Source organism: Streptomyces colwelliae (assembly GCF_048158785.1).
GTDB lineage: Bacteria > Actinomycetota > Actinomycetes > Streptomycetales > Streptomycetaceae > Streptomyces.
The window spans coordinates 1-50924 of record NZ_JBLTJC010000031.1 but is presented as its reverse complement, the minus strand read 5'-3'; the positions used below and the strand labels follow the sequence as shown (position 1 = coordinate 50924).

The following is a 50924-nucleotide window of genomic DNA, read 5'->3' as shown; positions in this document are numbered from 1 at the left end:
CCCCACGACCGCGCACATCCCCCACAGCCACTCCGCCCCGAACCGGTCGATGACGAAACCGGACATCAGCGGGGCGATGAGCGCGGCGACCGCCCAGGACAGGGTGTACATGCCCTGGTAGCGGCCGCGTCCCTGGACGGGGGACAGGCGTACGACGAGGCCCGTCTGGGTCGGGGCGTTGATCATCTCGCCCAGGGTCCACACGCACACCGTGAGGGTGAAGACACCGACCGAGCCGGCGAACGCGGTGAGCCCGAAGCCGTAGCCCGCGAGGATCGAGGAGACGACCAACAGGCGCTTGGCGTCGCGGTGTTCGATGAGGCGGGTGACCGGGATCTGGAGGGCGACGATGAGGAAGCCGTTGACGGCCATCGCGGTGCCGTAGTCGGCGGGGGTGAAGCCGGCCTCGCCCATCGCGACCGGCAGCCCGACCGAGCCCTGCTGGAAGACGAGCGCGACGAGGAACGACAGTCCTACGACGCTCATGAAACGGCCGTCGCGCAGTACGGTCCCGAGGCCGACCGAGTCGGTGGCACCCTTGCCGTCGTCGTCCGTGGCGACGGTGGGCCGGGACTCGGGCAGCCGTAGGAACACGACGACCGCGCAGACCGCAGTCATCCCGGCCTCCAGCAGGAACCCGGCGCGGTAGCTGACCTCGGCGATGAACCCGGCGGCCATGGAGGAGACGGCGAAGCCGAGGTTGATGGCCCAGTAGTTCAAGGAGAACGCGCGGACCCGGTCCTCGGGGCGCACGATGTCGGCCATCATCGCCTGCACCGCCGGGCGGGACGCGTTGCTCGCCGCCCCGACGAGGCACGCTACGGCGGCGATGGCGACGGGGTCGTGCATGAAACCGAGCAGGGCCACGGACGCGGCGGTCGCCGACTGCGCGATGAGGAGGGTGGGACGGCGCCCGATCCGGTCGGTCATGACACCCGAGCCGATGGAGGAGGCGACCCCGCCGAGGCCGTAGAGGGAGGCGACGAGACCGGCGTAGGTGGCGGAGTAGCCGCGGTCGAGGGTGAGGTACAGGGCCATGAAGGTCGAGACGAACGCCCCGAGCCGGTTGACGAGGGTGCTGGTCCACAGCCACCAGAACTCGCGGGGGAGGCCGGAGACGGTTTCCCGGGCGGCGCGTCTCAGGGCGGCGAGTGACATGGATCGATCCCCCACGGTCGGACAGCTGGCCCGTAAGTGGCCAAGGCGGTGATCACAACTTACGAAGGGGAGGGTCCGGGGGACCACTCAATTAACAGAAGCCGTCAACTGTGGGGCTGGGAGGCAGGCGCCAGGCGATGGCCCGAATGCGTGGATTACGCTCTGAGGCATGGCCGACGCACCGTACAAGCTGATCCTCCTCCGCCACGGCGAGAGCGAGTGGAACGCGAAGAACCTGTTCACCGGCTGGGTGGACGTCAACCTGAACGAGAAGGGCGAGAAGGAGGCGGTCCGCGGCGGTGAGCTGCTCAAGGACGCCGGCCTGCTCCCCGACGTGGTCCACACGTCCCTCCAGAAGCGCGCGATCCGCACCGCGCAGCTGTCGCTGGAGGCGGCGGACCGCCACTGGATCCCGGTCCACCGCAGCTGGCGCCTGAACGAGCGCCACTACGGCGCCCTCCAGGGCAAGGACAAGGCCCAGACCCTCGCGGAGTTCGGCGAGGAGCAGTTCATGCTCTGGCGCCGTTCCTACGACACCCCGCCCCCGCCCCTCGAGGACGGCACGGAGTTCTCCCAGTCCGCCGACCCGCGCTACGCGACGATCCCCCCGGAGCTGCGCCCCCGCACGGAGTGCCTGAAGGACGTCGTCGTCCGCATGCTCCCGTACTGGTACGACGGCATCGTCCCCGACCTCCTCGCGGGCCGCACGGTCCTGGTCGCGGCCCACGGCAACTCGCTCCGCGCCCTGGTCAAGCACCTCGACGGCATCTCCGACGCCGACATCGCGGGCCTGAACATCCCGACGGGCATCCCCCTGGCCTACGAACTGGACGCGTCCTTCAACCCGGTCAAGCCGGGCGGGACGTATCTCGACCCGGCCGCGGCCGCGGCGGCGATCGAGGCGGTCAAGAACCAGGGCAAGAAGAAGTAACGCGACACGATCAGGCCCCCTGCCAGCGGGTTTTACGCCGGCAGGGGGCCTACGTATTTGGCAGGGGGCCTGGGTATGACGTGGGGCCGTCAATCCGCTGGAGTCAGGCAGAATTCGTTGCCTTCGGGATCGGCCAGGACGATGTTGTCCGCGTGCCGGGCCTGAACGGTCGCACCGAGAGCGGTCAGGCGCTGGATCTCCGCCTCGGGGTCCGCGACGAGCAGGTCCAAGTGCACACGGTTCTTCCCGGCCTTGGCTTCTGGCACGAGTTGGAACCACAGACGAGGTCCCCCGCCCGGCGACTCGACGAGGACGGTTGGATCGTCCTCGGTGCTGGTGATCCCCAGGGAGCGCAGGCGGGCAAGTTCCGCGTCGTCGTACGGCGCGACGGCATAGCCGTCCAGAGCCGCGGACCAGAAGCGGGCCGTGGCCGCGGGGCGAGCGCAGTCGAAGACGATGTCGTGGAGTCGCGCCATCCACCCATGTTCTACGCGGTGCTGGGCACAGGGAAGTTGGCCGGTAGCCGGTGTTGTCAACAACCCCTGGAGAAGCCGGAGTTAAGTGTTGGGGTGGGTCGGTGATCATGCCCTCAGCGCTGCCCTGGCCGTCACCGTTCTCGCCCTTCCGGCCGCCGGGGCAGGTCAGGACGACTCGGCCACGACGTTCGTGAACATGGGCGTCAACCACGACCTCGACTACACTGTCGTCACCCCAGCCCCGGTGAAGAAGGGCAAGGACATCACGGTCAAGGCCCGGATGGCGGTGGCCAGTTGGGAGCAGAAGAAGAACGTGCCCGCGTCAGAGGCGCTCGGCGGCTGCCGTTCCCCCGCCTCCGCTCGCCTCGCTGGTCCACAGCCACAGCCACAGCCACAGCCACAGCTTGCGCTTCCCAACTCGCCCGCCCACACGCCACCATGGCCTCGCAGGAACTCGGAGGCAGGGGTCGCCGTGGGGAACAAAGAGACGGAACAGGCCGCGATCACACATGTGTTGGCCCTGGAACGGGCCGCCGGGCGCGAGCCCAGGGACGTGCGTGCGTCGGGTCTGCCGTACGACGTCGACAGCGCGCCCCGCATGATCGAGGTGAAGGCGTTCAGCCGGTCGGCGCGCAGCGTGCCGCTGCCGTTGGAACACCGGCAAGTCGTGGCCGCCCTGGCGAATCCCGAGCGCTTCTACCTCTACGTGGTGGACAACCTCGCCGGCCTCGACGGGGCCGAGACCGGCGTGCGCGTCCTGCACGGCGAGGTTCTCCTGGCGATGATCGAGCGCTCCCAGCCGCAGATGACCTACTGGCCCACTTTCCGGGTGGCGGAGTACGACGAGGCGGAGCGGCTGCACTGAGCATCGGCTGCGGCAGGGTGCCAAATGCCAAACAGATCCTTGGCAGGAAGCCCGTCCCCCTGTCACGATCAAGCCGTGGACGACCTCTCGAAAGTCACGCGGTGGATGGACGTCCTGGCCGACCTGTTGGGTCCGCCGGTCAACGCCCTGTTGCTGCTGGTGGGGATCCAGACCTACCGCGAAGGGGGCTCCATCGGCTGGCCCGCCGGGGCATCGGTACTGCTTCTGATCAGCCTCTACACGGTCGGGCGTCGGTTCGCCCGGCGTCGGAAACGGGCGGCGGCCTCAGCTACTTCGGCGTCGTTCTCGGCGTGACTCCGGCCGGCCGTGCCTGGATATTTCTCGTCATTACGTAGATACGGGACGTGACCGAGCGGGAGGATGAACGCACGGCGCGACCCGCTCACCCTGTGGGCCTGCCGGCGCCGTCGTCCACACGCACTCTCGGGGGGAAGAGCACCCATGCCGAACCAGTACCCCGGCCCGCCGCCGGAACAGCCGCCCGGGCAGAACCCGTACGGCACTCCGCCCGGCACTCCGTCCGCCGGCCCCTACGGCGAGGGCGGCTACGGCTATCCCACGGCCCCCGCAGTTCCCACCTACGGCTACCCGCCGGCCGTACAGCAGCCGCAGCCGCAGCTGTACCCGCAACAGCAGCCCCAGCCTCAACCCGCCTTCGGCGCACCGCTGTTGACCCTCGGCGACATCGCGGTCAACGGTGACACCATCGTGAGCCCGGCCGGGCCGATGCCGCTCAGAGGCGCGGTGTGGACGGCCACCGACATGTCGCGTACGGAGGAGCGGATCCCGCCGCACGCGATCGTGCTGGCGATTCTGTTCTTCCTGCTCTGCTTCATCGGGCTGCTGTTCCTCCTGATGAAGGAACGCGTCACCACCGGCTTCGTACAGGTCAGCGTCAACAGTGGCGGTCGGCACCACTCCACGATGATCCCGGTGCAGTCGCGCAACCAGGTCGTCTACCTGCTCAACCAGGTCACTTACGCCCAGTCCATCAGCGTGTGAACCCTGTGAACTCTGTGAACCGCGTCAACATCAGGACGGCCCAGGCGAGTTGCACCTGGACCGTCTCAAGATGTGATGGGCTGGGTCAGCGCCGGCTGGCCCGCGCCAGCGCCGGTACGAACCGCAGCGCGTCCACCGTGCCCACGCCCGTCGCCATGTCGTAGCCGTCGACCGCGGTGTAACCGGTCACGCCCGCATACGAGTTGTTCGTGCCGTCGTTCACGTCGACGATGCCGTTGCCCTTGGCGCCGTGCTTCGCGAGCGCGTACAGCGCCGAGTTGATGTTGCCCACCCGGTGGCCCGCCGCCTGGTCCGCGAGGGCGACGATGCCGGAGAAGAGCGGGCTGGCCTCGCTCGTGCCGCCGTAGACGTCCCAGCCGACGGCCGTCGGGTCGAAGCTGGAGTACGTCCACGCGCCGCCGTTGACCGCGGCGGCCATCGACACGTCGGGCGTGGCGCGCTGGGTGCCGACGATGCTCTTCACGCCGTTCTGGAACGACGGGCGGGCGAACACGTGGGACTGGCCGCCGCCGCCCGCGCCGTAGTCGTTGTAGACGCTGTCCGGCGTGACGCGGTCGCCCTTGTCGTCCAGGTGGAGCTGCGTGCCGCCGATCGACGTGACCAACGGGTCGGAAGAAGGCCAGGAGTTGACGGGCTTGTCGTAGAAGGCCGAGCCGTCCGCGTTGTAGTCGGTGGCGCCGCCGTCGCCGGAGGAGGCGAGGACGGTCACGTGCTTGCGGTTGGCGGCCTCGAAGGCGTAGCGCAGCTTCTTGATGCTGGAGAAGTCGCCCTGGTCGAAGCCGGGGAAGGTGTTCTCGGTCGCGCCGAAGCTCTGCGTGATGACGTCGCCGACGCCGTGGTCGATCAGGTACTTCTCGGCGTCCATCATCTCCGGCAGACCGGTCACGCCCTCGGTCTCGGCGACCGCCGTCTCCACCAGCACGATCTTCGCGTCGGGCGCGACCGCGTGCGCCATCTCGACGTCCAGGGTGGTCTCACCGGCCCAGCCGGTCATGTCCGCGTTCGTGGGGTCGAAGACCGGGACCTTGCCCCACTTGACGACGTTCACCTTGGCGCTGTGCATGCCGAACTGCTTGCTGTACGTGTCGAGATCGTGCTGGATCGTCGGCGAGCCGAACGAGTCGACGATGACGATCGTCCGCCCCTTGCCCGTAATACCCTTCTTGTAAAGCGAGTTGAGGTTGTACGCGGTGCGGTACTGCAACGGGCTGTAGCAGGCGATCTGCCACTTGGCCTCGCACTGCGCGCTGGTGAGCGGGGTCGGCACGTCGCGCGCGAGGGTGTGTCCGGTGATGGCCGGGATCGCCTTCGTCTGCGGTACGGCCGCGGGCGCGGCGCTCGTGACGCCGGCCAGCGGCGCGGTCGCCAGCGCGGCGACGGCGAGAGTGGCGGTGGCGGCCGTGGAAGCGGCGATGTTCAGTCTCGCGCGGGCTATGCGCATGAATCCCCCCTGAGTGCTGCGGAGTTCGCCCGGCTCTCAGCCGGACGAAGAGGTCTCCGCGCATCTCATCGAGTGAGACATGCACAGGACAAGACTGTTGAACTGTCGATGCCGAACCCTTTGCCCAAACAGCACCAAAGGCTCGAACGACCCTGCCGATCCGACCTGTTGACGCCGGATACGACCTGTCGACTCAGGCCGAGGAGCCAGCTCCGGCCCCGGCCAGCCGCCGGAACGCCTCCGTCGTGCCGGGATGCGCGATCTCGTCCAACAGGTGCCGCCACTCGGGGTCGCCCGTGGCGGGGTGCGCCAGGTCCCACGCGGCCAGCAGCGGCGCGAGGGCGTTCTCGCCGGGGACCGTGGTGGAGCCTGCGTTCGTGAACTGCGGCGATTCCATGGGCCGTTCCTTCCAGGCGGGCGATCGGCTGTCGCCGACCGACTTCCACGATGCCTCCGTCCACCTACAGGAACCATGGAGCACCCCACCCGACCGGAGGTAGGGCTGACCACACCCCCGGTCCGGTGGAACGCCGGTCGTCAGATCGAGTACGGCACCGCGTGCACCTCGTCCGCACGGTGCCCCGCGCGCTCGTGGACCCGCTGGACCGCCTCGGGCGACGGCGCCTCCGACAGGCAGTAGACGATCCCGGACTCCGGGTCCGCCCAGGCCCGCTCGAAGTGGACGCCCTCGTCCTTCTCCACGGCGAGGTCCGCCTTGTGGGCCTCCATCAACTGGTCGGCCGTGATGCCCTTCATTCCGTGGTGTACGTCCATGTACTGAGCCATGTCCGCGCACCTCCTTCTCTATCGACCCTTCCGACTTCCCCTTCCATGCTGCGCCCGTACGGCGTCCCCGGCTACCGTGCGGAACGATCAAGGGGAGGGGCGAGGGAATGAGACGCGGGGTACGGATCGGGATCGGCGCGGGTGTCGTCGCCGCGCTGCTCGCGGCGGGGGCCGGGCTCTGGGTGGCGTTCGCTGGCGAGGGGCACCCGTTCGGGGACGCGCGGGCCTGCGAGGGAAGCGATGTCCCGTTGCGGGTGGCCCTGGACGTCGTACAGCTTCGGCTGCCGGCCGGAGCGACGGACGTGCACTACGTGACGCATTCGTCCGGGCCTGCGGGGGAGGTGTCGCTGGCGGTCGCCTTCCGGGTCTCCGGGAGAACTCTGGACCGCTATCTGCGGGAGAACAAGATCGTGCCCGCCGGAGTCGACTGGCTCGGCAACGGCCCCTACTCGACGGGTGACTCCGGCGCCGACCCGGCGAGTCTGGGGTTGTGCGGAGGGGAGAAGCCGATCACGGCACCCTCCGTGGACATCGACAAGCGACTGAGCGCGCTGGACGGGAGCCCGCGGTCGGTCGACCTCGCCGTAGGGCTGCCCGAGGGATACGGCAGGATCCCCACCACGACGGACGTCCTGCTCACGGTGGCGGGAACGACCCCCTGAACAACCAGCCCCCGAGCACGGCGAAGGGGCCCGGCGCGGTGAAGCACCCGGGCCCCTTCGACGGAATCAAGGGCTCTGTACGTCGGTCAGCCGCACTGGCACGGATTGCCGGACTGGCACCCGCACCCGCAGCCCGAGCCGCAGCCGCAGGCACCGAAGAGCGGAAGGCTCTTGATCTCGGCGGGCTGCTGCGTCTCGCGCTCCTGCGTCGGGTCCGGCGTCGTGGCGGGGGATTCGGCCATGGGTCCTCCTAGAGGCTGGTGCCTGTGCCCATTGGATGCCCGCTTCGCCGGGCGCATCAACGGCGCATTGAGGCTTCCCCCGTAAGCCCCCGGCCGAGCGGAGACGGAGAGCTACGCGCCCTCCGCCCCCGTCACCGGCTGGATGTCCGCCTGCAACTCGTCCGCGTGCTCGCCCGTCACCAGGAACACCACACGCTTCGCGACCGACACCGCGTGGTCGGCGAAGCGCTCGTAGTAGCGGCCGAGCAGGGTCACGTCGACCGCGGTCTCGATGCCGTGCTTCCACTTGTCGTCCAGCAGGTGCTGGAAGAGCGTGCGGTGCAGGAGGTCCATCGCGTCGTCGTCCTGCTCCAGCTGGAGCGCGAGGTCGACGTCCTTCGTGATGATGACCTCGGCCGCCTTGGCCATCAGGCGCTGGGCGAGCTGGCCCATCTCGAGGATGGTCGCGTGCAGGTCGTGCGGTACCGCGCGGTCCGGGAAACGGAGCCGGGCGAGCTTCGCCACGTGCTGGGCGAGGTCGCCGGAGCGCTCCAGGTCGGCCGACATGCGCAGCGACGTGACGACGATGCGCAGGTCCGTCGCCACCGGCTGCTGCCGGGCCAGCAGGGCTATGGCCCGGGCTTCGAGGTCGTGCTGGAGGTCGTCGACCTTCTTGTCGGCCTCGATGACGCTCTCGGCCAGCTTCAGGTCGGAGTCCAGGATGGCCGTCGTGGCGCGTCCGATCGCCGACCCGGTCAGCCGGGCCATCTCCACCAGACCGTCACCGATCGAGTCAAGTTCCTCGTGGTACGCGTCCCGCATCAGGGTTCCCTCTCCTACGTTTGCTTCGGGGGTCAAGGAGCTCAGGGCGCCCGGGCCCGTCAGCGTGTCCAAATACCGGCCCTTCCACCCCACGCTCCCACGTTCCCTCTCCTACGCGACGGTTTCCGCCAACCCAAATGAACCAATACTGGCTCCAAGGTGAACTCTGGGCGACGAGTGTTCGAGGTCGCACTCCGATGGCTGTGGCCAGGAGGTATCCCATGCCTAACCTGGGGGCATGGACGTGAACGCGGCGGTCGCCGCAGCGGCAGCGATCGCCGGGGTGCTCACCGGCGTCATCGCCATGCTGGCGTTCCGCTGGAGCGAACGCGACCAGAAGCGACCGACCAGGACCTCCCTGCACACGGACCCGGTGCTTCCGCCGGGCGTGGACACCGTCCTGTCGGTGCTCCGCTCCTCGGCCGTCGTCCTCGACGAGGCGGACGCCGTGGTCAAGGCCAGCTCGGCGGCGTACGCCCTGGGACTGGTCCGCGGCGGGAAACTCTCCGTCGACCCCATGCTCAAGATGGCCCGGGACACCCGCCGCGACGGCGAGATACGCCAGGTCGAGCTGGATCTGCCCCGGCGCGGCACCGGCCGCGGGGAGGCCCTCGCGGTCTCCGCCCGGGTGGCGCCGCTCGGCTCCCGGCTCGTCCTGCTCCTCGTGGAGGACCTCACCGAGGCCCGCCGTATCGAGGCCGTACGACGTGACTTCGTGGCGAATGTCAGCCACGAACTGAAGACCCCCGTCGGCGCGCTCTCCCTCCTCTCGGAGGCGGTCATGGACGCCTCCGACGATCCTGAGGCGGTGGAGCGTTTCGCCGGCAGGATGCAGATCGAGGCCACACGCCTGACCAATCTCGTGCAGGAGCTCATCGACCTGTCACGGGTCCAGAACGACGACCCCCTCGAAGACGCAGAACCGGTCCGCGTCGACGAACTCGTCGCCGAGGCCATCGACCGCTGCCGGCACCAGGCCGGCACCAAGCAGATCACCATGGCCGCCGGCGGCACCGCCGACCTGCATGTCTACGGGAACCGGGGCCAGCTGGCCGCCGCCCTCGGAAACCTGGTCGAGAATGCCGTCAACTACTCGCCCGCCCGTACCCGCGTCGGCATAGCCGCCCGCCGGGTCTCCGCGGGCGGCGGCGACCACATCGAGGTCGCCGTCACCGACCAGGGCATCGGCATCTCCGAGAAGGACAAGGAGCGCGTGTTCGAGCGCTTCTACCGTGTCGACCCGGCCCGCTCACGGGCCACCGGCGGTACGGGTCTCGGACTGGCGATCGTCAAGCACGTGGCCGCCTCGCACGGCGGGGAGGTCACGGTGTGGAGCTCCGAGGGACAGGGCTCCACGTTCACCCTGAGGCTGCCGGAGGCGGGTGCGGCCCGCGACCGTGCCCACCAGCACCCCGACCTCGACGACGAGGTCGAGGCGTCCCCTGAACCATCCCCGTACGAACCGCTTCCCGCCCCGGAGGTCCTTCCGTGACCCGAGTGCTTGTCGTCGAGGACGAGGAGTCCTTCTCCGACGCCCTGTCGTACATGCTCCGCAAGGAGGGCTTCGAGGTCGCCATCGCGACCACCGGGCCCGACGGGCTCGACGAGTTCGAGCGCAACGGCGCCGACCTCGTCCTGCTCGACCTGATGCTGCCGGGGCTCCCCGGCACGGAGGTCTGCCGCCAGCTGCGCGGCCGCTCCAACGTCCCCGTCATCATGGTGACGGCCAAGGACAGTGAGATCGACAAGGTCGTAGGCCTGGAAATAGGAGCCGATGACTACGTCACCAAGCCCTTCTCGTCCCGTGAGCTCGTCGCCCGTATCCGGGCCGTCCTGCGCCGCCGCGGCGAGCCCGAGGAGGTCACCCCGGCCGCCCTCGAGGCAGGTCCGGTCCGCATGGACGTGGATCGCCACGTGGTCACGGTCTCCGGCTCCAAGGTCGACCTGCCCCTCAAGGAGTTCGACCTGCTGGAGATGCTCCTGCGCAACGCGGGCCGCGTACTGACCCGCATGCAGCTCATCGACCGCGTCTGGGGCGCCGACTACGTGGGCGACACCAAGACCCTGGACGTCCACGTCAAGCGCCTCCGCGCCAAGATCGAGCCGGACCCGGGCGCGCCGCGCTACCTGGTGACGGTGCGCGGCCTGGGCTACAAGTTCGAGCCGTAAACCGCGATCACTTTCTTACCGGCTCCACAAGGATCACCGGCTCTACGACGACGGGCGGGACCTCTCCGTGAGGTCCCGCCCGTCGTCGTAGGCGTACGACTGCTGTCGCTACGGCCGCTCAGCCGGTCGTGGTGGCCGACTCCGTGGCCGTGGCGCTCGCGGAGGCCGCGTCGGTCGGTGTGGCCGACGTGCTCTTGCCCGGCTTCGGAGAGGCGGAGCCGGTCGCGGTGGAGCCCGCGGCCGGCGTCGAGGGGATCGAGGTCGGGCCCCACTTGGTGAAGTAGCTGTCGGCCGGGACGACGAACGCGCTCAGGCTCACGCCACCGGTCGTGCTGAAGGTGAAGGTGACCTTCTGGGCGTTGCCGTCCGTGATGCCGGCGGCGTCGGCCAGCGCCGCGGAGGCGTTGCCCTTGCCGCCCAGGACGAGCGAACCGCCGGCCGGGACGACCAGCTTGCCCTTGCCCTTCGCGGGGGTGAGCTTGACGCTGCCCGAGCCGTCGACGCTGACGGAGTCCAGGGTCTGGGCCTTGATGCCGGTGTTGAACAGGGTCGCGGAGATCACCGCCGGGCCCGCGCCCTCGGTGCCGGACTCGGTGAGGGGCTGGGTGATGACGAGTGCGTTCTGCACCTTGATGGTGCCGACGGAGACGGCCGCGTTGTCCGGCTTGACCTCCAGCGTCTGGGCGTCGTTGCCGGCACCGCACGCGGCGAGGGAGGCGATCGAGAACGCGATGGTGGCGGCGGCGAGGGCGCCGCGTCGAAGGCTGCTGCTCACGGCGGCGGCTACTCCTTGAACGTGGGCGGAGCAGGGCGACTCCTGAATAAAGCCGCCCTAAGTGTCTGTCAGCGGCCTTAGGTTACCGAGCCGTTCCCGCACCACCGCACCCGACCCTCCCTCAACCGGGTACCCGTGTGCCTCAAGTGACTCGCGGGTCACTTGCGACCGGCACTCGTCCGGCATTCACATAAGCAGCTCAGACGTCTGTCGGCGGATTTTCGGTGAAGAATGCACGGCACCTCGGATAATTGATCACCGGCATCTCGGCGGGCTTCGGTGATCAATTCCGGATTCACCTCGTACCGGGCTCCGGCCACCGAACGGAGTAGCGGAAGTCGAGCACTTGGAACCAGACATTTAGGGACGTTCGTCCGCTTGGAGGCGCCTCCGGATGTGTGTAACGTACGCGTTTCACCTCGCCCGGAGAGCTGCTCCGACCTGCGAATACCCTCTTCCGCTCGGCCTCCGCAGCACGTTCCTGTTGCTGTTGTCAAGCCCCGAGATGTGCCCTGACCTGCGAAAACGCCATTCAGAACCCGCAGTTTCCGTGTTACCCTGGATAGCCACGGAAGGGGTACCTGTCACATGACGTTCAAGGTTGGCGACACCGTGGTCTATCCCCATCACGGGGCCGCGCTGATCGAGGCTATCGAAACTCGCCAGATCAAAGGCGTGGACAAGACCTATTTGGTGCTGAAGGTCGCTCAGGGTGACCTGACGGTGCGTGTGCCAGCGGACAATGCGGAGTTCGTCGGCGTACGTGATGTGGTCGGTCAGGACGGGCTGGACCGGGTCTTCGAGGTGCTGCGCGCTCCGTATGCCGAGGAGCCCACGAACTGGTCGCGTCGTTACAAGGCAAATCTGGAGAAGCTCGCCTCCGGCGATGTCATCAAGGTCGCGGAAGTCGTCCGTGACCTGTGGCGTCGTGAGCGCGAGCGCGGACTCTCCGCAGGTGAGAAGCGCATGCTCGCCAAGGCTCGCCAGATCCTGGTGAGTGAGCTCGCGCTCGCGGAGAACACGAACGAGGACAAGGCCGAGGCCCTGCTCGACGAGGTTCTCGCGTCCTGACGCAGGCGACTGGTACGCCCTGCTCAGCACACTGAAATGCCGTGGTGCCCGATGACAGCTCCCTTGTCGCCGGGCGCTTCGGCATGTTCAGGGGAATTTTCCGAGACCCCGACTGCGACTCCGGACTCCGTCGAAGACTCCGAGACCCGAACCTCCGAGACCTGAGACTCCGACTCCGTCGTACGTCGGAGAGACATCCCCCGATAATGGCGTGCCGGGCCCGGGCAGCTGGCTCGACCGGTGTCACGGAAGGGTCCGGTCAAGGCGTCGCGCCCGGCACTCCTGAGGCCATACCCACGTAGGTCGAGCACACAAACCTGACAGGAACCGATGTCTGACGATTCGCGCTCTTCGCAGGCGCAGTCCTCCGTCGCCGCCGTGATCCCGGCCGCCGGACGGGGCGTACGCCTCGGCCCGGGCGCCCCCAAGGCGCTCCGCGCGCTGAACGGCACCCCCATGCTGATCCACGCGATCCGCGCACTGGCCGCGTCCCGCGCGGTCTCCCTGGTCGTCGTCGTGGCCCCGCCCGACGGCGCGGCCGAGGTGAAGACCCTCCTCGACGCCCACGCACTCCCGGAGCGCACCGACTTCCTCGTCGTCCCCGGCGGCGACTCCCGCCAGGAGTCCGTGAAGCTCGGCCTGGACGCGCTGCCGCCCGGCTACGACATCGTCCTCGTCCACGACGCGGCCCGCCCGCTTGTCCCGGTCGACACGGTCGACGCGGTCATCGATGCCGTACGGGACGGAGCGCCCGCCGTCGTACCGGCCCTGCCCCTCGCCGACACCGTCAAGGAAGTCGAGCCGGCCGCGCACCCCGGCGACCCGGAGCCCGTCGTAGCCACCCCGGAACGCGCCCGCCTCCGCGCCGTACAGACACCGCAGGGCTTTGACCGCGCCACCCTGGTCCACGCCCACGAGACGGTCACCGACAACGTCACCGACGACGCGAGCATGGTCGAACAGCTCGGCCTCACGGTCGTGGTCGTCCCCGGCCACGAGGAGGCATTCAAGGTGACCCGCCCCCTGGACCTGGTCCTCGCGGAGGCGGTCCTGGCCCGCAGGAGGCTGAACGATGGCTTCTGAGACACCCTCGATGCCGTACCCCCTGCCCCAGGTCGGCATCGGCACCGACATCCACGCCTTCGAGGAGGGCCGCGACCTCTGGTGCGCCGGCCTGAAGTGGGAGAACGAGGGCCCGGGCCTGGCCGGCCACTCCGACGCGGACGTCGTCGCCCACGCGGCCTGCAACGCCCTGTTCTCCGCCGCCGGTCTCGGTGACCTCGGCCAGCACTTCGGTACCGGCCGCCCCGAGTGGTCGGGCGCGTCCGGGGTCACGTTGTTGACGGAGGCCGCGAGGATCGTCCGCGAGGCGGGCTTCACCATCGGCAATGTCGCCGTACAGGTGATTGGCCCGAGGCCGAAGATCGGCAAGCGGCGAGACGAAGCCCAGAAGCTTTTGTCGGAGGCGGCGGGAGCCCCGGTGTCCGTGTCGGGGGCGACGACGGACGGTTTGGGCTTCCCGGGCAGGGACGAGGGCCTCATGGCTGTGGCAACAGCCCTGGTCGTAAAACGCGCGTGAGCGGGCTGTTTTTCAGGGGCGCGGGGAACTGCGCGACCAGCCCCCACCGGCCCGCAGCTAACAATCAACCCAACCGTCTGAGGCACAGGGAAACGCCCACTACCCTTGTACCGTGACCATTCGTCTGTACGACACCAGCGCCCGGCAGATTCGCGACTTCACCCCGCTCACAGCGGGCTGTGTCTCGATCTACCTGTGTGGTGCCACCGTGCAGGCCGCCCCCCACATCGGCCACATCCGCTCGGGCCTCAACTTCGACATCCTCCGCCGCTGGTTCGAACACCGTGGCTACGACGTCACGTTCATCCGCAACGTCACGGACATCGACGACAAGATCATCGCCAAGTCCCGTGAACAGGGCCGCCCTTGGTGGTCGATCGGCTACGAGAACGAGCGCGCGTTCAACGACGGTTACAGCGCACTCGGCTGCCTCCCGCCGACGTACGAACCGCGGGCGACCGGCCACGTGCCCGAGATGATCGAGATGATGCGCGGGCTCATCGAGCGCGGTCACGCGTACGAGGCCGACGGCAGCGTCTACTTCGACGTGCGCTCGTACCCGGAGTACCTCCAGCTCTCCAACCAGGACATCGACGACCTGCGCCAGCCCACCGAGGACGGCATCACCGGGAAACGCGACCCGCGCGACTTCGCGATGTGGAAGGCGACCAAGCCGGGCGAGCCCGACTGGGAGACCCCGTGGGGCCGCGGCCGCCCCGGCTGGCACCTGGAGTGCTCGGCGATGGCGCACAAGTACCTGGGCCCCGCCTTCGACATCCACGGCGGCGGCCTCGACCTGATCTTCCCGCACCACGAGAACGAGATCGCCCAGGCCAAGGCCTACGGCGACGACTTCGCCCAGTACTGGGTGCACAACGCCTGGGTCACCATGAGCGGCGAGAAGATGTCGAAGTCGCTCGGCAACAGCGTCCTCGTCTCCGAGATGGTCAAGCGGTGGCGGCCCATCGTCCTGCGCTACTACCTGGGCACCCCGCACTACCGCTCGATGATCGAGTACAGCGAGGAGGCCCTGCGCGAGGCCGAGTCCGCGTTCGCGCGGATCGAGGGCTTCGTGCAGCGGGTGGTGGAGAAGGCCGGGGGAGTCGTCGAGCCCGCCGCCGAGGTGCCGCCGGCCTTCGCCGAGGCGATGGACGACGACCTGGGCGTCCCGCAGGCGCTCGCCGTCGTACACACCACGGTCCGGCAGGGGAACTCCGCCCTCGCCGCCGACGACAAGGAAGCCGCCGTAGCGCGGCTCGCCGAGGTGCGCGCCATGCTCGGGGTGCTCGGACTCGACCCGCTCGACCCGCACTGGGTCGGCGAGGGCGGTGACCGCGGCGAAGACCTGCACGGTGTCGTGGACACCCTGGTCCGCATGGTCCTCGACCAGCGCGAGGCCGCCCGGGGCCGTAAGGACTGGGCCACCGCCGACGGCATCCGCGACCAGCTCAACCAGTCCGGCCTCAACATCGAGGACGGCCCGCAGGGCCCGCGCTGGACCCTCGGCCCCCGCTGAACCCACCCCGATCGCACCCTGATCGCACCCGGTCAACGAAGATCGACTGTGCCGCCCGGCCCTCCGGGCGGCACACTGCATAGACGTACGTACGCACCACACCCCCAGACGGGTCACACAGACAGGTAGGTCATGGCAGCCAACAACCGCCGCATGTCCGGCAAGAAGGGCGCGCAGGTCGGCAGTGGCGGCCAGCGGCGCAGGGGCCTCGAAGGCAAGGGCCCCACCCCGCCCGCCGAGGCGCGCAAGGGCCACAAGAAGAACCGCGTCGCCAACGCCAAGGCCAAGCAGGTCCAGCGCCGTCCCGCGCCGCGCGGGCGCGGCGGCAAGGGCACCTCCGAGATGGTCGTCGGCCGCAACCCGGTCGTGGAGGCGCTGCGCGAGGGCGTCCCGGCGGTCACGCTCTACGTCCAGCAGTTCATCGACAACGACGAGCGGGTCCGCGAGGCGCTCCAGCTCGTCGCCGAGCGCGGCGGCGTCCACCTCATGGAGGCCCCCCGCCCCGAGCTGGACCGCATGACGAACGGCCTCAACCACCAGGGCATGGTCCTCCAGGTCCCGGCGTACGAGTACGCGCACGCCGAGGACCTCGCCAACGCGGCCTACGACAAGGGCGAGGACCCGCTGATCGTCGCCCTCGACGGGGTGACCGACCCGCGCAACCTCGGCGCGATCGTCCGCTCGGCCTCCGCCTTCGGCGGGCACGGTGTCCTCGTGCCCGAGCGGCGCGCGGCCGGGATGACGGCCGGTGCCTGGAAGACGTCGGCCGGCGCCGCCGCGCGTACGCCCGTCGCCCGCGCCACCAACCTGACGCGCGCCCTCGAGGCGTACAAGAAGGCGGGCCTCGCGATCGTCGGTCTCGCGGCCGACGGTGACACCGAAGTCGGTGAACTCGCCGCGCTGGAAGGCCCGGTGGTCATCGTGGTCGGCAGCGAGGGCAAGGGCCTGTCCCGACTCGTGGGCGAGACCTGCGACTTCAGGGTCCGGATCCCGATGCCCGGCGGTGGGGAATCCCTCAACGCCGGTGTGGCGGCGGGAATTGTGCTCTACGAGGCGGCCCGCAAGCGTTCCTGAACGGACGTTCGGCACCGTCCCCCACTCGGGGCAATCTGGGCGCCGGGCACACGCTTGACGCGGTCCGGACACTTCCGGCGAGTCAAAGCAGTGTCCTAAACACACGTCACTCGGTTAGATGAGTGTGGACACCAGAACACCCCGCACACCCACGGGGGACGGCCCGTCGGGCTTCGACGACGCTCCCGCGCTGAGCATGGTGAAGGTGCCGAGCGATCCGGCGCAGATCATCGTCAATCATGCGAGCTTCCGCGTGCAGTTGGGCGCCTCGTCGCGTCCCCCGTCGCCGCGGATCGCACGGCACCTGAGCGCCACCGAGGTCCCCGGCCGGATCCCCGCCGCCGGCGCGCGCCGCCGGCCCGTCGTCTGGAGCGGCAAGTCCGCCCCGGACGACACCGGCGCCCACCGGCTGCTCCAGGCCGTGCGCGGCACGGGCGTCCGCCACGGCGACGAACCGGCCGGCGACGCCGGAGCCACGCAGGTCATCCCCCGTATCGACAGCGGCGGTTACGACGACGACCTGACCGCGCAGACCATCGAGACCCCGGTCGTCGGCGCCCAGCGCGGCGGCGATCACGACACCGGCGAGACCCGACTCCTGCCGCCCATGCGGACGGTGGGCAGCGCCTACGACGAACCCGCCTACGACGAACCCGCCTACGGGGACCCGGAGTTCGAGGACTTCGAGGGCACGGAGAGCGAGCGCCGCACCAGACGCAACCCCAACGAGCCCGTACGGCACGCCTATTACCCCGGCCGCCGCATGAACCTCGGGGTCGTCCTCCTCCCGCTCCGTATCTTCCTCGGCTTCATCTCCATCTACGCGGGCATGGGCAAGCTGTGCGACCCCGTCTACTTCGACGGCGGCAAACGCGGCTCCATGGTCAAGTGGCTCAACACCCTGCACCCGTGGGAAGTCGCCGAGCCCCTACGGCAGTTCGCGCTCCAGCACCCGGTCGGCTCCGGGCTCGTCATCGCCTTCGCCCAGGTCATCGTGGGCGTCCTCACGATCCTCGGCCTGTGGCAGCGGGTCGCCGCGGTCTTCGGCGCGCTGCTCTCGGCGGCACTGATCGTCACGGTCAGCTGGAAGACCGTCCCGGCCTACGACGCGCCCGACATCATCTATCTCGCCGCCTGGTCCCCGCTGATCATCGCGGGCGCCCCCGTCTACTCCATCGACGGCCGCCTCGCGGGCAGCGCCTGGCGCCGCCTCGGACCCCGCGCCGACATCTGGGAGCTGCGCCGCTACGTCCTGCGCCGCGGCGCCCTCATCACGGCCGTCTCCATCGGCCTCACCCTGCTCGTCGGCTCGCTGCTCGGCGGCGCGGTCCGCGACTCCAGCCGCGTGGTCGTCCCCGGCCCCGGCGAGGCCCCGCGCAACGAACTGCCGGGCACCCCGCTCCCCGGCGAACCGACCAAGAGCCGCAGCAGCAGCCCCGAGGCGTCCAAGTCGCCGTCCCGGCAAGCGCCTTCGGCCAAGCCCTCGGGCGCCGCGACGACCCCGGGCGCGACCCGCTCCTCCTCCGGTACGGCCACCAGCGGCGCCCCCAGCCAGACCCAGGGCACCGCGGGCCGTACCCAGCCCCAGCAGTCCTCCCCGGCCGGCCAGGCCCCCAGCACCACCTCAGGACCCACGTCCAGCGGTGGCACCAGCGGCGGCACCGGCTCCAGCGGCGGCTCCAGCACCGGGGGTTCATCCTCCTCCGGCCAGCCGGGCCTGGTGGGCGGCCTGTTGGGGTAACTGGGCCGGTGGGCGGCTTGTTGAAGCAGTCGCCCACCGGCTGACACACAGAGAGAGAGGGCCTGCACTTTTCAGTGCAGGCCCTCTTAGTTACCCCAGGGGCGCGGGGAACCGCGCGACCAGCCACAGCGGACCGGCACTCGAAGCACAACCTGACTGACCGTCAACGCCCTAGCGCAGCAAGCTCCTTGGCGGCTTCCCTGAGGTCCTTCGCGGTATCGATGGCCCGCCAGTAAGCCCCTTGAGGAATCGGGAACCCGGCCAACCGCCGCTCACGAGCAAGGTGAGGGAACGTCGTCCGCTCGTGATCCCCCCGCTCCGGCAACAACCCAGCGAATTCGGGCGAGAAGACGTACACCCCCGCGTTGATCGCGTACTGCGTCGGCGGCGACTCGATGAAGTCCGTGACGCGCCCGAAGCCGTCGGTCTGCACGGCCCCCCAAGGGATCCGCGGCCGGGCCAGCGCGATCGTGGCGACGGCGTCGCGCTCGGCGTGGAAGTCGGCCATGTCGCGCAGCGAGAAGCGGGTCCAGATGTCGCCGTTGGTGGCGTACCAGGCGCTGTCCGGGCGGGGCAGGTGCGCGGCGGCGTACTTGAGGCCGCCGCCGCGGCCCAGGGGCTCCGTCTCGACGACCGTGGTCACCTCGACCGGCAGGTCGGCCGTCTTCAGCCAGTCCTGGAGCACCTCCGCGAGATGCCCGCAGCTGACCACCACGTCGGTCACGCCCTCCTCGGCGAGCCAGACGAGCTGGTGGCCGATGATCGGCGTCCCCGTGCCGGGGATCTCGACCATCGGCTTGGGCCGGTCGTCGGTGTACGGGCGCAGCCGGGATCCCTGGCCACCGGCCAGGATCACGGCTTGGGTGGGGCGCGACGTGGCGTTCGGATCGGTCATGACCCGAACTGTACGTGGCGGCCCCACCGTGTCTTTCGGCTGCAACCGTTCCTTAATCAGCCGTTACCGACCTCCTACTCCGGGCGCCGGCTCCGGTCAGCTGTGCGCGGCCATGACCCCGGAGGCGAACGCGGTGTCGCACACGGGGCGGGCGTAGGACTGGGCGCGTGCGGCGCCGTAGATACGGACCGCGGCGCGGCCCAGTGCGCGGGCGATGGAGGTGCAGTGCGTGGAGAGCGACGGGTGGCCGTTCACCGCCTCCTGGAGGTGGGTCAGGACGACGCCGGGGTTCTTGTCCTGGAGCTCGGTCATGAGCTGGTCGCGCAGGATGTCCTGCGGGGCGCGTGCGGCGGCCCGTGAGGAGGCTCCGGCCGCCGTGACGTCCGTGGCGGTGAGCATCGAGCTGGAGGGGCTGCCCGACCAGTTGACCCGGGTGACCGCGAGGGTCCCGGAGAGCACCATCATGACGGGCAGGACGAGGGCGAGGGTGCGGCCGACCCGGCGGGCGGGGCCCCGGCCGCGTCGCGGCTGTTGGTTATTGGAGTGCTTCACGCGTGTGAGGGTAGCGTCCGGTAATGATTTGGCGACATTTAGTCACCAATTCGGGGGATGGATTGGTGCCTCGAATTGGGTAGGGCGTTGACGAACACTGCTCGAAATGACGGGTCTGCCGGGGTATTTGTCGACAGGGCCGGGCGTGGTCCGGCGGCGATGCGCAACGGACAGGGCCCCGCGGCGAACCGCGGGGCCCTGTCGTCGAACGTTTGATCAGCCGGTGAGATCTGATCAGCTGGTGAGACCTGATCGGTCAGTGGGACCTGATCGGTCAGTGGGATCTGGTCAGTCGGTGAGGCGCTCGCCCGTGGAGGTCGAGAACACGTGGATCTCGCCCGGACGCGGGACCACGTGGAGCGTGGAGCCCTTCTCCGGCACCGAGCGGCCGCTGACGCGGACGACCAGGTCCTTGAGGTTGTCGTCGACCTTGGCGCTGCCGTAGACGTAGCCGTCCGCGCCCAGTTCCTCGACGACGTTCACGGAGACGGCGAGACCGGCCGGGGCGTCCTCGGAGTCCTTCGTGAGGGACTTCGCGGCCTCGCCGTTGTGCTCCTCGATGTCGAAGTGCTCGGGGCGGACGCCGACGGTCACCGTGCGGTCACCCTTGTCGGACGCGGCCTTGAGGGCCTCGCGGTTGACCGGGACGACCGAGTTGCCGAACTTCACGCCGCCGTCGGTGATCGGGACCTCGATCAGGTTCATGGCGGGGGAGCCGATGAAGCCGGCGACGAAGAGGTTCTTGGGACGGTCGTACATGTTGCGGGGCGAGTCGACCTGCTGGAGCAGACCGTCCTTGAGCACCGCCACCCGGTCGCCCATAGTCATGGCCTCGACCTGGTCGTGGGTGACGTAGACGGTGGTGATGCCGAGGCGGCGCTGGAGCGAGGCGATCTGCGTACGGGTCGAGACACGGAGCTTGGCGTCGAGGTTCGACAGCGGCTCGTCCATGAGGAAGACCTGGGGCTCACGCACGATGGCGCGGCCCATCGCGACACGCTGGCGCTGACCGCCGGAGAGCGCCTTCGGCTTGCGGCCGAGGTAGTCCGTGAGGTCGAGGATCTTCGCCGCGTCCTCCACCTTCTGGCGGATCTCGGCCTTGTTGACGCCGGCGATCTTGAGCGCGAAGCCCATGTTGTCGGCGACCGTCATGTGCGGGTACAGCGCGTAGTTCTGGAACACCATGGCGATGTCCCGGTCCTTCGGCGGCAGGTGCGTGACGTCGCGGTCACCGATGCGGATGGCGCCGGCGTTGACGTCCTCGAGCCCCGCGAGCATGCGGAGCGAGGTGGACTTGCCACAGCCGGAGGGACCGACGAGGACGAGGAACTCGCCGTCCCCGACCTCGATCTCCAGACCGTCAACGGCGGGCTTCTCGGTGCCCGGGTAGATCCGGGTCGCCTTGTCGAACGAAACAGTGGCCATGGTGAAGGGCCCCCTTCTACCGGCAGGAACGTGCCGGACGATCCGTTGTAGGAAGGTGGTGGTGTAGTCCACGCGAGTGAACTGGGTCAGGACGGTACCTGGCGTTTGCCTGGTCTGTCAGTACCTGAGCCCATGTGAACTTCGAGGAAATTTTCGACAGGGGGTGGCGGGGACCTGGGTACACTGCACGGGCACGTGATCGCGCGCGTCCCGGGCACGCAGCACGTATCGCGCAGGCCTCCTTAGCTCAGTTGGCCAGAGCAACGCACTTGTAATGCGTAGGTCGTCGGTTCGAATCCGACAGGGGGCTCCTTCGAAGGCCAGGTCATATAGCTTCTGACCTGGCCTTTCCTCGTTCCCTTGAGCGGGTACCGGTCTAGACCACTTGTTGATTGGGCCCCGAAGTGGCCAGATGGGGCCCGATCTGGGGCCAGCGTGGGTCCGGTTCATCCGCCTTCGGTTTCTTTCTCCGAGTATGTGGTGATGAGGTCTAAGCAGGCTGAAGCCTTCGCGGTGTGCATGCTGGTCAGCATCCGTCTGGCATGTGTGGGTCGCTATGCGCGTCGAGGAGTGCCCGAGAATCGCGTGCACTACTTTCAGCGCGGCGTCGGCGGCCAGCGCCGGGCCCTCGGCCTCGTGGCGGTCGTCGTGGAACCGGATCGGCGGCAGGCCGGACAGCTCTACCGGTGGGTCTCAGCGGTCGGAGAAGTATTGCGGGTGGCGCATCTTGCAGTCCGGCGAGGCGGGCACGGTGCTCCAGGCGGCGCGAGTTGTCGGGAACAACACCTGACGCCCCACGGGGACCGCGCCTCACCACCCCACCAGCGGACGACGGCACAGCCCGGTGACCCTACGGAATCGCCACTTACCCGGCCTGCCCGAAGGAACCCGGCGTGGATCTCCAGCCGATCACCTACTCCGAGTCCACCGCCGCCGACCGCCCCTGGCTCGCCTCCCGGCACGGACTCGACAGCCCACTCACCGTCATCCTCGACGTCGCCCTGTGCACCAGCGGCACGCACTACAAGCCCAGCAGCCTCCTCCAGCCGCGCAACACCTTCCTCGCCCGGCATCCCGCTTGGCAGGGTCACCGCCACCGGCCTCTACGGACCGTGGGACAAGGCCGCCACCGGCGGCCGCGCCACCTTCACCGGCGTCCTGCTCGCCGCGGTCCCCTTCGCCCCGACCAGCACTCGCGCCGGGGCGGCCCTGCTGTGGCACGGCGTCGCCGCGGCCGCTCACATCCCCGGCGGCTTCAACCCGGCAGACATCGCCCAGTCGACCGCGCCGATCCACTTCGTCTGAGGAGCCGCGCCGATCATGCTCGACACCCTGCTGCGCGACATCGACGCCGCCGACAACAGTGCCTCGCCCGCACCATGACCACCCCAGCCGACTACGAGCTGACCCACACGGTCATGCCCGAACGCCGCCTGAACTCCGTCAAGTTCCGCATCAAACGCAGCAAGCGTGGCGTGAACGCCGCGAAGTTCGCGCGTACGACGCCCAGACCGCCGTGGCCCGCCGTCAGGCCAAGAAGGTCATCGCCGAGGGCATGCCCCCGCCGCTCGGCCAGAAGCTGCTGACCGGCGAACTCAAACAGATCCTCCTCGACACCTCCCGCGGCGCCGACGCCACGGAGTTCGTCGAGCTGCTTTATGACGACATCGAGCGTCACGTCGAGTCCATCCACGACCGCATGGAACTGGCCGTCGGCGACCTTCCCGCCGATGGGATCTTCACCCGCAACGGAGTTTGAACGGCCTCTACCTAGAAGCCGACTTCGGCATCCTCGCCGCCAACATGTCTACAGCCGCTAAGCCCTGGTCCGACCCGACCAGTGATCGCCTCGCCGACGAACTCCGATAGATCGAATACCTCCGTACGTCGCGGACGTTCGCTACCACGGAGGCCCTCAGGGGCTACTGGTACCCGCTCATCAGCGGCGTTCCAGAACTCGCCGACCTGCGCAATCGGTGGGCGTCGTACCATCAGGAGTCGGCAGTCGTCCGGCTGAAGACTGCCCCCGATAGAGGTGTGATGACCGCGCCGGTCGCTGTTTCCGGAGCCGATCAGCGGATGTTGTGCGCGATCTTGCTCAACCCGCCCCTGCGTCCCGCAGCGGAGACGATCTCGCACCGCAATCTGCTTGCCGCGCTACCACTGATCGGCTGCGCCGAGCTGAGACTGGCCAATCTGATCGATCTCCAGTCCAAGGACCAGACACAGCTGGCCAGCCTCGTCGTGACGGAGGAGGACCTCGAAAGGTCCCGTCAGCAGCTGTCCGAGGCGATCGAGGGGGCTGATGAGGTTCTGTTCGCCTGGGGTACCGGGAGGATCACCGGTGTCGTGGGAAGACTCCTCAAGGAGCAGGCTGCGTGGGTGCGTACGCACGTGGACGCCCGTGGTCTACGAAAGGTCTGGATGGTCGCCGGCACGCCGAGACATCCGTCGCGGTGGCGGCAGTTCGTAGGCCCAGAGAAGCAGCGTGTCGAGGGGAGCTCATTCGAAGAGCGGCTGGCCAAAGTGCTGACCAGCCATGAGTCGAGCGCGCTCCCGTAGCAGCCGCTATCTCGCCCGTCATTGGCGACTGGACAGAGAGCCGTGTGCTCGACGACCGCGGGTCCAAGACCCGAGGCCGCCGAGCGCATCGTCTGGACTATTCGTCCTCAAAGCCGTACTGCTCGAACTTCAGGGTGCGGGCATTTTCGGTGACGACTCGGACCTTGTCGTCCGAGTAGCCGTCCTTGCTGTGCGCCTCGATCTCCAGGCGGATACGTACCTCGGCCCCAGGAGCGGACCGCAGGTGCGGAAGGATCTCCTCGACGAACTTCGCGAAGTCACGACCGCTGCGCTCTGCATCCACTGGATATGAGCCGAAGAAACGGACGTTTCGGATCGGCTCCGGCTCCGGAGCAGGCGGAGTCGCTTGCGTCGTGGAGACATCGGCGGAGCTGCCTTCACTGGAGGTGTCGGCGTCATCGGCTGTCGGCGAATCGCTGGCTGCCCGCGCAGCGGCCTCACGTTCCGCTGTTCTACGAGCCGCCTCGGCCAGATCTCTTTCCCGCTGCTCGTTCGCCTGCTCGGGCTTAACGAGCAAAGTGGCGTCGGTTGGCAGACCGAAGGAATCCTGCATGGGCAGAGAGAGACCGACGTAGGTGCCGCTTGCTTCGTCGTATCCCTCGGCGAGCGCGAATCCCTCGGCTTCCCAGGTGATTCCCTCCGACAGGACGGACAGCACAGCCTGTTCAAGTACGGACCGGTCCCGAAGGCGCATCAAGTAGGGGTGCTTGCGGTAGTAGTTCCACAGTGCACCGAGCGAGACGTGCCCGGACTCCCAGACCGGCCGCAAGTGGGAGTTGAGATCCAGCCGGATGTTGAGGGCACCGAACACCGTGGTGAACTGCCCTGCGCTTACCAGCACCTTGGAAGCCCGTACGGCGAGCCTGTCTTCGCTGCCTTCGCAGCGGATCGGACTGAGTACGTATTCCTTGTCGCCCTGTGGTTGCTTCGGCACGATCAGCCAGGTGTACGTACCCGCGATCCTCAGGTTGACCGTCTCATCCGCTTGGGCGCAACGGCTCTCGGCGAGGCCAGCCTGCTGGGCTGTGAGGTTCAGTCCGGCTTCCCCTCGTTTCGCGTACGCGTCCTTCCATGCAAGGTAATCGCGTACGGCGTCTTCGAGCTCCTCGAGGCGCCGATCATCAGGGGCGAGAAACGCCAGCTGGTTAACGTTCACCCGCGTGGCAGTGCCGCGCTGCTTGAGGCACTTCTTGACGAACTCCAGTGCCTTGGTGTCCTTTTCCCCCTTGCTGTGGAAGAACTTGGGGTGCAGCAGGACCAGCCGGGCCTCTTCCAGGTCCGGCACGTCCGCGGTGCCGTCCGGGGCAGTGTGAACCCGAGCGAAGTCCCCGGAGGGCTGCCTCTGGGTCCGGTTGAGGCGGTCGGCGATCTCCGCCCAGACTTCCTCGGGACGGTCGCGCAGCGCCTCTGCAGCATCCTGAACATGGCGCGTGATGGACGCCTGGGTGCTGTAGTAGTAGCGCCCGCTTTCCGGGTAGAAGAACGTGGTGCGCTGACTGAGCAAGTCGAGCGCGGAGCCGAAATTCCCGATCGTGTCGCCGGGTACGGCCGTACCCAGCCACACGTATTGGCGGTCGATGCCCTTGTGATCGCTGCGCAGGGTGGGCGCCGAGCCGAAGTACACCGTGCGGGCGAGCCGGCGGGTGAGCCGCCGCTGGCCGAAGGTGGTGCGCTCCTCGTCGATCCGGACGGGGACGGACCCTTCTCCGTCGACGTCAGTGGAGATGATGACCTTCCACTCGTCGTCGAGGTACTGGTTGAGCTCGCTGACGACCTTTGCATCCTGGAGTGGGATCGAGCCGGGCATGATGAGGGGCCCTGGGTCGTTGGCTGCCCACAGCGCGTGGACGACGGTGCTCATCATGCGCAGGACACCGCGGGTGCGCTGGAACCGTTCCAAGGTCGACCAGTCCTTGTAGAGGCGGTCGAAGAGCTCGGGGTGTATCGGGTAGGCAGCCTTGATCCGGTCCTCGTACGCTGGCTCGGAGCATTCGCGGGGGAACTCGCCCTGCTTCGAGCGGTAGAACTCGACGAACTGTCTTGCCACAGCGGCGATTTCAACTTTGCCATCGGCGTCGGGCGCTTCGAAGAGTCGACGTCGGACGATCTCGAAGGACTCCTGGGCGGTGGCTGGCTGCCAAGGGTCGGCCACGCGCCGCACGACATTCTGCAGCCGTTTGAGGGCGGCCTGACCATGCAGACCACCGATCTCCAGATCACTGGCGCCGGTCGAGTCTGTGTCGCTGCCGTCTGCCTTGTGCGATGCCGGAATAGAGACGATCAGAAGCGCGCCGGGGACCGCCTTGACCGATTCGGTCAGGGTCTGGGCGAACGTGAACTGGCTGTCGAAGGTGCCGGCGGGCAGGTCATCCTTGCCATACAACTCACGTGCATAGGCGACCCATTCGTCGATGAGGATGAGGCAGGGGCCGTAGTCGGCGATCAACTCCTGCAGCGCTCGCCCGGGGTTGGTGCCGGCTTCGTCGTCCTCCGCGATTCGGTCGTACGCTTCCCGGCCGCCGAGTTGCCAGGCGAGCTCGCCCCAGAGCGTGTTGACGTGGGTGCCGTCGCCCTTGAGGTCCCCCTTGGCCGGCCTGATCCGATTGCCGACAAGCGTGACTCGCTTCACTTGACCTACGGAGTCCCAGGCGACACCGGAGTCCGCAATCAAGTCGTGGAGTTCCTGCGGGAAATCGGCGAGCGGGGTTCCGGAGGCCAGGTGGTACAACGCCAGCATCGAGTGGGTCTTGCCCCCACCGAAGTTGGTCTGGAGGTTGATGACGGGGCTGGCGTTGGAGTCACCGGAGAGCCGTCGAGCTGCCCGGGTGAGGAGGTCACGCAGTCCCTCGGTGAGGTAGGTACGCTCGAAGAACCGGACAGGGTCGGTGTATTCCTCGCTGCTCTCGTTACGCTTCACGCCGTCCAGGTCGGCGGCGAACTCAGCGGAGGCGTAGTTTCCGGAGGCCACATCGCGGTGTGGGCGGATGATCTCGCGCCAGGGCTTGATGCTCTGCCCCCTGACCAAGCCGGGGACACCCACCGCTGCGCGAGCCGACTCCTTCACCGCCTCGCGGGTCTCCGTCTCGTACATGGCCCGCAGCAGGTTCTGCTTCTCCTTACGGGCAGCTGCTGCCCGCTCGGTGTCGCCGGCCGACGTCAGTAGCCGCTCGACCAAGTCGAGCACGTGCGCGGCATCTTCGGGGCTGTACCGCTCGTTGTGCGCCCACTTGTTGCGGTGATCGCGGAGGAGGGAGGCGATGGACTGCTCACCGCGGGAGAGCTTGTCCCTGAACCCGGCTCGCCACTCCTCGGTGATGACCTTGAGGAGCACAGCTGGGTCGGACTTGGCGTAGACCCGGTTCGTTCCGAACTTCTGGGTATCGCGGGCCTCGAGGACCTTGATCCAGTCGCCCCCGTCGGGCGTGGCGGCTGTCATGATCTCGTCGACGAAGGGCTCCAGTCCCTGCGCCAACAGTTCGAACCCGCGATTCACGCGGTCCCGGTTGCTGATTGCCATCGCCTGTCCTCGTCCCCGTCCTCTGTCCTTCGGTGCTGATGTCTATGGTGCAACGGCCCGCAGCTGCTACTCCTCGTCGAACGTGAACCCGTCCTGAATCAGCTTCGGAGCGGAGGCCGCCTGCTTGCGCGCAGCAGCGGTCAGATCGGACCAGGACTGACCGAGGCCGTTGAAGAGGATCGCGTCCTGAGTGAGTCCGTGCTTCTCGCAGATGGCGAAAAGTAGATATGCCAGCTCCTGGGCCACGTCCATGTCGACGCGGGCGCGGGCGGCTGCCATGAGGCGGGCTGCGGCGTCCCCGCCCTCTTCGTCCAGAGCCTTCGCGAGGTGCAGGACGACCTCCCAGAGGCTGATGCGCTCGTCGGTCTCTGGATGCCAATCGGAGGGCAGCTCAGAGAAGGGCAGGAGTTTTGCCTTGCCGGCGACGGCTCGGAAGACACCACCGCGTTGGACGCCCTCGACGGAGGTGTTGCGGCCACGGGCAAGGTTGTCGGCATCGCCGAAGGAGCCCTCGGTCCAGCCGAAGTTCTTGAACCACTGGACGCAAAATCGGGTGTCGGAGTCGAAGTCGCCTTCTTGCTCGGACAGCACTTCGTCCAGGATCTGGTTGATGAGAATGAGTGCAGTACGCACACTCATCGGCTTCCCGTCCGGTTCGAGCACTTGGGCGTATCGAGAGAAGACGGCCATCCCGGGGCCGATGGCCGCTTGTGCCAGGTCCACTGGGGCGATGGCGCCCTGCTGCAGCTCATTGAGTTTCTCTGGCATCTCTTCCTTGAGGGCATCAAGGAACGTAGGTCGAGTGACCATCTCGGAATTTTCTGGACGCGGTCGACAAGCGAGAACGATCGAGGAGGCCAATGCATTGCTTGCGTTATCCCGTGACCGGCCTGCCCTCTCGGTGCGCATAGGCCAGGTTCCAGTAATTCGGAAGCCAGCTTCGATGAGTCCAGCCAGCAGCGTCTCCCAACCGGTTGACGCGACGCCGTCTTCCTCGCTCTCCGCTTGTTTGAAGGCGTAAAAGATTGTGACCGGAATCCCTTCCCCGCCTGCTTGGCGAACCCGGGAAAACACCTCGATGAATCCGCTTTCGAAGTGGGATTCGGCTTTTTCCTTGCTGCCTTCAAAGCGCATTGGGTCAGCGACCAGCTCGGCGCCCTTCGGCGTGAGCATGGTGCTCGTCACGTCAGGGAAGAAGCGTCCCACGGACTTGCGGAGCCACACGTAGAAGAAGTCGGCTAGATCCGCGTATCCGATATTGTCATAATATGGAGGGTCGGTCGAGATGGCGACATCGGCATAAGATCGCTCGGCCGCGTCTGCTTTTTGCGAAAACCCCGCCGGAGTTGCGGGCAGATTCCGCACCGACTTCGCTACGGTGGCGACAGAGATATTGACGTCACCTGCCGCGTTAGCGAATGGATACACTTCCGCGAAATCCCATGCCATCGGGATGGCTTGACGGGAGAAGAGATTCCGAGCTTGGTTACGACTGTTCGACCAAGTAACTAGTGAGTTGTTTAGATCTGTTGTGCGACTGAATGCTAGACCTTCGTAGAGGCAGATATCTCGAGCATATTCTGCCGCTTTCTGGTTGGACAAACCTGCGGCCTCGGCGTCCGCCGCGATCGATTCCTGAAGGTTGCGAACGAGGTCGCTGAAGACTCTCAGGGTCTCCAGCTGGCGATGGGTGAAGAGATCGACGTGGTGTGTCATGCCGTAATTCGGCGTAGTCAGATAGCGGGGGTTATGAGGAATCTCTGTGTCCGGGACACCATCTGGACACGGGATGTCTGCGGCTTTTTCGTGTTCCCTGTTTGGTGGTAGGTAGGTTCGACCGCGCTTTCCTTCTGCAGCAATGGCCATGAGTTGCTGGCCGATACGGCCTGCCTTGCCTTCCGTGCGCACATACGAGAGCGGAGTAGTGTCACCGCATCCGATACATGTGATGCCGGTGCGCTGCACCGTTCCATCCGTGTCTTCTCTGGGAACCTGCTTGATGTCGTGGCCAACGCCGAAGACGACACGCCCGTTCTCCACGCGATGCACGACGTACGCTTCTTGACCTTTTTTCTTTCCAAGCCACCAAGACTTAGTCAGAGGCATCTCGATGCCGCACGCGGGGTTCGGACACTGGACTGTCCGCGCCCAGAGCCAAGCGATGATGTTCGCCGGGCTGCCGTCTTCAAGCTTAGCCTTTGGGTACAGATGGCCAATTCGCTTCTCTGCCTCGTTGCGCATCCGCTTTCCGTAGCGGAGTACGTCCTCCGCCAGGCCCGTGGCCTTCGGCCACATCCCTTCGGCCTGGCCGTCCTTGCTCAGCTTCTCCTCAGCAGCTCCTGGGAATACCGGCGGCTGGCCAGCCCACTTCGGAGGGATCTCAATCAGGGCCTTATTGATCAACACTGGGACGGGATTGAGGTCCGAGGCGTGGGCCTCCAAGCCCAGACGCTGAGCTTCGAGCGGAATCGAGCCGCCGCCCGCGAATGGGTCCAGGATGGCAGGGGGGTTGCCATCTGTGGACTTAAGGATCTCCTCATGGGCCTCGCGCAGTAGTGCATCGTCCGTGGTGTTCTCCCACACCACAAGGCGTTCAATGAGGCGGAACAGCCGCTGACGCTCGGCAGCAACCGCTTCCTCCGTCGGGAACTTGTCTGGGTGCGAGGAAGGGTCGTCCACAAGTTGGGCGAAGAGCACCGCTCGGCACGCGGCGAGCGGGCGACGGGCCCACCACAGGTGAAGCGTCGACGGGTGCCCGTGCCGGATGGACTTCTCTCGCGCGGATTCGCGGTTGATCGCTTCCAGCGGCAGCGCAACCTCGATCAGTTTACGCTTGGGCGTGGTCGTCATGCAGGGCGCTCTTCTCTTCGGGCAAGGCGGGTAGTGCTGGGTGGCTGGAGACGTTCCGTAGAACGAACAGCTCAGTCGTCAAGTATGGCGTGTGCCGGTGACAAGCGTTCTCCCTTCGGCTTATACAGCTCCTGCCTCTGGTGCGACACGCGTCAGTGAGGGTGCGCACCCTGTTCCCACATGCGCTTCCAGTGGAAGACGAACTTGGTCACATTGAAGTCGTCTGTACTCGTCTCGCGGAACGGCCGGGTCAGATACCGCACCTCGTCGTACTCCGGCCCGTCGGGGGAAACCGACACCAGGGCAAGGCGATACTGATCGCCGACGTTTTTGGCGTGCAGCACCTCGTTGCGGGTGATCGTGAAGTCCTGGGCTCCGGCGATCCGGCCCTTGACCTCCAAGTTCAGCAGGCCGCTGCCGTCTGCAGTCCAGGACCGCAGGTCGAAGCCCTTGTTGTTGGGTGGCATCTCTTCGGGCTGGCGGCCAAGGCGCTGTTCGGCGTCGATCACTGCCATGACGGCTCGGCGTTCGACGGCAGCTGTGTCTCGCACAGCAGCAGTGACCGCCGCGGAGTCAAGTCGTCGACCGAGTAGGCGATCGACAAGCCCCTGGGGCAGCACCAGCGCCCCACCCGCCACGCGAGGCGGACGAGGCAGGAGTCGTTCGTCGAGATCCAGTTCGCGCAGCCGTCGCTTCAGCCGTTCCTCCAGGTCGCTCGCGCGGCGCAGCGCGGTCTCGGGGCGCAGCTTCAGCTTGCGTCCCTGGCTCTGCGCATCGAGGAGCTCAAGATGGCGGGCGTACCAGAAGTCGATCTCTTGAGTGAGGCGCTGTCGCACCTGTTCACGGGTGCGCTGGATCTCCGGAACGACCCGATCTCGTACAGACCGCAGATGGTCGTGGACCGCATGGTCAGCGGCCCAGGCGATGGCCGTCTCCTCCATCCCGTCGGCCAGCCAGGGCTGTCCGGCGAACCGGGCGGCTTCCTCCGCCACCAGGTCTGCTTCCTCCTCGGTTGGAGGGTCGTAGTCCAGGTAGGGGGCAGGGCCGGCAGGGGTCGCCGAGCCGTCGGAGGTGAGTTCCACGAAGTCGAAGCGCTTGCTGACGACTCTCGAGCGAGGACGTCCGTCGGTGATCTCCTGTGTGAGTGCGACGAGCAGGCGCGGGGTCTGGCCAGGATCGGCGCGGTCGATGAGGACACTGCCGGCCTTGAGTACGGCTGCGTGCCGCTCGACCGTGGCATCCACGACTGCATCCATCAGCGGATGGCCCGGCGCAAGCAGGGCCGCCTCCGCGCGGCCCTGTCGGCGGATCAGCTCCCGGTCGAAAACGATTCGCTCGTACCGACGCAGCACCGGGGCCGCCAGCCCACGGTGCGGCGAACGGTTCAGCAGCACGGTCGGCACATTCGTGATCTCAAACCGGCCGGCCTCCCGCTTCGCCAGCCGACCGCCGAGTTCTGTGAAGGCCGCCCGGAAGAATGCCTCGACATAGTGAGGCTGAAGCCGTCGCGCACGAGCCTCTTCCAGCCGCAGCCGGGTCTCGGCCACCTCGGTTTCGCCCAGCAGATCGCTGTGGAGGGCCCGCTCCGCGAGCAGTTCGTCGAGCCCTTCGCCGACTGTGCTGTCAATGACCTCGTCCAGGCGGGCCCGAACTTCGGGCTGATCGCCATAGCGGACAGCTTCCATGAGCAGCCGATGCAATGGCTGCTCCTCGAAGGCTTCACCAAGCACGTCGAAGATCTGGCCACGGTAGGCGCGACGCTGGTGTTCGATCTTGTCCAGGAGGCGTTGGAAGACGGCGCCCTCACGGGTGTCGGCGGCGACGAGATTCCACAGGTGGCACACCTCGGTCTGGCCGATTCGGTGGATGCGGCCGAAGCGCTGCTCGATCCGATTGGGGTTCCATGGCAGGTCGTAGTTGACCATCAGGTGGGCGCGCTGCAGGTTGAGGCCCTCGCCAGCGGCGTCCGTGGCCACGAGGACACGGACATCGCGTTCTTGGGTGAACAGCTCCTGGACTCGGCGGCGCTCCTCGCGCCGTACGCCTCCGTGAATCAGCTGGACCGCCTCGTTCTGGCCGAGCAAACTGCGGATGCGCTCCACGAGATAGTTGAGGGTGTCCCGGTGTTCGGTAAAGATGATGATCTTGCGAGGATTGCCGTCGTTATCGCGGATCTCGTCCCGATCCTGCAGCAGGTTGCGCAGCTCGCTCCACTTGCGGTCGGTGCCGGAGAGTCGGACCTGTGAGGCTAGCCGGACCAGTTCACCAAGCTGGTTGATCTCGACCGTGAGCTCGGCGGCGGTCCGCGCCGCGGTGGCCGCGTCCAGGACTTCCTCTTCCAGTTCTTCGAGTTCGTTGCCATCCAGGTCGTCGAGACGTTCCTGCCAGTCGTCATCGCCGTTCATGGCGCTCAGACGACGGGTGAGCTCAGGGTCTTCCGATCGGGTGCGCCCGGTGGGACCCGCCAGCATCTCTTGATGGCGACGAACCAGGCGTTCACGGCGCCGCTGCAGGGATCGGAGGATCGCCTCGGGGCTGGAAGCCAGACGACGTTGGAGAACGGTGAGGGCGAAGCCGACGGTGTTTCCCCGGCGCCCGTCGCCAGCCGCCCGAAGCCTGTCTGCGCGGTTCATTTCGTTGCGGACGTACTGAGTGACAGCCTCGTACAACTCGTGCTCAGCAGGCGACAGTTCGTACGGAACGGTGTAGGCGCGGCGCTCGGGGAAGAGAGGCTTGCCCTCGAAGGTCAGCAGGTCCTCCTTGACCATGCGACGCATGAGGCCACCCGTGTCGAGCGTGTGGACTCCTTCGCGGTACTTGCCCTCGAATCGGTCAGAGTCGAGCAGGGCGAGGAAGAGTTGGAAGTCGTCTTCCTTGCCGGCGTGCGGGGTTGCGGTCATGAGGAGCAGGTGACGGGCGATGCGGCCCAGCAACTGCCCGAGCTGGTATCTCCGGGTGGTCTTGAGCTCGTTGCCGAACCAGCGTGCAGACATCCGGTGGGCCTCGTCCACGACCACCAGGTCCCAGTCCGAATCGTGGAGCTGCTCCAGGAGCTCCTCTGATCGCGACAGCTGGTCCATGCGGGCAATCAGCCGGGGGTGGTGCTCGAAGACACTGCTGTCCGGAGTCGAGTCGACGAGAGAACGCGTGAGCAGTTCGAACCGCAGTCCGAACTTGCCGAGCAGTTCGTCTTGCCACTGCTCGACCAGTGAGCCGGGGGCGACGATCAGGCAGCGCTCCAGGTCACCGCGGAGCAGCAATTCCTTCACGTACAGACCGGCCATGATGGTCTTGCCGGCGCCCGGGTCGTCTGCGAGCAGGAAACGTAGCGGGGTACGCGGCAGCAGCTCGCCGTAGACAGCGCGGATCTGGTGAGGCAGCGGCTCGAGGTCGGAGGTGGTGATGGCCAGCATGGGGTCGAAGAGTCCCGCCATGCGGAGCCGTAGGGCTTCGGCAGCTAGACGGAAGGCGGAGGGATCGCCTGTGAATCCGGTGCGGGCGGTGGGCGCGTGCAGGGTGAGGTTCGCCTCGTGTTCTCGGTACAGAAACACGCTGCCGAAGGTGCCGGAATCGTCTCGGTAGACGACCTCCATCGCGCTGCTGCCGCGCCAGTCCGCTCGTACCACGGTGACGGGGCCGGAAGCGCTGAGGCCGCTGATGCACGCTCCTGGAGTCAGCTCTTCCAGCTTTACCCCAACTGGATAGACGCCGGGGGCCACAGGCTGTGGTCTGCCGTCGCCGACTCCGCCGATGGGCATGCCGCCTCCCTGCCATATACGTACCGTGATCAACAGTAATCTCTACTGGATGGCGACGGCAGGGTGCTGCGGGAATTACGGACGTTGAGGCGACTCAGTCACGGATCTCTTCGACAGTGCAGCTCTGAACGCGGACGAGGTTCCAGCGATTACCGAACCGCTCCAGATCGCCCTGGACCAGCACTTCCTGCCCGTCCAAATGAGCTCGGCCCACTCGGTCGTAGTCGTCAGCGGCCAGCTCGACGTGGACCCTCATGGCGCGACTAGTGGGCTGGTCGTCTGGCCGACCCAAAAGAATCACCGAACCCGGCCCGGTGGTGGCTCCCCGCTCCATCTTGGTCACGAACCCCCGCACGGACACCCCCTGCCGCCCGAAGCGATCGCGAAGGTACTCCGCACCAAGCTGTAGTTGCCCAATGAGGTCGGGTTGGAACCGGAGGATCCCCGAAGGCTGCTCCATCGGCAAGCTGCTCGCCCACGCGGCCCGTAGCTCGAAGGGCACCTTCCCATGGGAGGAGAGCTCAGCTAGCGCTTCACAGACGTTCGCCGATAGACCGCGTTCGGCATGCTCAGCGAAGACCGAAAGGTCACCTGGGTTGATCACTGCATGTTCGGCTGCAGCATGCGCGGCAGCAGCACCTTCGTAGAAAGCCGTGGAGACTCGCCGGGCGAGAGGAGTCCCGCCGTAGCGGCCCTGGGCGTCGAGGGGCAGCTGCTCGGGCACTCCACTATTGAGCGGTACTTCAGCAGTCAGGATGTAGCTGCCAGGCTGGGGCAGCCCCAGAAGGACACGGCGGCTGAGGAACTCATACACCTGATTCGGCTTACGGCCAGGCTCAACTGGCCGCGGCTGCTGGTTTTCTAGCCAGGTGGTGGCTCGGTACGTGGCACTGACGAACAGATCCCTCAGACTGGCCACAGCCCGGCTTCCTTCGGGAAGCCAAACCGTGCCCGAGGCGAGTCCCTCGGGCAGGAGCCGCACATAGTGCACATCCGTCTGGGCCTGCCCGATGTCTCGGAGGATCGATGACGGCTCTCGATCTTCGATGATGGCCAAGGTGTCGAACAGATAGCGCAACTGCCGTACGTAGTCGGCGAGGCGCGGGTCTTTGGGCAGCAGGACATCCATGACGCCGTCCGTCAACTGTGTCGCCCAGACCTCAGCGCGCTGCTGGTCGTCGGCGAGATACCAGCCCTGTGCGTCGAGGTAGCGTCGGAGGAGCTCAGGGCTCAGGGACCGCAGAGCTTGCTCCGGTAGTTGTTTCTGCGTCATTGGACCGGCACCCCCCGCCCCTGCATGCGCAGGCGATCCGCCAGAGCGAACATCTGCACAAGAGCATCTTTGCTGAGCAGGTTCTCACGCGGCACTGACACCGCGACTGGTGAGTCCTTCTCCAGGTCGTGACGCTGCGGCTCGCCATGGAGGCACGTCCAGTAGGCGGCTTGGTGCAGAGCCAACCGCTCATCCGATGCGTCCATCCAGGCATCGGCATCATCAGGCACCAGGACGACCACCAAGAACAGAGGAATCGCAAATTCGGAGGCCGGCTTCGCAAGTTCGTTGTAGTACTTGCTCTTCAGGGTGTGGGTGATGGTTGAGCGGCCCACCCTTGCCTTCCGGGTGCACTTGACTTGCACGCCGATCATAGGGTTCTTGAGCAGGCCAAGCGGTCCGGGGTGCCCGACGACGAAGTCCATCAGGTAGTCGTCTTCGAGTACCTTCTGGGCGGTCATCCCGGCGGCGGTGACGACGGCCTGGACGAACACCTCACCGTAGCGGCCCTGATGGACCTCGCGGTTCAATGCCATCCAGCGTCAGCCCCGCCCCATCATGATCGATGTCCCCCGCGTTGGACTTGGTCACGCGCGTGCATCTCCTCCACCGCGGAAGGCGGTGCTCACGCTTTTGCAGTGATCGTAGTAAACGATGTCCTAGACAGGAAGCCACATCGGAGATGTGAGCCGCTGACTGATGGAGGCTCCGGACTGTCCTGAGTTGGACGGAGTTGCTCGTGCGCTCGGTGCGTGCCGCGCAGGAGCCGGTGGCTTCCTGCCAGCTCGAGTGATCGACAGGGTGCCCGGAGTCGGGAAGACGGCTTTCGCTGTGCCCGGCGTGCACCAGTTGGGATTGGCGGAACCGACCTCCGGACCAGAACCTCGTCTGACCCGGTCCCGTACGACGGACCTGCTGTTGATACGGCCGCCGGTCGTGGTGTCCTACGCCCTGCCACCCCCGCCCCGCAGCGATGACAGAACCAGGAGCCCGTACCGCGTAGTGAGGGCTGCGGCTGTGGCAGCGATCGACAGTGCGAGCGAGACGAGCAGGTGTGCCGTGGAGTGGTCGTCGAGGACTTGCAGGATGCTGAGGGCGGTGCCGAGTGGTAGGCCGAGGATGGTGAGGACGCCGAGGGCTCCGCTGATCTGCTGGCTGTCCTGGGTCTGTACGAGCCTGCTGTAGTCGGCTGCTTCGGCCAGGATTTCGTCGAAGCGCGCGGGTAGCCGGTGCTGGTTCTGGAAGGCGAGCAGCAGGTCGTTGGCCGTGCCGTGTGCGGTGAGGTGTTGTCGCCAGTAGGTGCTGCGGAAGACGGCGATGTTGCGCTCCAGTGTGGCGACGCGGCGTGCCAGCTGTGGGGAGTTGAACACCTCGGTGAGTTCGTCGGTGAGTTCGTCGATGTGGTCGCGTTGGAGTGAGCCGAGGAGCAGTGCGTCGAGGTAGACGGTTCGCGAGTGCAGTGCGCCGAATTCGAAGAAGTCGCCCGCACCGGTGTCGGGCCGGTGGCCGAGGAAGGCGGCCCCTCGACGCAGCACCAGGGCGCTCCAGTCCGCCGAGATTCTTACGACGTCCTTGAGCTGTTTTCCGGCGGTCTCCGGTGGCAGGGGGAAGTCCTCCGGTGTGGAGCGTGACGCCAGTTGCCACAGCCAGCGGTCCGCAGTTGCGGGCAGTGCTCCTTCGAGGCCGGCTCGGAGGGCGGAAGTGTCGCGCGCCGTGGGAGTCATGAAGGCGATGGTGTAGGGCTGGGCGATGGCGAACGGTGTATCGGGGTCACGGACGTCGGCAATGCCGGCGAGAAGGCCGGCCGGGTCGAAGGGCCCGGTGAGCAGCACGTCAGCGGGGCTCGGCGTGAGCAGGTCGTCGGCGGGGTTTGGCCGCCGCCCGGCCAGGGACCGCAGTATGGGCAGTAGCGGTGTTTCCACGCTCAAGTGCAGGACGGCGAGGGAGTGTTCGGGATTGCGGGCGGTGGCCGCGCGGAGAAGTTCCAGGCCCAGCAGGTGCAGCCCGTCGTGTTTGACGTCCAGCGGCAGGTGCCAGCGTCGCGGCCGTCCGGGTGCCCCGTACAGTGCGCGGGCGGAGGCGGGGGCGAAGTAGGTGGACCGGGTCTGGGCGTCGGTCCGGCGATTTCCCAGCTCGAACGGGAAGGGACCTTCCGGCCAGCGGGGGACGCTCAGCAGCCGTACCGGCAGGACGATGGTCAGCTCCTGGCGTGCCCCTGTGACGTTTTCGAGCGCCGGAGATCCGTGGGTGGTCACCGGTAGAACTCGGCCGGGTCGGGCTGGTTGAGGCGGATGACGAACTCCGCCCGGTCGGGGCTTTCGGCGCTGAGGTGGAAGCGGACGCGTTCGCCCGTGCGGATGGTGCGGAACCCCTCGGTCACGATCTGCCGGTAGTCGAAGCTGTAGTACCGCTCGTCCTCGTCGTCCCGGACGACATAGGAGCCGAGCGCACCGCTCAGTCCGCCGCCACTGGGACGCCTGTCGACAATGGCTCCGTGACGCGGCCCGCTGATGCTCATTCCGTCGCCTCCTGTGTCCCGGAGGTGTCGAGGTCCTGCACGCACCGGAAGCCGACTGCGTTGCTCCCGCCGCGCTTGCGGTAGATGCCCTTGCTGCTGGTCTGCACCGCACGCATCGGGTTGTCGTAGCTGCCGCCGCAGATGACGGCCTCGCCGGGGTCGTCCAGGCTGGTGGACGTCCATTCCCAGCAGTTGCCCACCATGTCGACGACGCCGAACGGGGAGCGGTTGCCCGGCCGTTTGTCGACGGGCGTCGCGCCGGCCCGGCGGACGGCGTCGCCGGCGAAGTCGCGGTACCACGCCTGATAGGTCACGACAGGTCGGCCGACCCATGTGTCGGCGCAGTTGACGCGGGTGCTGTCGGGTATGTCGCCCCAGGGGAAGAGGCGTCCGTCGGCGCCGCGTGCGGCGGCTTCCCATTCGAGGGAAGTCGGCAGCCGTTTGCCCTCGAAGGCGGCGAAGGCGTATGCACTCCACCAGTTGACGCAGATAGCAGGGTGGGCGTCATAGCGCGGATTCTCGTAGTAGTCGGGCCGCCGCAGCCGGTCGGTCCAGGGGCGGTGTGCGACGTCGGCCGGCTGGTCGGGGTGGTCCCACTGCGAGGTGCCGTCCGCGTCGAGGGCGTCGAGGAAGCGGCAGTAGCGGGCGACGGTCACGGCGTGGCGGTCGAAGCGTACGGGCCGCTCGACACGGCGAAGCAGGAGCCGTTCGGCCGGACCAACCAGGTACGCCCCCGCGGGCAGCACGCAGTCGTCAATCTCCCGGTCGCCGGGCATGCCGGCGAGGAAGGCACGCACCTGCTCGGTGAGGAAGCCGCCACCGGGAAGGTCCGCTGCCAGGTCCCGGTTCGCGGGCTCGGAGAGGAACCTGGCAGCCAACAGTTCCTGGTATGCCGTGTGCACGAGGGCGACGTGATCGGGCCCGGCGGGCCGCAGCAGCGGAGCAAGAACGCAGGCATCGAGATCGAGGGAGGCGTCCGTCCTGGAACGCGTCGGCCCCCAGCTGCCGGTGTAGGTCGAGGAGGGAGAACACGGTGCGGTCGGCGAGGAAAGCATGCCCAAACGCGGCGGGCAGCTGCTGCTCCAGATCGGGCTGCCCGCGCTCGGCCAGCGTCCGCGTGATGTGAGCGCCGAGGATGTCCGCGAGCGGCTTCCCCGCGGGGAGGTTGAGCGCTGTGGTGAGGCGCTTCTCGAGCGGGGTTTCCTCGGGTTCGGCCAGGCGTACGACGTGGAAGTGCGGCACGCGTGAGGGGTCGACGCCGTTCGCGTACATCTGCTCGACCAGCTGCTCGGAGCGGCCCGCGCCGCTGTCCAACAGCTGACGGATCTGGGGCGAGTCCGCGAGGAAGGACACACGTGAACTCATGACCACCGCCGATTCGGCGGACAGCACGGCCGCGAGATCCGTGAACAAACGCAGGAAACCGGCAGGGCTTGGCTCCTCGACGCCCTCGTCCACGGCATCGAGCACGCACAGTGCGGTCCCGGAACGGATGAGGTAGAGAAAGAGTTCGTAGGCGCGCGATCGGTCCGAGGCCATGGCCGGCGCGAGGAGGCGGGCCGCGTACTCGGAGAACGGTTCGCCCTTCGGTTTGAGACCGAGGTCGAAGTAGAAGCGGAAACGGCGGATCTCCGGGTTGACGGCCAGCGAGCGCAGCAGCGTGCTCTTGCCGCTCCCTGGACGGCCGGTGACCAGGACGTTCGCACTGCCGTGCGCCAGGCGTGTCAGGAGCCGCGCCGCGTCGGTGGACTGCTCCATCCTCGACTCGCCGGTACGGGGATCGGTGGTCAGCGCCGCCGCAGCGACAGCGGCCCTCGGCTCGTCGGGGCTGGCGGCGGAGGTGAGATCGGCGAGGTGGGTGTCGAGATTGACGAGGGTGTCGACGAAGCCGTCGTAGCGCACGATGCGGAAGTCCAGCCCCAGCATGTGATGCAGGGCGCCGGGTCCCGCGCCGCCGTCGTTGTCCAGGACGACAAACCGGGTGAGCTTGGGCAGCCGGGTGCGCAACAGCTCCCCGCCACTGGCGGCAAGAACGGTACTCAGGTCGTCGGCGTCCCTGGAGAGCATCAACTCCACGTATTCCAGCCGCATCCCCGACTCGCGGCAGAACAGCTGGTACACGGTGTCCGGGCTGAGGACGAACCGCTTCGCCTGCCGGTAGCCGAGGGTGACGTACAGCCCCGCAAGGAACTCGCAACGGCGCGCCACCTCGGGCACCATGTCGGGCTCACCGCCGAGAAGTGCCGCACTCCCGGTGTCGGTGAACCAGACCAGCACGTCCACGAGCCTGCGGACCGCCAGCAGCCCGTCCTCGTCACAGATGTCGTACCCGTCGTGCGTGGACCGGTTGCGGAGCCGTCGAATGTCTTCGAGCGCATCCACAACCGTGCTGCTGCGGATGTACGGACGGCAGCGCTTGACCAGGTCGTTCAGGGCCTTCGTCGAAGGGTCGCCCTCGACCTCGTGGTGGCGCCACAGTTCCTTGAGCAGCTTCTCGGTCAGCTTGCCGACCAGGGCGACCGCGTTCTCGGGATAGCCGTCGTTGAGGGACCGTAACGGCCGTTCCAGATCAAGCCCCAGCCGATCGGCGATCCGTGTGTGGTCATCGAGTTCACTCCGCAGGCGCCGCAGCCGTTCATCGACCATGGTGCTCACGCAGACTCCCCATCTCGCCGGCCCAGGACGAACGCGAACCGGTCCGGGAAGACCAGCACGGGCTCCGGATGAGCGACTCGCATCTCTTCGATGCCCTTCTCGATCTCGCTGTTGCTGAAGGTGGAGAGCAGGGACATGTAGCGGGCACGCACCATGCCGAGGTACTTGTCCCGGTCGATGCGCAGCTCGTGATCGACATGGCTGAGACCGGCTTCCAGCCCGGCTGCTCGCAGGTGGCCCTCGATAATGGCCGGGTCCGGTTGCAGTTCCTCGAAGCGCGCGAGGGCCGCCTCGAACAGCGGGTACTGGATGGTGGTCGGGAGCATCACCACCAGCAGCCGGCCTCCGGGCGCCAGCCGGTCTGCGAGGCCGCGGAGTGTGTGCGCCGGATCGGCCACGTGATGCACCGACTCCTTCAGCCACATCGCATCGAGCTGCTCGTACGGCAGTCGTGTACGTCCTTCGGCGATGTCCTCGGCGGACGCAACGACGGGTGTCAGGTCGGCCGGAGGCGGCGTCCCGAGCTGACCGAGCATCGCTTCGGAAGGATCGACGCACAGAATGGGATGGTGGGGTTGGAGCTGCTTGGCCACTTCCCTGGCGAACAGGCCCGTACCGGAGCCGATGTCGGCGATCCGGTCCGTGGGGCCGAGCCGCAGTGCCTCAGTGATCCGGCCTGACATCCAGGGGACGTAGTCTGGGCTGTAGACCCAATGCTCGTTGTACTCGGCCGCCAACTCCTCATAGTGCCCTCGCGCGTCGCGCCCCTCCACGATCCCCCTCGTGCCGCCGGTTGTGCCGTACAGGCACCAGGCAGGCTATCGCGGGTACTTGATCGGCAACAGGCTGTAACAAGACGTTGGCTGGCCGTTGTTCAACGGCTTCTGCCGGGGGCGCCCTCTCATGGGCTGGCCAACAGACCGAGCGACCGCCGCGGCCTGTTCCGCGATCTGGACAAGATCTGGGGCGACAGCGGCCAAGATCGTGGCTTGAAATTGGACGCCATGATCCCGGCCGTCGTAGTGGACGCGGAGCACCTTGGTTACCGGACGCGTGCGTCAGCTCGAGACGGGCGCGTCGCTCGACCAGAACGTCGACTTCACGTTCGGCGCCGGCAGCTTCTGCTTCGAGTAGTCCGGGCCGTTCGGCGTGCTGGTTGGCGGTGCGACCTCGGACTTTTCCACACACGGGGTGGTGACGCTCACGTGGGCCTGGCCGGTGGTCCCGATCAGGACTTCGAGCTGGAAGCCGTCCTGGGTCTCGAAGTTGGCTGCCAGCCCGTTCTGACTCGTGGTGACGAGCTTGTAGCCCTTGCTCTTCCAGTGGCGTTCCAACACCCCAAGGAAGCTGCCACGCCGTTCGGCCGAGATGATCGTCATGACGGAACGATCACGGTCCACATAGCAGTCACCCGGCATTGAGTACGTGTGAGTCCACTGAACGGGAGGCTTGACGGCCGCAAACGTCTCGTCCAGAATCGCGTCCGCCTTGTCGGCCGCCTCTTGCATGTTCATCTTCGATTGGCTTTCCTTGCCTGAGGACGCGGTACCTGTCGAGCCGCACCCGGCCAGAAGTAGAACCAGCACTGCGGCCGCTGCAACTCTTTTCCTCATCGCGGCGTCTCCCTCGTTACGTATCCAGGCTGTCCTGCGACAATGGCAGCGATGTTTCGCGCAGAAACCTTGTCCTTCCCTTCCTCTGGAGAGAAGTAATTACTGTGGGCTTCGATGTCCAACTTGGAGTCCAATACGTCGGGGAAGGCAGGCTGGGCCAGCTCCGGACCGGGCAACGTCTCGAATCTGTTGGCGCCGAACGCTTTGCTTGCCGGATCCTTGCCGAACCAGATGTCATCGTCACCCTGGTCTGCGATTTCCCCTCCGACGTACGCGCCAAGCGGCCCTCCTCCGAAGAATCCCATGGTTCCTGCCACAGCTTCCTTTGACGAAGGGAGCTTGGTGACGATGTCGTTCTCAGCCGCTCCCACCCAGACGTGGTCCTTGCCCACACCCAGGTCCGCCGCCTTGTCGACGCCGACGCCGGGACTTCCGACGAGGATGATGTCATCAGCCCCCGGAATCCCTCCCGCCTCCTGTGTGGCGGCCCCCACCAGTCGGGAACCGTAGGAATGTCCAATGGCAGTGATATGGGGATCGGCATGCTCATTGGTTGCCGAAATTCCGCCCATGAAACTGTTGTACGCAGGGGCGCCGTGCTCGGCGTCGTTCGTAGTCATCACGTCGATCGATTGAGGAGCATCGTAGCCGAGCCATACGATCGCGGATGAGGAGGGATCGATACCCTGGGCATCCTTAGCCGTATCGAAGGCGCGTTTCACGGTGCCGTCGGCAAAACTGGAATTGAGTTTAGTGCCCAAGCCGGGTACATAAGCTGAGACGTTCTTTGAGGTGTCAGGATTCCCGAAGGCGACGATCGCTCTCCCGTTTCCTTCGAGACCGACCCCCAGAAGGAACATTGGTGGCTGACTGCCCGAGTTGAGCTTGGTCTGGATGCCTTTCAGCCCGTCAAGCTTGTCTTTGGACGCCTCGTCTTGTCGGCCGTCCAACTGCGCGATGAGAAGTTGGATGTTCTCGCGGTTTGTCTCGTCGCGGACCACGGCCGGGATTCCGTCCAGGTTTCCGATGATCTCCGGGAAGGCGGCCTTGTACTCCTCGCGTTCCTCGTTGCTGAGGTTGTCCCACCACTTCTTGCGGTCGGCGGGTGACTTGTCCAACGGGATGTGGTCCGCGATGTAGTCACTCGCGGCAGAACTCACAGCATCGACGTCGGACGCCACGTCCGCCCATGTCCTGGTGCTGACGTTCAGGCCCGGTGCCGCGTTGAGCTTGCGCAGTGCCTTGCTGTACCGATCGTCGATCTCCTGGGCTTCTCGTACGGCGTAGGTGATGCGGTCGGCGATGTCCACGGCTTTGGCGTAATGCGGGTTCGCACTCTTGAGCTGAGGATCGTTCGGCGCCAGCCCTGGTGATTGGAATCCGGTGTTGTTGCCCGTGATCAGGCCATTGTTGGCCAGGACCGTGCCGCCGGGGATCGGCTCACCGGTGAGCTCGTTCTTACCGCCTGCGGGATACGTGATGGCGCCGTCCTCGCTGACGGTGTACGCCAGCACGGCCGCGTCGTCCAGCGCGTCAGTCAGGCGCCGCTTGGGGGCGGCGATTTCGGACGAGAAGCCGTCGAGGGCTCCGGTGATCAGACCGCACTCCACCTGGGAGTAGTGGAAGTTCTCCGACAGCTTCCGCAGCTGCTTGAGTGCCGCATCCGCGGCCTCGCCCTCATTGGCCTTGCGCATGTCTGTGGTGATCTGCTTGTCGACGCGATCCTTGGCCGCGTCAGCCATGTCACTCACCGCGCGATAGCCGTCCGCCGCTTCCGCGTATTCAGACGGGTTGATGGCTTTGAGCGTACCGAGGTCCATGCCTCCAGATCACCGGCCCTTGCCCGAGTCGCCGGAAGCGGGCGTCTCCTCGGAGCGGACCTTCAGCTTGGCGATCTCGGCCTTGATGGCCTCGTCGGTCCTCAGCTGGTCGTTACCCGTCTTCTCCAGCACGCCGGCGAGCCCGTCGCAGAGTTCACCGATGTCCTTCAATCGGCGCTCCCAGGAGTCGTACACACCCTTCTGGGCAGCTGCGGTAAGGCATCCGGAACCCTTATCGAGCCCTGTCTGGCCTTCCTCCAACTTCGCCAGCGCCTTGCCGGTGTTGTCCCGCAGATCGCCGACGCCTTCCCCCGCCCTGGACCACGCCGCCTTGTCGGACCTCAGCTTGCCGGAAGGAGTGCCGACGTTACTCGTGCCGCCGCCCCCCTGATCGGCCGGCAGCTGGTTGAGCTGCATCCGCGTGGAGTGCCGATCGACCGCAGTGGCCTTGATCTCCTCCCACTCCTCCCACGCCATGCGTGGCCCCTCCCCGTGTCTCGTCGTACGTCCGGAATAGATGTGACCGTGACCGTACGACCGGAACGTTGCAAATGTTCGCAGCAGTCACATCGCAATGGCCGAGACGTACGGTAGCGCCCCTTCACCGTGCGTCCCATCCGCTACCGCAACCAGGACGGCTGAGTATCCGTACTCATGCGTGGCGAGTCTGCTGTGGCGTGCTTCCTTCAGTGAGTCGGTGGGTCAGGTTCGCTCTCCCTGGTTGGGTGGGCCACCGGCACTCGATGCGCTGGTGGGCGGCATGAACGTCGAGTGGGGGTGGGGCAGTTGATTCGCAGGGCCCGTGGACACCGACGGCGAATCCAAGCGGCTCTGACGCCTGCGGGCGACGACGAAGGCCACGATCGCTCCTCCGAGGAGTACGGCGGCACCGATGCCCAGCCCGATCCAGAGGGTGCTGTTGCCGTGATCGTCCTTGGATGCGGAGGCTGCCGCGGTAGAGCTGTCATCATTTGCTGGCGCACCCGCGCCCTGTGCGTCGGAGGCGCCAGGGGAGGGGGAGTTGGCGCCTGCGGCCGTGAGGTCCGGGAGGGGGTACTTGTCCGCCGGCCCGGGGTCGCCGGGGTCCGTCAGCGCGATGCGGGGGCGTACGGCGCCGTAGCCGAGGTAGTCGGTGCGGTTCTTGCCGCTCTTGGGTTTGCTTGCGGTGTTGAGCATGACCCGCAGAACCTGGTTGTTGGTCCAGCCGGGGTGCTTGGACCAGATCAGGGCGGCGGAGGCGGAGGTGAGGGCGGTGGCGTCGCTGGTGCCGCGCGTCTCGCACACGTTGGTGCTGGATTCGAGGCAGGCCGCGACGATGTCCGCTCCTGGCGCGACCAGGTCGATCTGGGGCCCGTGCTGGGACTCCTTCGTCGCCTTGATGTTTCTGTCGATCGCCCCGACGCCCACTACCCCGGGGATCGCTGCCGGGTACTCAACTTCGTTGAGGGCGTCTCCGGTGTTGCCCACCGCCGCGAAGATCAGCTTGCCCTTGGACAGGGCGTAGTCGACGGAGTCGGTCAGCTGCTGTGAGTGGGCCGTGCTTCCCAGCGAGATGTTGATGACCTTGGCATCCGAATCCGCCGCGAACCGGATGGCCTTGGCCGTGCTGGTGGCGAAGTCGTCCTGGTTGCCGTCGGTACGGTTGCGCTCGACGAAGTCAGGTACGCGGATCGGCATGATCTTCGCGCCCGGGGCCAGGCCGTAGGAGCCGTTGGTGGCGCCTCTGCCACCGGTACCGGCGATGATGACCGCCATGCTCGTGCCGTGGCCGTCGTAGTCCGTGCGTTCGTCGCCGGCGCGTTTGGAGAAGTCCTTCCCCGCCACGATCTGGCCCTGCAGGTCGGGGATGTCGGCTTGGACGCCGCTGTCGATCAATGCGACGGTGACGCCTTTGCCCGTGCTGGTCTTCCACATCTGCTGGGCCTGCATGGCGTCGAGGTACCACTGCCGGCTGCGGATGGTGTCAGCGTGCGCGGGCGTGACGGCGACGCTCGCCAGCAGGACGCTTGCCAGGGCCGACACGACCGGTCCGCGTCGTCTGGCCTGCTTGCTGCGGGTGCGCATGTTCGTCCTTCTCATCGGCGTTGTCGTCGAGGCTGCTCGTGGTGCGGGCGATGCTCAGTCGGTTGTCGGCGGGATGACGCGCTGGTCGCCTTGGTGCCGGTTACTCCCGTCGTCCGCATGGTCCTCCGAGCGGTCGCGGGTGCGTTCACCACGAGGGGAGCGGCCAGCGCGGCCCAGCGGAGCGGCGGAGCCACCGCGGGTCGTTCCGCCGCCCCGCGGCAGTGTGCCGTCGGCATGCGGGTTCGCTCCGTGTACGAGTCCCTCACCTCCCGAGGTGAACAGCGCCCTTCTGCGCTGCGGGGCCTGCTTCGGCTGCCCGCCGATGATCCCACCGGACTGGGCGGGCGACCTCGGGCCGCCCCTCGCCGCACCTTCCCGACCTGGCACGCGTTCTCCGCTGCGGGGGGCCGGTGTCGCGCCCTCGCTCGTACCCCCTGCGACGCCGCCACGGCCCATCGGAGGCTGCTGCTCGTTCGGGGTGCCGCCGACGACCGTGCCCCGGGGAATCGCACCGGTGGATCGTCCGGCGGGAGAGATGGGGCGGCCGCCAGTGATGCCGTTGTTGCCCCTGACCGACGCGGGACCGGGCAGTCCCCTCCCTGACATGCGCGGGGTAGCGGTACCAGCACCGGACATACCGGGGACAGACGATGTGGGCAGCCCGCGGCCGGGTACGCGCGAGCTGCCGGAAGCACCTGGCTCGGAGGGCGTGCGCAGTGAACTCCGAGCGCCGTACGCGGGACGACCTCCGCCTGCCCCAGTACCGGGCGCCAACGTCGCGGTACCCCCGAATGCAGGTGGGAGCACACCGGTTGGCGACGATGTCCTGCCGTCCGGGCCGCTCACTCCCGGGAGCGGAGCTGCGCCAGCAGCAGGGACTGATGGTGTGGAAGGAAGCGTTCCCACGCTGTCGATCGCCGTATTCGTCGGGATCGTGGTGTTCGTCGGGTGCGTATGGCCTCTCGGGGCCGTATCGGGCACGTGCGCCACGCTCGCGGGGTGGTGCGGCGCGGACACCTGAGGCGCTGAACTCGTCCCGCTCATACCGGAGTCGACGGCTGTCCTTCGCCCAGAGGTCTCCACTGGCGTGACGGACTTCTGGCCAGTCGGAACGGAGACCGCGGTTTCGCCACGGGCCTCGGGGACGAACCGCTCCGGCAGCTTCGGGAACTCGGGCGCCTCCAGCGCGTCGATCTGCTCGGTCGAGGCCGTGTACGACTGGGCGAGCTTGATCATCAGGCCGGCGGCGTCGGCGCTGTCGTTGGTGTACCGGGTCTTGGCCGTCTTCACCTCGGTGGCCGAGGGGCCGCCGTCGTGGTTGCCGACGTCCGTCGCCTTCGCGGCGTGCGCGTCGAGCACCGACCGCGCGGTGGCGCTCTGCGTTCGCAGGATCTCCAGTTGGGGCTTGACCTCGTGGAGCGTGTCCGCGGCGTGGCCCAGCCATTTGCCCGCGGACTCGCTGTAGTCGCCCAGGCCCAGAGTGGCCAGCGCGGCCTGGTTGCACCACGTCCGGAACGCCTCGCCGCCCTCGCCGTCCCACTCGACGGCCATGCTGTGCGTGCGCAGGTCGCCGCCGATCTCCTTGATCGTCTTGGCGGCCTGGGTCAGCAGTTCGCCCAGCTCCGTGGCCGTCGCACCGTCCGCGGGCTCGACCATGGCCCACAGCTCTTCTGGATTGTGGGCAACGAACCGGGTCTCCTTAACCATCTGCCAGGCCCGACTGCCCCAGTCAGACATGAAGTTGCCCCGCCTTCCCTGCCGCGGTCATTGTGCTGCCACTCTTCCCTGACGTCGACACCGCCATCACAGGCCACCGGCTTGCTCATCCGCTGGCTGGGAGCCCTGCTGGTCGCGGGCCGATCCGTTCGACGCGCCGCTGGTGTGTGCCCGCGCCCCCGGACCCGCCTCGTCGGCGATCAACTTGTTCGCCTCGACCCGGATCCGGCTCAGGCGGTCTCGGACGTCGTCGTCAAGGTTGTGATAGCCGCTCTTCGACGCGTCGACCGTGACGACCAGCCCCTCGATCTGCAGCGCCAGCATCTTGGACAGCTGCTCCAGGCGGGAGTGCACGCGGGTGCAGGAAGCGTGAAGTGCGTCGGCCTCGTCGAAGCTCCCGAGCCGTCCTGTTGGCAGGCCACCGTCGGCGATCCTCCGCGGGGCGGCCTTCGACTCTTCCAGCTGGGTCAGGAGATCGTCGACCCGCTTCTTGAAGGTCGTCAGCGTCTCGCCCTCGACACGCAGCGCCTGTGCCACGACGGCACCGATACCGGCGAAGGGCCCTATGCCCGACGCGGCGATCGCGCCGCCAGCAGCTGCTTCAAGCCCAGCGGCAGTTACCTGCGGATCCCCTGTGTTGTCGACCGCCACCGCTTCCTCCCTGTGCGGCACGTTGCTCAGCGAGTCCCTCGGCCGCTCACTGGTAGTGCCTCATCCGTGACAGATGTAACTCGGCAAGATAGCTGTGATCTTGCATCTCTGCGGAATCCGGCTCCCACCAAGGCGTGAAGCTGGCTGAAAGCGATCGCGTTAGACCCGGAGTAGCTCCGCCGCTGCGACGTGCAATCTTCTGCGCCGCGCTGGTTGAGCGAGAGTCGGCTGTCGACCGGACGAGGAGAGTGGACGGCGAATGGCCGATGTGAGACAGCAGCCAACTGTCCGCTCAACGAAGCCGTGCTGAAGGACCCCGCTGTGACCACTGTGTCAGCCGGGCACCTGTGGGGACATGAGTACGAGTACTCGGCTGGGGTAGCGGATCGCACGGATACGGTGGGTTGAGGGCGACGGAAATCAGACCACCCTCAAGATCAATTGTGTCAGGCGGCGAGACCGGCGAAGCGGGGATAGGCGGGAGTGGCTGTTACGCGGCGCTACGTGGGCCTGGTCACGAATGCCGTGTCAGTGCAGTCGCACTGGCCTTCCTGGCTGGGCTGGCTGCAATACGAAAGGGCAGCCAGGCCCGGGGCCAGACGACTGCCACGACTCCGGCGGCCAGCGACACGAAGAAGCACACGTAGATCCAAGTCCCTGCATCTGCAACTTCAAGGACGCCGTTCCTGCCGAGGCGGAGCTTCTTCGCGTCGCAAGGCTCGTTCGAGAAAGGGAGGATTTGCCGCCCGCCGCTGAGCTTGATATCAGCCCGACTGGTGCCAGGCCAGCCGGGGGCCAGCCCAAACCTGGGTCCAGGATGGGGCCGGAAGGACGGGGAAACTCCGTGAACGATCAATGAGTCCCGGGTATGCACATGCGGCCTGACCTGCACAGACAGTGGAAACAGTGACGTTCGGTGAAGCATAGGGTAACGCTCTGGCGACCTTGTAATGCGTAGGTCGTCGGTTCGAATCCGACAGGGGGCTCCATGGAAAACCTCAGGTCAGGCTTCTGACCTGGGGTTTCTTGTTTTCGTTGACCTGGGCAGAGCGGATGCGGCGCGATCGCCGGAATCATCGGGCCCCGGGGCGGGTTCGGGCGACCAGCCGGGTCTCGATGGTGCGCAGGGTGGAGATCACGGCGTCGATGTCGTCGGCATCGGTGACAGTCTCCTCAAGGAGGCGGCTCCAGACCTCACGCAGGCGTTGCAGGTTCTCCTGCGCCTTCTCGGTGGGATACAGGCGCACCCGCCGCGCATCGTGCTGATCGGCGTCGCGCCGTACCAGCCCCGCCTGCTCCAGGCCCCGCACCGCCCGGCTGAAGTTGCTCGAGATCATCTGGGTGGCTTCGGCGGCCTCGCGGGCCGTCGTGCCCGGGTGGCGGTCGATGTAGCGCATCACCGCTCCTTGCAGCGGTGTTCCCGACTCGACCTCGCCCTCCTTCGACGCCCCGATGTGGCGGCCCACCGCCAGGATCCGGTCGGCGAGTTCGAACAGCCTCGAAGTCTGTCCCTCGTCCATGTGCCAGGGCCTCCGTCGTCGTTCCGTGATTGCTGTCAGTTGACAGCTACTTTAGTCCGTGCGCTAGTTTTGCTGTCAGTTGACAGGTATTGCTGGAACGAAGCCCCCGGACGCGCCGCTCACCCGATCGAAGGACGAAGACCATGCCCCTCGTCGCCATCGAAGAACACTGGGTAACCCCCGGCCTCACATCCGCTCTCAAAGCCCTGCCGCGGCCGGACCAGAGCCTCGCCTTCAACGAGATGGGCGACCACCGGCACCGCCTGGAGGACCTGGGCGAGGAGCGGATCGCCGCGATGGACGCCCAGGGCATCGACATCTCGGTCCTCGCTCTGACCCCGCCCGGAACCCAGCCGCTCCCCGCCGAGCAGGCCCGGCACCTGAGCCGGGCCGCGAACGACACGGCCATCGCGGCCGTCGGCAAGAACCCGACGCGGTTCCGGGCGCTGTCGACCCTGCCCATGTCCTCCCCGGAGCACGTCGTCGACGAGCTCGTGCGCGCGAAGGGCCTGGGCCACGTCGGCACGATGGTCTACGGCCGCTCCGGCGACCGGTTCCTCGACGACCCGGCCTACGACGAGTTCTTCGCCGCCGCGGCGGAGCTCGGCCAGCCAGTCTTCATCCACCCGCAGATCCCCTCGGACGCGGTGCGCGACGCCTCCTACCGAGGCCTCGGCGAGCTGACCGATCTCGGCCTGGCCACCTTCGGATGGGGCTGGCACCTCGACACCGCGACCGCGGCACTCCGGCTCATCCTGCGCGGCACCTTCGACCGCCACCCCGCCCTGCAGATAGTGCTCGGCCACTGGGGCGAGATGCTGCTGTTCTGGCTCGACCGGGCCGACAGCCTCTCCCGCCTCGCCGGCCTGCAACGGCCCGTCTCGGACTACATCCGCACGAACTTCCACATCACCGCCTCCGGCATGCTCAACCCCGCGCTGCTCCACCACGCCCTGTCCGTCACCACCGTCGACCGGCTGATCTTCTCCACCGACTACCCGTTCCAGCACCCGACCCAGGACGAGATCAACTCTTTCCTCGGACACTTCACTTCCGACGAGGACCGACAGAAGTTCTCCTCCGCCAACGCGGCAGCGCTCTTCGGCCTCGAACTCTGATCTGGGCGAAACAGTGGGTCTTTCCGATCTACGGTCGGTCCGGGGTGCGGGGTGCGGGGTGCGGG

At 67.2% G+C, this 50924-nt stretch carries 45 protein-coding genes and 1 tRNA gene; 17 read left to right on the top strand and 29 right to left on the bottom strand.

Annotation, left to right across the window (positions count from 1 at the left end):
- A partial coding sequence (locus tag ACNFOC_RS09730; protein WP_416958682.1) for an MDR family MFS transporter occupies nucleotides 1-1158 on the bottom strand: 1158 nt, incomplete at its 3' end.
- Nucleotides 1159-1327: 169 nt separating this feature from the next.
- Here ACNFOC_RS09730 and ACNFOC_RS09725 point away from each other — a divergent pair.
- The gene (locus ACNFOC_RS09725) at nucleotides 1328-2089 is read left to right on the top strand and encodes a phosphoglyceromutase (RefSeq protein WP_416958681.1); all 762 of its coding nucleotides are present in this window, start codon (nucleotides 1328-1330) and stop codon (nucleotides 2087-2089) included.
- A gap of 89 nt (nucleotides 2090-2178) precedes the next feature.
- Here the strand turns inward: ACNFOC_RS09725 and ACNFOC_RS09720 are convergent, their stop codons facing one another.
- On the bottom strand, nucleotides 2179-2565 hold the full coding sequence (locus ACNFOC_RS09720) for a VOC family protein (RefSeq protein WP_416958680.1): 387 nt from the start codon (nucleotides 2563-2565) through the stop codon (nucleotides 2179-2181).
- An 88-nt stretch (nucleotides 2566-2653) separates the two neighbouring features.
- Here ACNFOC_RS09720 and ACNFOC_RS09715 point away from each other — a divergent pair, with 88 nt between their 5' ends.
- The 3 genes from ACNFOC_RS09715 to ACNFOC_RS09705 all read left to right on the top strand — a co-directional run bounded on the left by ACNFOC_RS09715 (nucleotide 2654) and on the right by ACNFOC_RS09705 (nucleotide 4453).
- Entirely contained in the window at nucleotides 2654-3430 is a 777-nt protein-coding gene (locus ACNFOC_RS09715; RefSeq protein WP_416958679.1) for a protein NO VEIN domain-containing protein, read from the top strand.
- A 75-nt stretch (nucleotides 3431-3505) separates the two neighbouring features.
- Nucleotides 3506-3745, top strand: coding sequence for a hypothetical protein (locus ACNFOC_RS09710; RefSeq protein ID WP_416958678.1), 240 nt, complete (start codon nucleotides 3506-3508; stop codon nucleotides 3743-3745).
- A 147-nt stretch (nucleotides 3746-3892) separates the two neighbouring features.
- Nucleotides 3893-4453, top strand: a complete 561-nt coding sequence (locus ACNFOC_RS09705) for a hypothetical protein (RefSeq protein WP_416958677.1) — start codon at nucleotides 3893-3895, stop codon at nucleotides 4451-4453.
- Between the two features lie 85 nt (nucleotides 4454-4538).
- On the opposite strand, the gene ACNFOC_RS09700 is transcribed toward ACNFOC_RS09705, so the two are convergent.
- The 3 genes from ACNFOC_RS09700 to ACNFOC_RS09690 form a co-directional block, all read right to left on the bottom strand.
- On the bottom strand, nucleotides 4539-5915 hold the full coding sequence (locus ACNFOC_RS09700) for a S53 family peptidase (RefSeq protein ID WP_416958676.1): 1377 nt from the start codon (nucleotides 5913-5915) through the stop codon (nucleotides 4539-4541).
- 193 nt (nucleotides 5916-6108) lie between these two features.
- A complete protein-coding gene (locus ACNFOC_RS09695; protein ID WP_416958675.1) occupies nucleotides 6109-6312 on the bottom strand; it encodes a hypothetical protein in 204 nt (67 codons plus the stop codon).
- A 140-nt stretch (nucleotides 6313-6452) separates the two neighbouring features.
- The gene (locus ACNFOC_RS09690; RefSeq protein ID WP_416958674.1) at nucleotides 6453-6701 is read right to left on the bottom strand and encodes an SCO4226 family nickel-binding protein; all 249 of its coding nucleotides are present in this window, start codon (nucleotides 6699-6701) and stop codon (nucleotides 6453-6455) included.
- 107 nt (nucleotides 6702-6808) lie between these two features.
- Between ACNFOC_RS09690 and ACNFOC_RS09685 the strand changes: the two genes are divergently transcribed.
- Complete coding sequence (locus ACNFOC_RS09685; RefSeq protein WP_416958673.1) at nucleotides 6809-7363, top strand: hypothetical protein; 555 nt, start codon at nucleotides 6809-6811, stop codon at nucleotides 7361-7363.
- An 86-nt stretch (nucleotides 7364-7449) separates the two neighbouring features.
- Here ACNFOC_RS09685 and ACNFOC_RS09680 read toward each other — a convergent pair whose 3' ends face one another.
- On the bottom strand, nucleotides 7450-7605 hold the full coding sequence (locus ACNFOC_RS09680) for a hypothetical protein (protein ID WP_019062518.1): 156 nt from the start codon (nucleotides 7603-7605) through the stop codon (nucleotides 7450-7452).
- Between the two features lie 111 nt (nucleotides 7606-7716).
- Complete coding sequence (gene phoU / locus ACNFOC_RS09675; protein ID WP_416958672.1) at nucleotides 7717-8406, bottom strand: phosphate signaling complex protein PhoU; 690 nt, start codon at nucleotides 8404-8406, stop codon at nucleotides 7717-7719.
- Between the two features lie 238 nt (nucleotides 8407-8644).
- On the opposite strand from phoU, the gene phoR reads away from it, so the two are divergent.
- The gene (gene phoR, locus ACNFOC_RS09670) at nucleotides 8645-9898 is read left to right on the top strand and encodes a two-component system sensor histidine kinase PhoR (RefSeq protein WP_416958671.1); all 1254 of its coding nucleotides are present in this window, start codon (nucleotides 8645-8647) and stop codon (nucleotides 9896-9898) included.
- A 5-nt stretch (nucleotides 9899-9903) separates the two neighbouring features.
- Complete coding sequence (phoP, locus tag ACNFOC_RS09665; protein ID WP_010985401.1) at nucleotides 9904-10575, top strand: two-component system response regulator PhoP; 672 nt, start codon at nucleotides 9904-9906, stop codon at nucleotides 10573-10575.
- 118 nt (nucleotides 10576-10693) lie between these two features.
- On the opposite strand, the gene ACNFOC_RS09660 is transcribed toward phoP, so the two are convergent.
- Nucleotides 10694-11350, bottom strand: coding sequence for a copper chaperone PCu(A)C domain-containing protein (locus ACNFOC_RS09660; protein WP_416958670.1), 657 nt, complete (start codon nucleotides 11348-11350; stop codon nucleotides 10694-10696).
- A 588-nt stretch (nucleotides 11351-11938) separates the two neighbouring features.
- Between ACNFOC_RS09660 and ACNFOC_RS09655 the strand changes: the two genes are divergently transcribed.
- The 6 genes from ACNFOC_RS09655 (at nucleotide 11939) to ACNFOC_RS09630 (ending at nucleotide 18331) form a co-directional block, all read left to right on the top strand.
- The gene (locus ACNFOC_RS09655; protein WP_003953493.1) at nucleotides 11939-12421 is read left to right on the top strand and encodes a CarD family transcriptional regulator; all 483 of its coding nucleotides are present in this window, start codon (nucleotides 11939-11941) and stop codon (nucleotides 12419-12421) included.
- A 330-nt stretch (nucleotides 12422-12751) separates the two neighbouring features.
- A complete protein-coding gene (gene ispD, locus ACNFOC_RS09650; protein WP_416958669.1) occupies nucleotides 12752-13504 on the top strand; it encodes a 2-C-methyl-D-erythritol 4-phosphate cytidylyltransferase in 753 nt (250 codons plus the stop codon).
- Nucleotides 13494-14000 (top strand): 2-C-methyl-D-erythritol 2,4-cyclodiphosphate synthase, encoded by a 507-nt coding sequence (gene ispF / locus ACNFOC_RS09645; RefSeq protein WP_416958668.1) that lies wholly within the window; start codon nucleotides 13494-13496, stop codon nucleotides 13998-14000. The genes ispD and ispF overlap by 11 nt, the downstream gene beginning before the upstream one ends.
- Nucleotides 14001-14112: 112 nt before the next feature.
- On the top strand, nucleotides 14113-15516 hold the full coding sequence (cysS, locus tag ACNFOC_RS09640) for a cysteine--tRNA ligase (protein ID WP_416958666.1): 1404 nt from the start codon (nucleotides 14113-14115) through the stop codon (nucleotides 15514-15516).
- A gap of 132 nt (nucleotides 15517-15648) precedes the next feature.
- The gene (rlmB, locus tag ACNFOC_RS09635; RefSeq protein ID WP_416958664.1) at nucleotides 15649-16590 is read left to right on the top strand and encodes a 23S rRNA (guanosine(2251)-2'-O)-methyltransferase RlmB; all 942 of its coding nucleotides are present in this window, start codon (nucleotides 15649-15651) and stop codon (nucleotides 16588-16590) included.
- A 118-nt stretch (nucleotides 16591-16708) separates the two neighbouring features.
- Complete coding sequence (locus tag ACNFOC_RS09630) at nucleotides 16709-18331, top strand: DoxX family protein (protein WP_416958662.1); 1623 nt, start codon at nucleotides 16709-16711, stop codon at nucleotides 18329-18331.
- Between the two features lie 163 nt (nucleotides 18332-18494).
- On the opposite strand, the gene ACNFOC_RS09625 is transcribed toward ACNFOC_RS09630, so the two are convergent.
- From ACNFOC_RS09625 to ACNFOC_RS09615, 3 genes are all read right to left on the bottom strand, one after another.
- Nucleotides 18495-19226 carry a nucleotidyltransferase family protein gene (locus ACNFOC_RS09625; protein ID WP_416958660.1) on the bottom strand — a complete coding sequence of 244 codons (732 nt, stop codon included), beginning with the start codon at nucleotides 19224-19226 and terminating at the stop codon, nucleotides 18495-18497.
- A 96-nt stretch (nucleotides 19227-19322) separates the two neighbouring features.
- Nucleotides 19323-19778 (bottom strand): hypothetical protein, encoded by a 456-nt coding sequence (locus ACNFOC_RS09620; RefSeq protein WP_416958658.1) that lies wholly within the window; start codon nucleotides 19776-19778, stop codon nucleotides 19323-19325.
- A 288-nt stretch (nucleotides 19779-20066) separates the two neighbouring features.
- Nucleotides 20067-21203 (bottom strand): ABC transporter ATP-binding protein, encoded by a 1137-nt coding sequence (locus tag ACNFOC_RS09615; RefSeq protein ID WP_026151261.1) that lies wholly within the window; start codon nucleotides 21201-21203, stop codon nucleotides 20067-20069.
- A gap of 236 nt (nucleotides 21204-21439) precedes the next feature.
- Here ACNFOC_RS09615 and ACNFOC_RS09610 point away from each other — a divergent pair.
- Nucleotides 21440-21513: transfer RNA gene (locus ACNFOC_RS09610), tRNA-Thr, on the top strand.
- Nucleotides 21514-22441: 928 nt separating this feature from the next.
- On the opposite strand, the gene ACNFOC_RS09600 is transcribed toward ACNFOC_RS09610, so the two are convergent.
- Nucleotides 22442-22615 (bottom strand): hypothetical protein, encoded by a 174-nt coding sequence (locus ACNFOC_RS09600; protein ID WP_416958683.1) that lies wholly within the window; start codon nucleotides 22613-22615, stop codon nucleotides 22442-22444.
- 104 nt (nucleotides 22616-22719) lie between these two features.
- On the opposite strand from ACNFOC_RS09600, the gene ACNFOC_RS09595 reads away from it, so the two are divergent.
- Both ACNFOC_RS09595 and ACNFOC_RS09590 read left to right on the top strand, forming a co-directional pair.
- Complete coding sequence (locus ACNFOC_RS09595) at nucleotides 22720-22962, top strand: hypothetical protein (RefSeq protein WP_416958654.1); 243 nt, start codon at nucleotides 22720-22722, stop codon at nucleotides 22960-22962.
- Nucleotides 22963-23243: 281 nt separating this feature from the next.
- Nucleotides 23244-23765, top strand: a complete 522-nt coding sequence (locus ACNFOC_RS09590; RefSeq protein ID WP_416958652.1) for a DUF1643 domain-containing protein — start codon at nucleotides 23244-23246, stop codon at nucleotides 23763-23765.
- 97 nt (nucleotides 23766-23862) lie between these two features.
- Here the strand turns inward: ACNFOC_RS09590 and ACNFOC_RS09585 are convergent, their stop codons facing one another.
- From ACNFOC_RS09585 to ACNFOC_RS09505, 17 genes are all read right to left on the bottom strand, one after another.
- The gene (locus ACNFOC_RS09585; RefSeq protein ID WP_416958650.1) at nucleotides 23863-27303 is read right to left on the bottom strand and encodes a Swt1 family HEPN domain-containing protein; all 3441 of its coding nucleotides are present in this window, start codon (nucleotides 27301-27303) and stop codon (nucleotides 23863-23865) included.
- A gap of 66 nt (nucleotides 27304-27369) precedes the next feature.
- Nucleotides 27370-30153, bottom strand: coding sequence for a DUF1156 domain-containing protein (locus ACNFOC_RS09580; RefSeq protein WP_416958648.1), 2784 nt, complete (start codon nucleotides 30151-30153; stop codon nucleotides 27370-27372).
- Between the two features lie 152 nt (nucleotides 30154-30305).
- The gene (locus ACNFOC_RS09575) at nucleotides 30306-33911 is read right to left on the bottom strand and encodes a helicase-related protein (protein ID WP_416958646.1); all 3606 of its coding nucleotides are present in this window, start codon (nucleotides 33909-33911) and stop codon (nucleotides 30306-30308) included.
- A gap of 94 nt (nucleotides 33912-34005) precedes the next feature.
- Entirely contained in the window at nucleotides 34006-35184 is a 1179-nt protein-coding gene (locus ACNFOC_RS09570) for a hypothetical protein (protein WP_416958644.1), read from the bottom strand.
- Entirely contained in the window at nucleotides 35181-35720 is a 540-nt protein-coding gene (locus ACNFOC_RS09565; RefSeq protein ID WP_416958642.1) for a DUF4365 domain-containing protein, read from the bottom strand. The genes ACNFOC_RS09570 and ACNFOC_RS09565 overlap by 4 nt, the downstream gene beginning before the upstream one ends.
- A 408-nt stretch (nucleotides 35721-36128) precedes the next feature.
- Nucleotides 36129-37439, bottom strand: coding sequence for a hypothetical protein (locus ACNFOC_RS09560; protein WP_416958640.1), 1311 nt, complete (start codon nucleotides 37437-37439; stop codon nucleotides 36129-36131).
- Nucleotides 37436-37702: a hypothetical protein gene (locus tag ACNFOC_RS09555; RefSeq protein ID WP_416958638.1), complete on the bottom strand. Its 267-nt coding sequence runs from the start codon at nucleotides 37700-37702 to the stop codon at nucleotides 37436-37438. Before ACNFOC_RS09555 ends, ACNFOC_RS09560 begins: the two co-directional genes overlap by 4 nt.
- Complete coding sequence (locus ACNFOC_RS09550; protein WP_416958636.1) at nucleotides 37699-38478, bottom strand: formylglycine-generating enzyme family protein; 780 nt, start codon at nucleotides 38476-38478, stop codon at nucleotides 37699-37701. The genes ACNFOC_RS09555 and ACNFOC_RS09550 overlap by 4 nt, the downstream gene beginning before the upstream one ends.
- On the bottom strand, nucleotides 38456-40357 hold the full coding sequence (locus tag ACNFOC_RS09545) for a hypothetical protein (protein WP_416958635.1): 1902 nt from the start codon (nucleotides 40355-40357) through the stop codon (nucleotides 38456-38458). Before ACNFOC_RS09545 ends, ACNFOC_RS09550 begins: the two co-directional genes overlap by 23 nt.
- Entirely contained in the window at nucleotides 40354-41130 is a 777-nt protein-coding gene (locus tag ACNFOC_RS09540) for a class I SAM-dependent methyltransferase (RefSeq protein WP_416958633.1), read from the bottom strand. The genes ACNFOC_RS09545 and ACNFOC_RS09540 overlap by 4 nt, the downstream gene beginning before the upstream one ends.
- Before the next feature lie 285 nt (nucleotides 41131-41415).
- Nucleotides 41416-41871 (bottom strand): hypothetical protein, encoded by a 456-nt coding sequence (locus ACNFOC_RS09535; RefSeq protein WP_416958631.1) that lies wholly within the window; start codon nucleotides 41869-41871, stop codon nucleotides 41416-41418.
- 95 nt (nucleotides 41872-41966) lie between these two features.
- Nucleotides 41967-43790: an alpha/beta hydrolase gene (locus tag ACNFOC_RS09530; protein ID WP_416958629.1), complete on the bottom strand. Its 1824-nt coding sequence runs from the start codon at nucleotides 43788-43790 to the stop codon at nucleotides 41967-41969.
- Nucleotides 43791-43799: 9 nt separating this feature from the next.
- Nucleotides 43800-44267 carry a hypothetical protein gene (locus tag ACNFOC_RS09525; RefSeq protein ID WP_416958627.1) on the bottom strand — a complete coding sequence of 156 codons (468 nt, stop codon included), beginning with the start codon at nucleotides 44265-44267 and terminating at the stop codon, nucleotides 43800-43802.
- Between the two features lie 225 nt (nucleotides 44268-44492).
- On the bottom strand, nucleotides 44493-45854 hold the full coding sequence (mycP, locus tag ACNFOC_RS09520) for a type VII secretion-associated serine protease mycosin (protein ID WP_416958625.1): 1362 nt from the start codon (nucleotides 45852-45854) through the stop codon (nucleotides 44493-44495).
- Nucleotides 45855-45908: 54 nt separating this feature from the next.
- The gene (locus tag ACNFOC_RS09515; RefSeq protein WP_416958623.1) at nucleotides 45909-47591 is read right to left on the bottom strand and encodes a hypothetical protein; all 1683 of its coding nucleotides are present in this window, start codon (nucleotides 47589-47591) and stop codon (nucleotides 45909-45911) included.
- Nucleotides 47592-47657: 66 nt separating this feature from the next.
- Nucleotides 47658-48221 carry a DUF2563 family protein gene (locus tag ACNFOC_RS09510; protein ID WP_416958621.1) on the bottom strand — a complete coding sequence of 188 codons (564 nt, stop codon included), beginning with the start codon at nucleotides 48219-48221 and terminating at the stop codon, nucleotides 47658-47660.
- 1073 nt (nucleotides 48222-49294) lie between these two features.
- The gene (locus tag ACNFOC_RS09505) at nucleotides 49295-49741 is read right to left on the bottom strand and encodes a MarR family winged helix-turn-helix transcriptional regulator (protein ID WP_416958619.1); all 447 of its coding nucleotides are present in this window, start codon (nucleotides 49739-49741) and stop codon (nucleotides 49295-49297) included.
- Between the two features lie 143 nt (nucleotides 49742-49884).
- Here ACNFOC_RS09505 and ACNFOC_RS09500 point away from each other — a divergent pair, with 143 nt between their 5' ends.
- Nucleotides 49885-50859, top strand: a complete 975-nt coding sequence (locus ACNFOC_RS09500; protein ID WP_416958617.1) for an amidohydrolase family protein — start codon at nucleotides 49885-49887, stop codon at nucleotides 50857-50859.
- Nucleotides 50860-50924: the final 65 nt, after the last annotated feature.

What these genes read in the sequence shown, in the direction of transcription:
- ACNFOC_RS09625 (WP_416958660.1), bottom strand. Translation starts at nt 19,226, where the DNA reads ATGACCGATCCGAACGCCACGTCGCGCCCCACCCAAGCCGTGATCCTG.
- ACNFOC_RS09680 (WP_019062518.1), bottom strand. Translation starts at nt 7,605, where the DNA reads ATGGCCGAATCCCCCGCCACGACGCCGGACCCGACGCAGGAGCGCGAG.
- ACNFOC_RS09535 (WP_416958631.1), bottom strand. Translation starts at nt 41,871, where the DNA reads ATGAACATGCAAGAGGCGGCCGACAAGGCGGACGCGATTCTGGACGAG.
- ACNFOC_RS09700 (WP_416958676.1), bottom strand. Translation starts at nt 5,915, where the DNA reads ATGCGCATAGCCCGCGCGAGACTGAACATCGCCGCTTCCACGGCCGCC.
- ispF (WP_416958668.1), top strand. Translation starts at nt 13,494, where the DNA reads ATGGCTTCTGAGACACCCTCGATGCCGTACCCCCTGCCCCAGGTCGGC.
- ACNFOC_RS09590 (WP_416958652.1), top strand. Translation starts at nt 23,244, where the DNA reads ATGACCGCGCCGGTCGCTGTTTCCGGAGCCGATCAGCGGATGTTGTGC.
- ACNFOC_RS09530 (WP_416958629.1), bottom strand. Translation starts at nt 43,790, where the DNA reads ATGGACCTCGGTACGCTCAAAGCCATCAACCCGTCTGAATACGCGGAA.
- ACNFOC_RS09550 (WP_416958636.1), bottom strand. Translation starts at nt 38,478, where the DNA reads ATGCCCGGCGACCGGGAGATTGACGACTGCGTGCTGCCCGCGGGGGCG.
- ACNFOC_RS09685 (WP_416958673.1), top strand. Translation starts at nt 6,809, where the DNA reads ATGAGACGCGGGGTACGGATCGGGATCGGCGCGGGTGTCGTCGCCGCG.
- ACNFOC_RS09585 (WP_416958650.1), bottom strand. Translation starts at nt 27,303, where the DNA reads ATGGCAATCAGCAACCGGGACCGCGTGAATCGCGGGTTCGAACTGTTG.
- ACNFOC_RS09705 (WP_416958677.1), top strand. Translation starts at nt 3,893, where the DNA reads ATGCCGAACCAGTACCCCGGCCCGCCGCCGGAACAGCCGCCCGGGCAG.
- ACNFOC_RS09575 (WP_416958646.1), bottom strand. Translation starts at nt 33,911, where the DNA reads ATGCCCATCGGCGGAGTCGGCGACGGCAGACCACAGCCTGTGGCCCCC.
- ACNFOC_RS09695 (WP_416958675.1), bottom strand. Translation starts at nt 6,312, where the DNA reads ATGGAATCGCCGCAGTTCACGAACGCAGGCTCCACCACGGTCCCCGGC.
- ACNFOC_RS09525 (WP_416958627.1), bottom strand. Translation starts at nt 44,267, where the DNA reads ATGGCGTGGGAGGAGTGGGAGGAGATCAAGGCCACTGCGGTCGATCGG.
- ACNFOC_RS09570 (WP_416958644.1), bottom strand. Translation starts at nt 35,184, where the DNA reads ATGACGCAGAAACAACTACCGGAGCAAGCTCTGCGGTCCCTGAGCCCT.
- ACNFOC_RS09655 (WP_003953493.1), top strand. Translation starts at nt 11,939, where the DNA reads ATGACGTTCAAGGTTGGCGACACCGTGGTCTATCCCCATCACGGGGCC.
- ACNFOC_RS09630 (WP_416958662.1), top strand. Translation starts at nt 16,709, where the DNA reads ATGAGTGTGGACACCAGAACACCCCGCACACCCACGGGGGACGGCCCG.
- ACNFOC_RS09515 (WP_416958623.1), bottom strand. Translation starts at nt 47,591, where the DNA reads ATGTCTGACTGGGGCAGTCGGGCCTGGCAGATGGTTAAGGAGACCCGG.
- ACNFOC_RS09565 (WP_416958642.1), bottom strand. Translation starts at nt 35,720, where the DNA reads ATGGCATTGAACCGCGAGGTCCATCAGGGCCGCTACGGTGAGGTGTTC.
- ACNFOC_RS09555 (WP_416958638.1), bottom strand. Translation starts at nt 37,702, where the DNA reads ATGAGCATCAGCGGGCCGCGTCACGGAGCCATTGTCGACAGGCGTCCC.
- ACNFOC_RS09690 (WP_416958674.1), bottom strand. Translation starts at nt 6,701, where the DNA reads ATGGCTCAGTACATGGACGTACACCACGGAATGAAGGGCATCACGGCC.
- rlmB (WP_416958664.1), top strand. Translation starts at nt 15,649, where the DNA reads ATGGCAGCCAACAACCGCCGCATGTCCGGCAAGAAGGGCGCGCAGGTC.
- ACNFOC_RS09580 (WP_416958648.1), bottom strand. Translation starts at nt 30,153, where the DNA reads ATGACGACCACGCCCAAGCGTAAACTGATCGAGGTTGCGCTGCCGCTG.
- ACNFOC_RS09725 (WP_416958681.1), top strand. Translation starts at nt 1,328, where the DNA reads ATGGCCGACGCACCGTACAAGCTGATCCTCCTCCGCCACGGCGAGAGC.
- ACNFOC_RS09615 (WP_026151261.1), bottom strand. Translation starts at nt 21,203, where the DNA reads ATGGCCACTGTTTCGTTCGACAAGGCGACCCGGATCTACCCGGGCACC.
- ACNFOC_RS09720 (WP_416958680.1), bottom strand. Translation starts at nt 2,565, where the DNA reads ATGGCGCGACTCCACGACATCGTCTTCGACTGCGCTCGCCCCGCGGCC.
- phoU (WP_416958672.1), bottom strand. Translation starts at nt 8,406, where the DNA reads ATGCGGGACGCGTACCACGAGGAACTTGACTCGATCGGTGACGGTCTG.
- phoR (WP_416958671.1), top strand. Translation starts at nt 8,645, where the DNA reads ATGGACGTGAACGCGGCGGTCGCCGCAGCGGCAGCGATCGCCGGGGTG.
- ispD (WP_416958669.1), top strand. Translation starts at nt 12,752, where the DNA reads ATGTCTGACGATTCGCGCTCTTCGCAGGCGCAGTCCTCCGTCGCCGCC.
- mycP (WP_416958625.1), bottom strand. Translation starts at nt 45,854, where the DNA reads ATGCGCACCCGCAGCAAGCAGGCCAGACGACGCGGACCGGTCGTGTCG.
- ACNFOC_RS09505 (WP_416958619.1), bottom strand. Translation starts at nt 49,741, where the DNA reads ATGGACGAGGGACAGACTTCGAGGCTGTTCGAACTCGCCGACCGGATC.
- ACNFOC_RS09500 (WP_416958617.1), top strand. Translation starts at nt 49,885, where the DNA reads ATGCCCCTCGTCGCCATCGAAGAACACTGGGTAACCCCCGGCCTCACA.